Below are 57,319 nucleotides of genomic sequence, written 5' to 3'. Positions count from 1 at the left end.
CCTGCAAGTCTTAAGAAGGACGACAAGGCGACTGCCTGATCGTCGTAATCACCGAACGTTGTGTTTGGTAAGGAATGAACCATGCGTCATCGTAAAAGTGGTCGTCACCTGAGCCGCACCAGCTCGCACCGCAAGGCCATGTTCCAAAACATGGCGGTGTCGCTGTTCGAGCACGAGCTGATCAAAACTACACTGCCAAAAGCCAAAGAACTGCGCCGCGTTGCCGAGCCGCTGATCACCTTGGCCAAGATTGACAGCGTTGCTAACCGCCGTCTGGCTTTCGACCGTACTCGTTCGAAAGCTATCGTTGGTAAGCTCTTCAACGACCTGGGCAAGCGTTACGCTACCCGTGAGGGTGGCTACCTGCGCATCCTCAAGTGCGGTTTCCGCGCTGGCGACAACGCGCCTATGGCGTACGTCGAGTTGGTTGATCGTGCTGTCGGCGGTGAAGCTGTATCCGCTGAGTAAGACGTCAGTCTGAAACAAGGAACCGGGCCTCGTGCCCGGTTTTTTGTGGGCGATCGAAAAGTTGGCCATCTCGTACAGTTAGTTATTTTCTATCGACTCGCATGGCGTAATGAATTTGTAGGTGTAACATTTCTGATCAATACTCCTTCTCAGCCGATTAGCCGGCAGTTCAAGACTGAAGAGGAAGAGATCGCATGAGCCAAAATAAGATACTCACTACCGCCAGTGGCGCTCCTGTCGCTGACAACCAGAATTCCCGCTCCGCCGGCCCTCGCGGTCCACTGCTCCTCGATGACTTCCACTTGCTGGAGAAGCTCGCCCATTTCAACCGGGAAAACATTCCGGAGCGCCGGGTTCACGCCAAAGGTTCGGGTGCCTACGGTACGTTTACCGTGACACGCGACATCACCCAGTACACCAGCGCCAAATTGTTCGAATCAGTCGGCAAGCAAACCCCGACATTCCTGCGTTTTTCCACGGTAGGCGGTGAGCGTGGCTCGGCCGACACCGAGCGCGATCCACGTGGTTTCGCCCTGAAGTTCTACACCGAAGAAGGCAACTGGGACATCGTCGGCAACAACACGCCGGTGTTCTTCATCCGTGATCCGCTCAAGTTCCCGGACTTTATCCACACCCAGAAGCGTCTGCCCCAAAGCAATCTGAAAAGCGCTCAAGCGATGTGGGATTTCTGGTCGCACTCGCCCGAGGCGTTGCACCAGGTCACCATTCTGTTTTCGGACCGTGGCATCCCTGATGGCTACCGTCATATGCACGGCTTCGGCAGCCACACCTACAGCTTGATCAGCGCCAGCGGTGAGCGTCATTGGGTGAAGTGGCACTACAAGACCAAGCAGGGCATCAAGAACCTGGCACCGGCAGAAGCTGCGCGCTTGGCGGGTACCGATCCGGACTACGCCCAGCGTGACCTGTTCGAGGCCATCGAGCGCGGCGATTTCCCGAAATGGAGTGTCTGCATCCAGCTCATGACCGAGGCCCAGGCTGAGGCGCACTATGAAAACCCGTTCGATGTGACCAAGACCTGGTCGCAGAAAGAGTTCCCGCTGATCGAAGTGGGCGAACTCGAGCTCAACCGTAATCCGCTGAACTACTTCGCTGAAGTGGAGCAGGCCGCCTTCGGCCCGAGCAATATGGTACCGGGTGTCGGCCTGTCACCGGATCGCATGCTGCAGGGGCGCGTGTTCGCTTACGCCGATGCGCATCGCTACCGTGTGGGCACCAACCACCAGCAACTGCCGGTGAATGCGCCTCGCAGTCCGGTCAACAGCTATCAGCGCGACGGCTCCATGGCGTTTGGCAGCAATGGCGGCGCTGCACCGAACTACGAGCCAAACAGCTATGTGGAGTCGCCTAAGCAAGCGCCTCGCTACGCAGAGCCAGCGCTCAAGCTGAGCGGCGTGGCCGATCGTTACGATCATCGTGAGGACACCGACTACTACAGTCATGCCGGGGCGTTGTTCCGTCTGATGAGCGATGAGCAGAAATCCCTGCTGGTGAGCAACATCGCCGGTGCGATGGCCGGGGTTTCCGGTGATGTAGTCGATCGCCAGCTGCAACATTTCTTCAGGGCTGATCCAGCGTACGGAGAAGCAATCGCAAAGGCGTTGGGCGTACAGCTTAACTAAGTCTAAACGAGAAGCAGAACCGCCCTCATTTGGGCGGTTTTTGCGTTATTTAAGCTGCTTTTCTCAGAATATCTTCGCTTTTATTGCGTCTGGTGAGTGACCTCGCGGTCATGTTGGTTCAAACTACAGACTTTCAAGCAGGGAGATGTAGGGCGATGCAAGGCCACCCAGACGTAATCGATTACCTCAACACGTTGCTGACCGGCGAACTGGCCGCGCGTGACCAATATTTCGTTCACTCGCGGATGTATGAGGACTGGGGATTCACCAAGCTCTACGAACGAATCAACCACGAGATGGAAGAGGAAGCCGGCCACGCCGATGCGCTGATGCGCCGGATTTTGATGCTGGAAGGTACGCCGCGCATGCGTCCCGATGACGTCGATGTCGGCACTTCGGTTCCTGACATGCTCGCGTCCGACCTGCGCCTGGAGTACAAGGTCCGCGCCGCACTCTGCAAGGGCATCGAGCTCTGCGAGTTGCACAAGGATTACGTCAGTCGCGAGATCCTGCGTGTTCAGTTGAATGACACCGAGGAAGACCACACCTACTGGCTCGAGAAGCAGTTGGGTCTGATCAAGTTGATCGGCATCGAGAACTACCTGCAATCCCACGCCTGATAGCAGCGGTTATAAAAAAGCCCCTGTCACCGATAACGTGACAGGGGCTTTTTCATGGGCCGGATTCAGGCCCTGTCGCGCTCGAGCAAAGGCTTGAGATAGAAGCCGGTATGAGACTGCTTCATCTCGGCGACCTCTTCCGGTGTACCCACGGCAATGATCTGGCCGCCCTTGGAGCCGCCTTCCGGCCCCAGGTCCACCAGCCAGTCGGCGGTCTTGATCACGTCCAGGTTGTGCTCGATCACCACGACAGTGTTGCCGTGGTCACGCAAGCGGTGCAACACGTCGAGCAGTTGCTGGATGTCCGCGAAGTGCAGGCCGGTGGTCGGCTCGTCGAGGATGTACAGGGTCTTGCCGGTGTCGCGCTTGGACAACTCGCGGGACAGTTTCACACGCTGTGCTTCACCCCCCGAGAGTGTGGTCGCCGATTGCCCCAGCTTGATGTACGACAGGCCGACGTCCATCAACGTCTGCAGCTTGCGCGCCAGCGCCGGAACCGCATCGAAGAACTCCCGCGCTTCCTCGATGGTCATTTCGAGGGTTTCGTGGATGCTCTTGCCCTTGTACTTGATCTCCAGGGTTTCGCGGTTGTAGCGCTTGCTCTTGCAGACATCGCATGGAACGTAGATGTCCGGCAGGAAATGCATTTCGACCTTGATCAGGCCGTCACCCTGGCAAGCCTCGCAGCGTCCGCCCTTCACGTTGAAGGAGAAACGCCCCGGGCCGTAACCGCGCGAACGGGATTCCGGCACACCGGCGAACAGCTCGCGAATCGGCGTGAACAAACCGGTATAGGTCGCCGGGTTGGAGCGCGGGGTACGGCCGATGGGGCTCTGGTCGATGTCGACGACCTTGTCCAGGTGCTCGAGGCCCTTGATGCTGTCGTGCGCGGCTGCTTCAAGCGTCGTGGCCCCGTTGAGGGCGGTGGCGCTCAGCGGAAACAGCGTGTTGTTGATCAGCGTCGACTTGCCGGACCCGGAGACCCCGGTCACACAGGTCAGCAGTCCAATCGGGATATCCAGATCGACGTTGCGCAGGTTGTTGCCACGTGCTCCCTTCAGGGACAGCGACAGCTTCTTGTTGCGCGGCGTGCGTTTGGCCGGCACTTCGATTTTCACCCGGCCGGACAGGTACTTGCCGGTCAAAGAATCGGGGTGAGCCATGACCTCGGCCGGTGTGCCTTCGGCGACGATGCTGCCGCCGTGTACGCCAGCGCCCGGACCGATATCCACCACATAGTCCGCCAGGCGGATCGCGTCTTCATCGTGCTCGACCACGATCACCGTGTTGCCGATGTCGCGCAGGTGTTTAAGCGTGCCCAGCAGCCGATCGTTGTCGCGCTGGTGCAGGCCGATGGACGGTTCATCGAGGATGTACAACACCCCGACCAGACCGGCACCGATCTGACTGGCCAGGCGGATTCGCTGCGCTTCACCACCTGACAGGGTGTCGGCACTGCGGTCCAGGGACAGGTAGTCGAGGCCGACGTTGACCAGGAACTGCAGGCGTTCACGGATTTCCTTGAGGATCTTGTCGGCGATTTCGCCACGACGACCGGTCAGCTTCAATACGCCGAAGTAGTCACAGGCATCGCCAATCGGCAGGTTGGTCACTGCCGGCAGGTTCTTCTCACCCACCCAGACATGCCGCGCCTCGCGCCGCAGACGGGTGCCACGGCAATCCGGGCAGGGCTGGGTGCTGAGGAACTTGGCCAGTTCTTCACGTACGGAAGCCGATTCGGTTTCGCGATAGCGCCGTTCCAGGTTGGGCACGATGCCTTCGAACGGGTGCGAGCGCTTGACGATGTCGCCGCGATCGTTCAGGTACTTGAAGTCGACGTTGTGCGAGCCACTGCCATGCAGGATGACTTTCTGCTGTTCGGCCGGCAGTTCGTTGAACGGCACTTCCAGGCTGAACTTGTAGTGCGACGCCAGCGAGCCGAGCATCTGGAAATAGTAGACGTTGCGCCGGTCCCAGCCGCGAATCGCGCCTTCGGCCAGGGTCAGTTCGCCATTGACCAGTCGCTTGATGTCGAAGAACTGCTTCACCCCCAGGCCGTCACAGGTCGGACAGGCACCGGCGGGGTTGTTGAAGGAGAACAGCTTGGGTTCCAGCTCGCTGATGGCGTGGCCACAGATCGGGCAGGCGAAGCGGGCGGAGAAGATCATCTCTTCGCCCGGCTCGTCGTCCATCGGCGCAACCAGCGCGATACCGTCCGCCAGTTTCAGCGCGGTTTCGAAAGACTCGGCCAGGCGCTGCTGCAGATCGGCGCGGACCTTGAAACGGTCGACCACGACATCGATCGTGTGTTTTTTCTGCTTGTCGAGCTTGGGCGCTTCGTCCAGCTCATGCAGCTTGCCGTTGATCCGTGCACGCACGAAGCCCTGGGCGCGCAGCTCTTCGAAGACCGACAGGTGTTCGCCTTTACGCTCGCGGATCACCGGGGCCAGCAGCATCAGCTTGCTGCCTTCGGGTTGGGCGAGGACCAGGTCGACCATCTGGCTGACGGTTTGCGCTTCCAGTGGAATATCGTGGTCCGGGCAGCGCGGAATACCGACGCGAGCGTAAAGCAGGCGCAGGTAGTCGTAGATCTCGGTGATGGTGCCGACCGTCGAGCGCGGGTTGTGCGAGGTGGACTTCTGTTCGATGGAAATGGCGGGCGACAGGCCTTCGATGGTGTCGACGTCGGGTTTTTCCATCATCGACAGAAACTGCCGGGCATAGGCCGACAGCGACTCGACGTAACGGCGCTGACCTTCGGCATACAGCGTGTCAAACGCCAGTGACGATTTGCCGGACCCGGACAGGCCGGTGATGACGATCAGTTTGTCCCGTGGCAGGGTCAGGTCGATGTTCTTCAGGTTGTGGGTTCGGGCCCCACGAATCAGGATCTTGTCCAAAGTGGCCTCGCTTGGCGGGCGTCGAAAACGTAGGAGTATACGGCCAAATACTGGATGGATGCACACTATCAAACGAGTGGATTACGCTCTTACATGAAGAGTCTGTCAGCGGGACGCGGCAAAGCGTCGCGAGATACCCCGTCAATCGATGGGACTGGTAGAATCGCGGCCGGTTCACATGAGGTTTTTCCATGCACGATCCCCATAGCGAACGCATGAGTGGTAGCGAGACCCGCGCAGCAAGCGGTCTGGCCCTCGTGTTCGCCTTCCGTATGCTTGGCATGTTCATGGTGTTGCCGGTGCTGGCGACCTATGGGATGGACCTGGCGGGAGCGACCCCGGCCCTTATCGGGCTGGCGATTGGCGCTTACGGCCTGACCCAGGCGATTTTTCAGATTCCTTTTGGCGTCATTTCCGACCGTATCGGCCGCCGCCCGGTGATTTACCTGGGGCTGGTGGTCTTTGCCCTGGGCAGCGTGCTGGCCGCCAGTGCCGACTCGATCTGGGGGGTTATCGCCGGACGCATCCTGCAAGGTGCGGGTGCGATTTCCGCCGCAGTGATGGCGTTGTTGTCAGACCTGACCCGCGAGCAGCATCGAACCAAGGCCATGGCCATGATCGGCATGACCATCGGCCTGTCGTTCGCGGTCGCCATGGTGGTGGGGCCGTTGTTGACCCGTGCCTTCGGTCTGTCGGGGCTGTTCCTCGCCACGGGTGGCATGGCCCTGGTAGGCATCCTGATCGTCGCTTTCATGGTGCCGCGTGCCGCCGGGCCGTTGCAGCACCGTGAGTCCGGCGTCGCGCGGCAGGCATTGCTGCCGACGCTCAAGCACCCGGATTTGCTGCGCCTGGACCTGGGCATTTTTGTGTTGCACGCGATGTTGATGTCGAGCTTCGTTGCATTGCCGCTGGCCCTGGTCGAAAAAGCCGGGTTGCCCAAAGAGCAGCACTGGTGGGTCTACCTGACCGCGCTGCTGATTTCCTTCTTCGCCATGATCCCGTTCATCATCTACGGCGAGAAGAAACGCAAAATGAAACGAGTTTTATTGGGCGCGGTGCTGACGCTGATGCTCACTGAGCTATTCTTCTGGCAGTTCGGCGATAGCCTGCGGGCTCTGGTGATCGGAACGGTGGTGTTCTTCACCGCATTCAACTTGCTGGAAGCTTCGTTGCCATCGCTGATCAGCAAGGTTTCACCGGCGGGCGGCAAGGGTACGGCGATGGGGGTCTATTCCACCAGCCAGTTCCTCGGATCGGCACTGGGCGGGATACTCGGCGGCTGGATGTTCCAGCACGGCGGCCTGTCGGTTGTGTTCCTTGGATGCGCCGGTCTGGCTGCCCTCTGGCTGGCCTTTGCTGTTACCATGCGCGAACCTCCCTACGTGACGAGCCTGCGCTTGCCGTTGTCGCCCGAGGCGATCCGCGAAGCGGGTCTGGTCGAGCGCCTTTTGGCCGTGGTAGGGGTAACAGATGCAGTGATCGTTGCCGATGAAGCGGCGATTTACATCAAATTGGACACCGAACTATTGGATCGCACCACCCTCGAGCGTCTGGTGAACAACCCGGCCGCGACAGCGTGCGAAGCCTAGGAGAACGTTATGGCCCGTGGGGTTAACAAAGTCATATTGGTCGGCACTTGCGGCCAGGATCCCGAAGTTCGCTACCTGCCTAACGGTAACGCCGTGACCAACCTGAGTCTGGCGACCAGCGAACAATGGACCGACAAGCAAACTGGTCAGAAAGTCGAAAAAACCGAATGGCACCGTGTGTCGATGTTCGGCAAGGTGGCGGAAATCGCCGGTGAATACCTGCGTAAAGGTTCGCAGGTCTATATCGAAGGCAAACTGCAGACCCGCGAGTGGGAAAAAGACGGTATCAAACGTTACACCACCGAAATCGTGGTCGACATGCAAGGCACCATGCAACTGCTGGGCGGCCGTCCACAACAGGGCGACCAACAGGGCGGTGGCAACAACTACCAGCAATCCGCGCCACGCCAGCAGGCACCGCGTCCGCAGCAGTCGGCACCGCAACAGTCGCGCCCGGCGCCTCAGCAGGCCGCTCCACAGCCAGCTCCGGATTTCGACAGCTTCGATGACGATATTCCGTTCTGATCGACCGTTACACTTGATCTGAACCCAAAGGCCCGGCGCTGACAGCGTCGGGCCTTTTTTGTGGGCGTCAGCGGGGTAGCGGGTGCCGGTGCAACCTCAATGGCTGGCCGCGAGAAACTCGTCGGTAGACACCACGGTGGCATAGGCGAAGCCCAGCGCCGCCATGAACGCGGCATGGACGTGTGCAGCCGGGACGGTGAGGCCGTTGAACTCCAGGTCGCGTGAGGCACAGGCGTCGTGGATCACGGTGACGCTGTAGCCAAGGTCATTGGCGGCCCGGGTGATGCCATCGATGCACATGTGGCTCATGCTGCCGACCACCACCAGTTCCTTGATACCTTGCTCGTCGAGGATCGACTTCAGCTCGGTTTCGCGGAACGAGTTGACGAAGTGCTTGAGCACGACCGGCTCTTCGGCACGGTTGAGCACCTTGGGATGCAGCTTCGCGCCTTCCGAGCCGGGGGTGAAGAACGGCGCGTCGTGGGAGGTGAATTCGTGGCGGATGTGCACCACGTTATCGCCGGCCGCACGAAAGGCTTCGATCAGGCGGGCGGCTTTGTCTGCCGCGGCGTCGGCACCGACCAGCGGCCACTTGCCTTGTGGGAAGTAGTCGTTTTGGATATCAACTACGATGAGTGCTTGCTTGGCCATGACGGTTTCCTTGTTGTGCTGATTGGGTGTGCAATGAAGTATCGGGGCTGGCCGGGTCTGCGAGGATTGGCCGCACCGACAATAGAGAGGGGAAAACTGACAATGGACGCACAAAGGCCGATCGCCGAGCTGGGCGTACTGATCTACCCTGGCGCGCAGATGGCGGCGGTGCACGGCTTGACGGATCTGTTCGGTGTAGCCAACCGGATTGCCGCCGACCATCAGGCGCAGGCGTTGCCGTTGCTGCGGGTCAGCCATTGGCAGGTGGAGGAGGCCGGGGTGCCCGCACGGGTCTACGACAGTTCTCCGGCGGCGGACGAAGGCTTGGTGGCGCTGCTGATTCCGCCGTCGATTGGCGGTTTTTCCGAAGGCCAGGCGCCACCGGAGCTGCTGCGCTGGATTCGTCAGCAACACGCTCAGGGGGCGACCGTCGGCGGTGTCTGCGTGGGTTCGATTCTTTTGGCCGAAAGCGGCTTGCTCGACGGGCGCAGCGCCACCACTCACTGGACCTCGGCCAAGGCTTTCGCCGAGCGTTATCCAGCGGTCAGGCTCAAGGCCGATACGCCGATTGTCGACGATGGCGACCTGATCACCACGGCCGGGCTGATGGCGTGGTCCGAATTGGGCCTGCGCCTGGTCGACCGCCTGCTGGGGCCGAGCATTGCCACCGGCACCGCGCGGTTCCTGGTGGTGGAACACAGCGACAGCGCCAGCGAGTGTGGCAGCAACTTCGCGCCGATCCTCAGCCACGGCGACGCCTCGATTCTCAGGGTGCAGCATTGGCTGCAAAGCACCGGGGCCACCGATGTCTCGCTGCCGGCGATGGCCGAACGGGCAGGGTTGGAGGAGCGAACCTTCCTGCGCCGGTTTCGCGCAGCCACCGGGCTGAAACCCACCGAGTACTGCCAGCATCTGCGGGTCGGCAAGGCTCGGGAGATGCTGGAGTTCACCAACGGCACCATCGACCACATCGCCTGGACCGTGGGGTATCAAGACCCGAGCGCCTTTCGCGCGACGTTCAGGAAAATCACCGGGCTGGCGCCGAGTGATTACCGTTCGAGGTTTGGGGTGACGCCCACTGCGGCGCCTCGATAGTTGCATCGAGACATGCCCCCTTTCGCGAGCAGGCTCGCTACCACCGGGGAACCTTGAGTTTCAATCGTGCAAAATGCAAGGAATGAACGAGGTGTCGTGCAGAATAAAACGGGCGCGACGCCAGGCGATTACCGCAACGGCCTGATTTGCAGCGTGTTTCCCGGCCCCGGCGCTTGGCCTGATCTCTGCAACCCTCCATTGACATTCATCCAGTGCCGATTGAAGGGGGATGCATGACCCCAACGAACCGCAAGAAACTGGTGGTCGCCCATTCGGTGCGGCCTGATGCTGCGCAGCATGAAGTCGAGACCAATCGCGCGCTCGCCCGATGGCTGGCGCAGATCCTGGGCTTCAAGTATGGCGGCAGCTATGACCCCGACCGCCACCAGGGGCGCGATCTGTACCTGTTGCCGACGCAGACCCTGGTCGGTGCCGCTGCCGCCCGGCAACTGGGTGTCAAAGGGCCGGAGGATCTGTGGGGCGGTTATGTCGAGCATGATTTCATTTGCACCAAGGCCATCAGTCACGGCCTGCGCGACAAAAATGCATTCGCCCCGCTCGGTTGGTCATCGTTGTTTTCCGAGCGGGTGCGTGGCGTGGTGCTGGACGGCCTGAGCGTGTTTTCCTTCGATGATGCACGGTCTGCGGCAGAGCACTTGCTCTACACCGGCCCGATTCGCCTCAAGCCGATTCATGCCTGTGCCGGACGCGGTCAGGAAGTGATCAAGAGCCTGGATCAGTTCGACGCCGTGCTCGCCAGGCCCGAAGCCCGGACGTTGTTTACCGAGGGCGTGGTGCTCGAGCAGGACCTGAGCGAGGTGGTCACTCACAGCGTCGGCCAGAGCTTCATCGGCGACATGGTGCTGAGTTACTGCGGTGATCAATACCTGACCCGCGATGCCCACGATGAGGAAGTCTACGGCGGTTCGAACCTGGTTGTGGTGCGAGGGCATTACGACAATTTGCTCGAGTTGGAGTGGCCCGACGATGTGCGCCTGGCGATCCATCAAGCGCAGGTGTTCGACCGGGCGGCGGATGAGGCCTACCCTGGTTTCTACGCCTCGCGGCGCAACTACGACATCGCCCAGGGTCTGGACGCCAACGGCAAGCGCCGCAGCGGTGTGCTGGAGCAATCCTGGCGAATGGGCGGTGCCAGCAGCGCGGAAGTGGCGGCGTTGCAGAGTTTCATCAACGACCCGCAAATGCGCGCGATCCGCGTTTCTTCGGTGGAAACCTATATCGATCAGGCGCTGCCGGCGGATGCCATCGAGGTGTATCGCGGGCCGGCGCACAACAGCGACTTCCTCCTCAAGTATGTAACGGTCCAATCCTATGACGGCTAGAAGCGAAAGCATTCAAATCGACATCGACGATGAACAGATGAGCGGGACCTTTCTCAGTCCCAAATCCAAAGTGCCCGGTGTGCTTTTCGTGCACGGCTGGGGTGGCAGTCAGGAGCGTGACCTCGAGCGGGCCAAAGGCATCGCCGGCCTGGGCTGCGTGTGCCTGACCTTCGATCTGCGCGGGCACACCGGCGGTACCGGCATTCCGCTGACGCGGGTCACTCGCGAAGATAACCTGCGCGACCTGCTGGCGGCGTACGACCGGTTGCTGGCGCATCCGGCGCTCGATACCTCGGCGATTGCCGTGGTCGGCACCAGCTACGGCGGTTACCTGGCGTCGATCCTGACGTCCCTGCGCCCGGTCCGTTGGCTGGCGCTGCGGGTGCCGGCGCTGTATCGCGATGAACAATGGCACACCCCCAAGCGTGAGCTGGACAAGCTGGACCTGCGCGATTACCGCAGCACGCTGGTGCGCGCCGACAGCAACCGTGCGCTGCATGCCTGTGCGCAATTCACCGGGGATGTGCTGCTGGTGGAATCCGAGACCGACGACTACGTGCCCCACGCGACGATCATGAGTTACCGTGCCGCGTGCCAGCAGACGCATTCGCTGACCCACCGGATCATCGACGGCGCCGACCACGCGTTGAGCGAGCCGGTTTCGCAGCAGGCGTATACCTCGATCCTGGTGGACTGGATTACCGAGATGGTGGTGGGGGAGCGGTTGAGCATCATTCAGTCGAAATGAGGTTGGCCTGCCTGGCGCCTTGCGGGCAGGCGCGCTCCCACAGGTCAACCGGCGATGGCCTCGCCATCACATCACTCGGGCTTTTTGGCAATTCGCAGCGACTTGGCCTTTGCTTCGACCACCAGGTACATCACCAGTGTGATCAGCAACGGCAGAATGAAGTAGATCGCCCGATACGCCAGCAACCCCGCCACCAGGCTGCCCCGCGATGCTTCGTGCTGCAGCAACGCGACAAACACCGCTTCCAGCACGCCGAGCCCCGCCGGAATGTGCGTGATGACCCCGGCGATGGCGCTGATCAGCAACACCCCGAGTACCAGCGGGTAATCCAGTTTGCTCGGCAGCAGGGTGAAGATCACCGCCGCCATCAGCGACCAGTTCAGCGCGCCGAGAAGCAATTGCAGGATCGCCATGCGCAGCGACGGCAGGTTGATTTCCACCCCGCGAATCGACCACTCCCGGCGTCTGGAGAACCGACAGGCCGCCAGATAGCCCGCACTCGCCAGCAACAGCAACACGCCTACGCCTTGCAGCGCGTCGCTGCTGAGTTTCCAGCCGGGAGGCATGCGCACCAGGCCGCTGCTGAACACCACGCCGGCAATCAGCATGTAGCCGAACCAGTTCGTCGTCAGGCTCAGCCCGAGGATTTTCGCGATGTTGCTCTTGCTTACGCCCAGCCGTGAATAAAGGCGAAACCGCATAGCGATGCCGCCGACCCAGGCACTGAGGTTGAGGTTGAAGGCGTAGCTGATGATGCCCACCGGCAGGATCTGTTTCCAGGTCAGGTCCTGGCGGATGTAGGTGCGGCCGATCAGGTCGTAGCAGGCGTACACCAGAAAGCTCACCAGCGTCAGCCCGGCGGCAATGATCAGCGTGCGCACCTTGAAGTCGGCCAGGGTGGCGAACACTTCGTTCCACTCGATGCGCTGGGCCAGCAGGGTGAACAGCACGATCAGCGCCAGGAAAAACAGCATCGTCAGTGGCTTCTTCCAGCGCGTCCAGCGTGACGGCGATGCGCTGGGGGCGTGAGCAGGCGAGTGAGTGTCAGCGCGGTCCATGGTTGTCACTCCCGCTGAGATGGGTGAAAGGCTTCAACCGTGGCTTGTGAGCCGGCAGCCAACCGGCCCAGGCCGGAAAATGCCGCAGGAAGTGAAACACCAGGAAGCCCACCGTCATGTGCCAGATCCGCCCGCGCGGAGCCTTGTCCGGGGACATTGCCTTGCAGTGGTGTTCGCTGAGGATTTCCAGGCGCTCGAACAAATCCTGATTGAAGAGGCGGTCGCGGATCAGCACATTGGCTTCCAGGTTCATCGACAGGCTCAGCGGGTCGAGATTGCTCGACCCGACGGTGCTCCAGTCCTCGTCCACCAGCGCCACCTTGCCGTGCAGCGGTCGTTCGCAATATTCGTGGATGCGCACACCGGACTTGAGCAGGTAGTCATAGGTCATGCGCGCCGCCAGTTTGGCCACCAGCATGTCCGGCTGACCCTGAAGGATCAGTCGTACATCGACACCTCGGCGCGCGGCATTGCGGATCTCGCGCAGCAGCCGATAGCCGGGAAAGAAATAGGCGTTGGCGATCACCACCCGCCGTTGCGCCGTGCGTAGGACTTGCCGATAAACCTCCTCGATGTCGGTGCGGTGGTCGCCGTTGTCACGGTAGACCAGGCGCACCTGGCCATCGTGATCGTTGAACGCCAGTTCCGAACGTCGCTGCCGGCGCCGCTGCCACCAATACTTGGCCCGGGCCGGACGACCGCTTTGCAGCAGCGCGAAATGATGAATGTCGGCCACCGCCGGGCCTTGCACTTCCACCGAATAATCCTGCTTGGCCTCGGGGCCGAAGTCGCCCAGGTGATCGGCGGAGAAGTTGATCCCGCCGATGAACGCAATGGTGCCGTCGACCACCACTATCTTGCGATGCAGGCGACGGAACCAGTTGGTGCGAAAGCCCAGGTGCTTGGGGGCCGGATCGAACATCTGGATGCGCACGCCGGCCTCGCTCAGCGCCGCGAGATAACCGGTGGTCAATTCGCCACAGCCAAAACCGTCGAGGCTTGCGGTGACCCGGACGCCGCGCTGTGCGGCCTCGATCAACACCTGCTGCAACTCGTTGCCGACCTTGTCCTCGAACACGATGAAGGTTTCCAGGAGGATTTCCGTCCTGGCCTGGCGCATGGCTTCGAACACCCGTGGAAAGTAGGCTTCGCCGTTTTCCAGCAGTTTCACCCGGTTATTGCCCTGCCAGCCGTATTCGACATCGACCACCCCGGGTTCCCGGACCGGCTGGGCCGTGGACAGGTGTTCCACGGGTGTTTCTTCCAACGGTGCGCTGCTCATAGTTCGATCTCCACCGATAGCGGTGCGTGGTCGGAAAGGTGTGACCAGGGACGTGAGGCCAACACTTGCGGGCGGCAGGCCTTGAGGTTGCGTATGTAGATGCGGTCCAGGCGCAGGGCCGGCAGGCGCGCCGGGAAACTGCGCGCCGGTTTGCCGTGGTGCTCGGCGAACACTTCGCGCAGGCCGCAGGGTTTGAGCAGCGCGTCGGCGCGCTGGCGCCAGTCGTTGAAATCGCCCGCGACGATCACCGGCGCATCGCCCGGCAGTTCGTCGAGACGTTGGGCCAGCAGTTTGAGCTGCGCATTGCGATGGGTTTCGCGCAGCCCCAGGTGAACGCAGATCGCATGCACCTGGGGGCCTTCGCCCGGCAGTCGCAGCACACAGTGCAGGAGCCCGCGGTTCTCGTGACCGCTGATGGACACGTCGAGGTTGTCGTGCTGGATGATCTGGAATTTCGACAGCAGCGCATTGCCGTGATCACCGGCCGGGTAAACCGCGTTGCGCCCATAGGCGAACTGCGGCCACAGGGTGTCGGCGAGGAATTCGTATTGCGGCATTTCCGGCCAGTTGCTGTACCGCCGGGGGTGATGTTCGTGTGCGCCGTGGACTTCCTGCAAAAACACCACGTCAGCCGATACGCTACGGACGGCTTCACGCAGTTCGGGCAGGATGAAACGCCGATTCAGCGCGGTGAATCCCTTGTGCGTGTTGACGGTCAACACCGTGAAGCGACGCACGGCGGCCAGGGTTTGCATCGAGTTGTCGGGGGCGGCGAGCGGCACGGACTCATTCATGACAGCACCCCTTGCGCGGCCGGTTCGCCGGGTGCCGTGGCGAGGTCCTTGTCGAGATCAAAGTGCTTGAGCAGGCGGCGAGCGTCATAGGGGGCCCGGACTTTGATGTCGTTGTCGAAATAGCAGAACACTTCGCGGGATTTGCGCGCCCGGGGCTTGAGCCGCGGTGCGATCAACTGCGGGTCCGGCGGTTGCCCGCCGTGGTGCCAGGCATCGATCCGCGCGCCCCAGTGCTTCAGCGCCTGCGGGGTGTAACCGCTGGCGTAGAGCTCTTCGGCGCCGTGCAGGCGCAGGTACACGAAATCACTGGTGAGGTCTTCGCGATAGGGCCACTTGCCGGCCGTATCGGCGATCACCAGCGCGACGTTGTAGCGCTTGAGCAAACGGACGAATGCCGGATCGATGAAGCTGTCATTGCGGATCTCCACCGCGTGGCGCAATGGCCGCTTCCTGTACGCCCGGGTGCTGGCCTGGCCGTGCAGGTGCGCGTCGTGCTGGCGGGCGAGGGCGGCGGCCTGTGCGGTGTCGTGGGGCAGTTGTTCGAGGAAGTGCTCGAACAGCTCGGCGTCGAATTTGAAGTTGGGCGGAAACTGCCAGAGGATCGGGCCGAGTTTTTCCTTGAGTTCCAGCACCCCGGAGGCGAAGAAGTTGGCCAGGGGAATATGGATGTCGCGCAGGCGCCGGATATGAGTGATGAAGCGCGGGGCCTTGACGCTGAAGACGAAGTTCGCCGGGGTTTCGGCGTACCACTGGGCGTAACGTTCAGGCCGTTGCAGGGCGTAAAACGATCCATTGATTTCAATACTGTTGACGGCCCGGGAAGCGAACTGCAATTCGCGTTTCTGGGTCAGCCCCTTCGGGTAGAAGTCCCCGCGCCAGGGCATATAGCGCCAACCTGAAATGCCAATGTGAATCGCCGCCATGTCGCCTCCCGTGTGATGGTCCTCGGTTGCCCCTGTCTTTTGATGACTGTGGGGCAATCGAGAAAGTTTCCACCGGGCTACGGACGGTCCATCCTTCACACCGCCTCTGCAGGAGCGAACAAGCTCGCTCCTGCAAAGGATCAATGGCCGGTGACGATGTGGGTCGAGCCCGGGGCATGCACCGGGCCGAGGCGATCGAGGCGACCGCTCCACAGGGTCAGCGCCAACGCCACCAACACCACCAGGCCACCGATCCATGCCGTGTGAATCAGCCCCATGTGGGCGACGATCAAGCCACCGCCCCACGCGCCACCGGCAATGCCGAGGTTGAAGGCGGCGATGTTCAAGCCGGAGGCGACATCCACGGCGTGGGGGGTATGGTGTTCGGCCTGGCGCACCACATACACCTGCAAACCCGGCACGTTGCCGAATGCGACTGCGCCCCAGACCAGTACGGTGGCCAGCGCCAGCCATGGATTGTTGGCGGTGAAGGTCAGCATGAACAACACGGCGGCGAGCAGGGCGAAGACGATTTTCAGCGCGCTGATCGGGCCGCGCTTGTCGGCCAGCTTGCCGCCCCAGATATTGCCGACGGCCACCGAGAGGCCGTACACCAGCAACACCAGGCTGACAGTGCTGGCGCTGAAACCGGACAGGTCCTGAAGAATCGGCGCCAGGAAGGTGAAGGCGATGAACGATCCGCCGTATCCGATCGCCGTCATCGCATAGACCAGCAACAAGCGCGGTTGCTTGAGCACCTGCAATTGCTGCAACAGGGACGCCGGCTTGTTGTGAGCGATATCGTTCGGCACGTAGAGCAGGCTGCCGATGAACGCCACCACACCCAGTGTCGAAACGGCGAGGAAGGTTTCGCGCCAGCCGAAATGCTGGCCGATGAAGGTCCCCAGCGGCACGCCGGTGACCAGTGCCACGGTCAGGCCGGTGAACATGATGGCAATCGCGCTGGCGGCTTTCTCCTTCGGCACCAGGCTGGTGGCGATGGTCGAACCAATCGAGAAAAACACCCCGTGGGCCAGGCCGGTGACAATCCGCGCGATGATCAGCGAGTCATAGCTCGGCGCTTTCCAGGCTAGCAGGTTGCCGAGGGTGAACAGCACCATCAACGACAACAGCAGCCGCTTGCGCGGAACCTTGCCGGTCAGGGCCGTCAGTACGGGCGCGCCAACGGCAACGCCCAGGGCGTAGAGGCTGACCAGCAGGCCGGCGGACGGCAGGCTGACGCCGAGGTCGGCGCCGATGGTGGGTAACAGGCCAACGATGACGAACTCGGTCGTCCCGATGGCGAAAGCGCTGAGCGTCAGCGCGAGCAAGGCAATGGGCATGGCTGCCACTCCAGTGGTTGATTGATGGAGCGCAGTCTCGGGGTTTGGCTCATGCGGAAAAATACAGAAATAAGCATTTGATATTTGCGTGCTGATCAAATATCGACTGGTCAATAGGGTGCCCTGGGGAACGGTTGGTGATGCAACGCCATTTGGGAGACCTCATCGTTCTCGAGCCTGATGGGTGAACTTGCCGGCCAAATGCCAATCAGTTCCTTACAGACCCTTTTCGAGGAGCTCCCCCGTTTTGTTCAAGTTCAAGACCGCGATGTTACTGGGGGCGTTGCTGATTTTTGCCAGCAACGTACTGCAAGCCGAACCGCTGCCGGGTGTTCCGGCTACCGCCGAGGAGTCGGCGAAACCCGAGCCCCTGGTTCAGGGCGGGTTGTTGGGGGCGATCAGTTCGAGCATCGATGATGTCCAGGACAAACTCGACCTCAACGAAAATCTGGTCGATGCCTGGCGTCTGCGGGCGGATCGGGCGGCGGATGAAGTCGGCAAGCTGGTGAACCAGCCGTCGTCGCGATCGCCCATGAGCGTGGTAGGCGATTTCCTGCTGCTCTCCGGTGTGTGGCTCGGCGTCTTCGCCTTGCTGACCGTGCTGGGTGGGTTGCTGGCCCGGCGCCTGAGTCAGGGCCGCTGGCTGCGCCAGCGTCATCGGGGGCAGGACCTGCTCGGTTATGTGTTGCCCTACACCTTGCCTGCCGTGATCTGCCTGCCGTTGACCCTGTATGTCAGCCATTTCCTGCCTGCCTCGGTGGGCCGGGCGCTGGCGCTGTGCTTTGCCTACGCCACCAGTAGCGGCATTTTCTCCACGTCGATGTTCCTGTGCGTGGTGGTCTTGTTCAAGACCGGCCACAAGCGCCCGGCCGTGCAGATCATCCGTGACTACTGCCCTCGGCCGCTGTTCCTGATCGGCTTTCTCGCGGCGCTCAGCGATGCCCTGACCAGCCCGCAGATCGCCCGGCAACTGGGGGGCAACATCACCAGCAGCATCGCGGTGTTCACCGGCCTGTTTGCCTCGATCATCTTCGGCCTGCTGGTGATTCGCCTGCGTCGCCCGGTGGCGCACCTGATCCGTAACCGTTCGCTGGCGCAGCGCCTGAAACAGCCTTCGTTGCAGGAGTCCCTGCGGATTTTTTCCGGGTTGTGGTACTGGCCGATCCTGTTGATGGTACTGGTCTCGGTGATCAACCTGATCGGTGTGGGCGAAGACAATCAAAAGGCCCTGCGCTGCGCGTTGTTCACCACTGTGCTGCTGATCGCCACGGTGTTCCTCAGCACGATTTTCCAGCACCTGTTCAAATCCCGCAAAGCCGAGGCGATCCAGCGCAGCAGTGCCTACAAGGAGCGTTTCCTCAGCTTGCTGCATGCGCTGTTGCGGATTGTCATGGCCGTGGCGTTCATTGAAATCCTCGGGCGGATCTGGGGGGTGTCGCTGTTCGAATTCGCCGAGCGCAATTCCGTGGGACGGGCGATCAGCGATTCGCTGAGCAGCATCGGCCTGATCCTGCTGGTGACGTGGTTGTTGTGGGTGGTGCTCGACACGGCGATCCAGGAGGCGTTGAAGCCACCGGTCAACAAGCGCTCGGCGCGCCAGCCGAGTACGCGGGTCAAGACCATCCTGCCGCTGCTGCGCAACGCGATCAAAATCATCCTGGTGGTGATCTGCGCGATCACCACCATGGCCAACCTGGGGATCAACGTTGCGCCACTCCTGGCGGGTGCCGGGGTGGTCGGCCTGGCCATCGGTTTTGGTTCGCAGCAACTGGTGCAGGATGTGATCACCGGCCTGTTCATCATCATCGAAGACACGTTGTCGGTCGGTGACTGGGTGGTGCTCGACTCCGGGCATGCCGGCACGGTCGAAGGCCTGACCATCCGCACCTTGCGCCTGCGCGACGGCAAGGGTTTTGTCCATTCGGTGCCATTCGGCCAGATCAAGGCCGTTACCAACCAGTCGCGGCAGTTCGCCTTTGCGTTTTTCTCCGTGCAGTTCACCTACGACACCGATGTCGACCAGGCCATCGCCTTGATCCGCGAGGCCGGGGATTCGATTCGCGAGGATGCGTTTCTCAAGTACAACCTGCAAGGGCCGCTGGACGTGTTCGGCGTCGACAGGATGGACCTTAACGGCGTGGTCCTGACGGCGCAGTTCCGAACCGTGTCAGGTGGCCAATATGCAGTCAGTCGGGCGTTCAACCAGCGTTTGAAAAAGCTTGTGGATAACAGCCCGTGGGTGCATTTCGCGCAGACTTATCCACAGCAGGTGCTGATGCCCAAGCGGCAGGTGGAGCAGGTTGAACAAGAGGGTGGGCCGCAGGAGCATGCGGGGGTGGTGTTGCCGGATCAGTCGCGAACCTAGTGCTTGGAGGCAGGCCTTATCGCGAGCAGGGAGACATCTTGCCTTGTGGGAGAGAGCCTGCTCGCGATGGGGTCAATGCCGGACCAGTTTGCTGTTCAGCTCGGCAATCCACGGTTGATCCGGTTCGACCCAGAACACTGGCTTGCCGGCAATCACCGCCGCCACCGGCAAACCATCGCGGTACACCAGCCGGTTGCTCGCCAGCGCCGGTACTTTTGCTCCTGGCAGCAGGGTGCCGGCCAGGTTCAACGGGTCAACCCCGCACACCGCGATCAAACTCCCGTCATGCGCCCGCCGCCGAACTTCGCGCAGCAAAGGGATGGCCTCAGGCAACGCGAACTGCTCGCCGGCCAGGCCACTGACAAAACGCCCACCGCGAATCTCGCCGCGAGCCTCCAGGCGATGGAAGGTGCGCAACAGTTCGCGCCAGCTCGGCAACCACTCCGCTTCGCGTTCCAGCAGCCGCCAGAACACCACGCCGTAGCGCCGCAGCAAGGTCATGGCGATATGTTCAAGGGTCTCGCTCGCCACCGGCGCTTTCCTGTCCGCCAGCGGTGCCGGCGGCCCGCGTCGCAGCAGCGCCCAGCGCCCGGCATCGTCCATGCCACCGATGAATGCCCCACGCCCGCGTCGACTGCTGCGGGCCTGGCGCTTGCTGGCGGGGGTGATCAGCGCGCGCAATCCGGCAAAGCTGTCGGCATTCACCCAGCCGGCACCGACCAGCTCCTGCAAGGCAATCTCCAGTTCCGTGCGCAGCAGATGGGCTTCATGAACCAGCTCATCGAAAAACAGCGCGCCGTGCTGGCTGAGGGCGTCGTAGACCTTTTGCGCTTTTGGCGACAGTTCGCTGACCGGTGTCTGTTCAGTCAGGCCGCTCCACAAGCCGACCTGACTGCGCGGCAGCAACACTATCGGCGTGCTGCGCAATGCGCTGCTGGCGCTTTTGTTGTGGCCGGTCAGGCGAGTCCACACCAGTTTGCCGCTGCGGCACAGATCGTCCAGCCAGCTCGCCGAATAATCCTTGATGCGCGCCGGCAACAGGTCGGTGTCCCAGGCCGACGCGGCGGCGGGGTAGCCTTCGAACTGGCCGACAATCGCCGGCAATACCGCGCTGCCCTTGCCCTGGCTCATGGCCGACAGGTGCTGCCAGTCGAACAGGAAACGCATGAAGTCCTGCAACGACACCGGTTCGATTTCCCGGCGCAGACGCTTGACCGTGTAGCGGTGGATCCGCGCGAGCAGATGCCGTTCGCACCATTGCTCCTGGTCTGCATCGGGGGTGAATCGTCCTCGCAGCACGTGGCCTTCGCGTTCCAGTTGTGCCAGCGCCTGGATGACCCGTGCCGGTGGTAATTGCAGGGGATCGGCAATCGCTGTCAGCGATAACGGCCCAAAGGCGCCGAGCCGTGCGCGCAGGACTTCCACCAAGGCTTCATCGGCTTGCCAGGCCTCATCGAATCCCGGCAACGCCTGCAGCGAGGGCAGCAGCTCGGCCTGTGGATAAATCGCCTGCAGACAGGTCAGCCGTTCCAGTGGCAACCATAACGCCTGGCCGTCAGCCATCTGCAGACGGCTGGCGCGTCCCTGCCCGGCAAGGCTGTCCAGCCAGGTCGTCCAGGGTGAGTGGGCCTGTGCCTCGGCCTCGGTGAGACAGGCCAGGGTCATCAGCGTTTCCTGCATTTCGTCGATGCTGCTCGGTGCTGGCCAGGCTTCGTCGCGCACCGCCTGAATCGCCTCGGCATCCAGCGCGCCGAGGTCGTCGGTGGATTGCGCATCAGCCCAGCGTCGGTTGAGAACCGCTTGCGTGCGCCGTTCTTCCAGCGGCGCATCGTCGAGAAAGGTGTAGGGCCGGGCACTGAGGATTTCTGCCGCCAGCGGCGAGGGGGCCGGCAGGTCGCGGCTGATCAGGCGAACTTCGCCGCACTCCATGCGCCGCAACAAGGTGAGCCAGCCTTCGCAGTCCATGGCGTCGTGCAGGCAATCGTCGAGGGTCTGCTCCACCAGCGGATGCTCGGGAATCTCGCGCTCGCCCGCCAGGTTTTCCACGCAGGCGATCTGGTCGGGAAACACGCTGGCGATCAGGTCTTCGCTTTTCATCCGTTGAATCTGCGGCGCGACTTTGCGACCGCCGGTAAAGCGCGGCAGTGCCAGCGCGACCCCGGCGTTCCAGCGCCAGCGCACACCGAACAGCGGCGCTTCGAGCACCGCCTGGATCAGCAGGTGCTCGGCGCTGTTGCTGTGCAGGTAGCGCCAGACCTCGTCCAGCTCGAAGCTGTGGCTGGTGGACAGCGACAGGACTATCGCGTCTTCGCTGGCGGCGGCCTGCAATTCGAAGTTGAAGGTGCGGCAGAACCGCTTGCGCAGGGCCAGGCCCCAGGCGCGGTTGATGCGGCTGCCGAACGGCGTGTGGATGATCAACTGGGTGCCGCCGGATTCGTCGAAAAAGCGCTCCATCACCAGCGTGTCCTGCGAGGGCAGGGCGCCCAATGCCAGGCGCGCGCGGGCGAGGTAGTCCAGCAGTTGTTCGGCGCTGGCGAGTTCCAGGCCGAGGGTGTCGGTCAGCCAGTCGAGGGCCGGTTGCAGGTTGCCCGGCGTGGCACCCAACAGCTGATCGAGTTGCCCTTGCAGGCGCGCCACGGCAAACGACAGTTCGGCGCTGCGCCCGGGTGCTTCACCCAGCCAGAACGGAATGGTCGGCGGTTGCCCGTGCGCATCCTCGACCCGGACCTTGCCGGTTTCGACCCGCAAAATGCGGTATGAGGTGTTGCCAAGCTGAAAGATATCGCCAGCGATGCTTTCCACGGCGAAGTCTTCGTTGACGCTGCCAATGTTCAGGCCCTGGGGCTCCAGCAGCACGCTGTAGTCGGCGTTGTCCGGGATGGTGCCACCGCTGGTCACAGCGGTCAGCCGACTGCCCCGGCGTGCACGCAAGGTTCGGGTCAACGCGTCGCGGTGCAGGAACGCGCTGCGAATGCCCTGGCGACCGTTGTAGCCTTCGGCGAGCATCTGCAGTAATGCCTGAAAATGGTGTTCGTCGAGCCCGGCGTAGGGCGAGGCCTTGCGGAACATCTCCAGCAAGGCCTGCTCCTGCCATTCCTGGCAGCTGACCTCGGCGATGATCTGTTGGGCCAGCACGTCCAGTGGTGCCCGTGGAATCTGCAGGGTGTCGAGTTCTCCCCGGCGCACGCAGTCGAGCAGGGCGGCGCACTCGATCAGGTCATCGCGGGTGGTGGCGAACAGACGGCCCTTGGGTGTACCGCCGACCTGGTGGCCGGAGCGACCGACCCTTTGCAGAAACCCGGCAATCGAGCGTGGCGAGGCGATCTGGCAAACCAGGTCCACATCGCCGATGTCGATCCCCAGTTCCAGCGAGGCCGTGGCGATCAGCACCTGCAGGTCGCCGCGCTTGAGCCGCTGTTCGGCGTCCAGGCGAAATTCTTTGGCCAGGCTGCCATGGTGGGCGGCGACCGCTTGCTTGCCCAGGCGCTCGCTCAAATGCCGGCTCAGGCGCTCGGCCAGGCGCCGGGTGTTGACGAAAATCAGCGTGGTGCGGTGTTCGCGGGCCAGGACAGCGAGACGGTCGTAGACCAATTCCCACACATCATTGGCCATCACCGCCGACAGTGGCACGGGCGGCACTTCAATGCCCAGGTCCCGTGGGCGGGCGTGGCCGATGTCGATGATTTCACAGGGGCGATCGCGCCCGACCAGAAAGCGTGACACCGCCTCGATGGGCTTTTGCGTGGCGGACAGGCCGATGCGCATCAGCGGCGTCGAGCACAACGCCTGCAAGCGCTCCAGGCTCAGGGCCAGGTGGCTGCCGCGTTTGCTGGCGGCGATCGCATGGATTTCGTCGACGATGACCGTGCGCGTGGATTTGAGCAGGTGCCGGCCGGAATCGGAGCCCAGCAGCACGTAGAGGGATTCCGGCGTGGTTACCAGGATGTGCGGCGCGGTCCTGCGCATCGCCGAGCGCTCTTTCTGCGGCGTGTCGCCGGTGCGCACGGCGGTGCTGATCCGCAGCTCGGGCAAGCCCATGGCGCGTAACTGCGCGGTGATGCCGGCAAGCGGGGCCTGCAGGTTGATCTGGATATCGTTGGACAGGGCCTTGAGCGGCGAGACGTAGACCACCAGCGTTTCGTCGGGTAGGCCGGCGGCGGTTTCCAGGCCACGGTGGACCAGATCGTCGAGGACGGCGAGGAAGGCGGTGAGGGTCTTGCCGGACCCGGTGGGCGCGGCGATCAGTGTCGAGCGGTGCTGGCGGATCAACGGCCACGCCCGGGCCTGGGCGGCGGTGACCGTCGGGAAAGTGCTGCTGAACCAGGCGCTGACGGCGGGGTGGAAGCCGCTCAGCGCACTGTCTGCGGGGATGGGCAGGTTCATGCGTGAATTTATGCGGGCGGGGGCAGGAAGATGCAAGTGCCACTCGTGATTTGCAGTGACCTTGATGACCCTTTCGCGAGCAGGCTCGTTGCCACAGAGGATCGCGCCACCCGGTGGGAGCGAGTCTGCTCGCGAAGAAGCCAGTTGCCACACCACCCAACCCGGACATCTACACTTTACGGATGACGGTTGCGCACTAAACCCGCAAAATGCAACGATTCCGACAATTATCGACGGCATCGCCGACCTGCGATGTCGATACAGCCATTGTTCCAATAAGACTGGGCCTGCTGACTCTATGCGAATGCGCCTTATGTTACTGGGCGGCGGAAATGCCCTTGGGCAGGCGCTGATTCGCCTCGGTGCGGAGGAAGACATCGGCTTCCTCGCCCCCCGCCCACCGCAGGACGGCTGGGACGCCGCGAGCCTGACGCAACTGCTCGACGACACCCGCCCGGACGCGTTGATCAACCTCGCCTACTACTTCGACTGGTTTCAGGCGGAGACGGTCAGCGAGTCGCGTCTGGCCGGGCAGGAGCGGGCGATCGAGCGTCTGGCCGAATTGTGCCAGCATCACAACATCGTCCTGCTGCAACCGTCGAGCTATCGCGTGTTCGACGGTTCCCGGGCGACCGCCTACAGCGAAAAAGACGAACCGGTACCGCTGGGCCTGCGTGGCCAGGCCTTGTGGCGAATCGAGCAGAGCGTGCGCGCCACCTGTCCGCAGCACGTGTTGCTGCGTTTCGGCTGGCTGCTCGATGACAGCCCCGATGGGACCCTCGGGCGATTCCTGGCCCGTGCCGAACACCCCGAGGAACTGTTGATGGCCGATGACCGCCGGGGTAATCCGACACCGGTGGACGATGCGGCCCGGGTGATCATCTCGGTGCTCAAGCAACTCGATTGTGCGGCGCCGCTGTGGGGCACCTACCACTACGCCGGGCACGAAGCGACCACGCCGCTGGCCTTGGGGCAGGCGATTCTGAGCGAAGCCCGCGCGCTGCATCCGCTGGCCATCGAGGAGCCCACCGCCCAGGCCCACGCCGCGCGCCCGGACGCCGCCGAAGAGCCGCAACACGCAGTGCTGGCCTGCAAGAAAATCCTTCATACCTTCGGGATCAAGCCCCGCGCCTGGCGTGCGGCCCTCCCGGGCCTACTGGACAGGTTTTATCGCCATGGCTGACGGCCCCGTTCTGATCACCGGTGGTGCCGGTTTCATCGGCTCGCACCTGACCGATGCCTTGCTTGCCAAGGGTTATTCGGTACGAATCCTCGATGACCTGTCCACCGGCAAGCGCAGCAACCTGCCGCTGGACAATCCGGCGATGGAACTGGTCGTCGGTGACGTCGCCGATGCGGCCCTGGTCGCGCAGGCCATGCGCGGTTGCAGTGCGGTCGCGCACCTGGCGGCAGTGGCGTCGGTGCAGGCCTCGGTGGACGATCCGGTGAAGACCCACCAGAGCAATTTCATCGGCTCGCTGAATGTCTGCGAGGCGATGCGCCAGGCCGGCGTCAAGCGCGTGCTGTTCGCCTCCAGCGCGGCGGTCTATGGCAACAATGGCGAAGGCGAGTCGATTGATGAAGACACGCCCAAGGCACCCTTGACGCCGTACGCTTCGGACAAATTGGCCAGCGAACATTACTTCGACTTCTACCGTCGCGAGCACGGACTGGAGCCGGTGATTTTCCGCTTCTTCAACATCTTTGGTCCGCGACAGGATCCGTCCTCGCCGTATTCCGGGGTGATCAGCATTTTCAGCGAGCGCGCACAGAAGGGCCTGCCGATCAGCGTGTTCGGCGACGGCGAACAGACGCGGGATTTCGTCTACGTCGCCGACCTGGTCGAGCTGTTGGTGCAGGCGATCGAGCAACCGCAGGTGGACGTCGGTGCCGTCAACGTCGGCTGGAACCAGGCCACCAGTCTCAAGCACATGCTCGATGCATTGAAGCAAGTGGTGGGCGAACTCCCCCCCGTGAGCTATGGCCCGGCGCGATCCGGTGATATCCGTCATTCGCGGGCCAACAACCAGCGCTTGCGCGAGCGTTTCGTCCTGCCGGCACAGACGTCGATGAGTGTCGGCCTGGCACGATTGCTGGGGCGCTGATCGTCACTGCACGGGAATGAAAAAAGGCGCCTTCGCAGGCGCCTTTTTTTTGCAGCTCGTTCCCACCACGTGAACGATCTTCAGAACTTGTAGCCCAGGCCCACCATGTAGATGAACGGGTCGACATCCACGTTGACCTTGGCCCGTGTGCCCGGTGCGACCGCGTTGTTTTCCACGGTCGCCTGGGTGTCGATGTCGATGTAGCGCACCTGGGCGTTGAGCAGGATGTTGTCGGTGATCATGTAGTCGGCGCCGACCTGGAAGGCCATGCCCCAGGAGTTTTTCGCCTTGAAGTTGCTGAAGCCGTTGGCCTTGGCATCGCTGCTGAGGTCTTCGTCGAAGATCCAGGTGTAGTTGATGCCGGCGCCGACATATGGCTGGAACGCGGACTTGGCGTCCAGCGGGTAGTACACGACGCTCAAGGTAGGCGGCAGGTGTTTCAGGCTGCCGAGTTTGCCGTTGGCGGCAGGCAGCGCGGTGTTCTTGATCTTCACGTCATGCTGGAACGGCGTGGCCGCCAACAGCTCGATACCCCAGTGGCTGTCGAGCATGTAAGCGAAGTTCAGACCCAGCTGGGTGTCGCTGTCCATGGTCGCCTTGCCGCCCAGGTCGGCACCTTTGAGCGGGCCTTGGTCGACCTTGACGCTGGAGCTGTCGGCTTTCGGGTTGACGGTGATTGCACCGGCACGGATGAGGATGTCGCCGGCTTCGTGCGCATGGGCAATGGGGGCGGCAAGCGCGAGGGCGAACAACGATGCGCTGAGCAAAGACTTTTGCATGGGGGCTCCAGAAGGACGTTGAAATGTTTGATGTCCCAATGGTACGGAGCCGTCTGATACGGTCTTTTGATTCAGCTCAATGAAACAGTGATAGCCCGGTTTTTTGCGGAACCATCGCAAACAGGCTCGCTCTCACAGGGTTGAAGTTGTCCTCTTTGGGAGCGAGCCCGCTCGCGACGGCTATCGATCATGCGAGGTCAAACCCGCAGATTCACTCCGGCAATTCATACATGTAGATCTTGTCCGCTTCCATCTGATACCCGGCATCCGCCAGCTCGCTGGTCGACGCTTTCACCTGCAGCGCCCCTTCGATCCAGTACGGCTGATACAGCTCATCGAGCTTCACGCCGACTTCGCTTTTCACATGCACGATCTGGTTCGATGGCGGTGGCGGCACGTGGATGCAGGCGCCGAAGTACGGCACCAGCAGAAACTCCGTGGTACGGCCTTCTTCACTGACTTCCAGTGGCACGATGTAGCCCGGCAAGCGAATGTTCTGTCCATCGAGGCTCTTGACCACCGGCGCATTGGGCATGTCCTGTTTCGCGGCGGGCGCCGACTCGGCGGAGAGTGCGTTGCCGATCTGCGACAGGTCGTGCAGGGGTGTCATGTTCGGCACTTCCGGCATCGCATCGGGCGGGATCATTTCCGACCAGGTCAACTCTTTCGGTTCGGCCGCCCACAACGGCAGGGCGACCAGCATCAACAGCGCAAGCACGGCGCGGGGCATCATTAACGTCCTCATAGTCGGATCGACAGGCCATCGGCCAGGGATTGGCGATAGGCACGCCAGGCCGGTACGCTGCCCATCAGCAGCGCGGCGGCCAGGATGCCACCGAGCAGCGTCCATTCATATTCGCTGGGCCAGGCCAGTGGCAAATACAAACCATAATTGGCCTGCACGTAGCCCTGCGCGGAGGCGATGCCCAGGTAAAGCAGAGCCACGCCGGCGATCACGCCCGACAGTGCCAGGGCGAACGCTTCCAGCACCAGCAACGTCGCGATGTGCCAGGGGCGGGCGCCGACCGAACGCAGGATTGCCATCTCGCGCCGGCGTTCGTTGAGGCTGGTGAGAATCGCCGTGAGCATGCCGATCAAACCGGTGAGCACCACGAACAGCGAGACCACGAACAAGGCTTTTTCCGCGGTGCTCATCAAGCTCCACAGTTCCTGTAGTGCCACGCCCGGCAGGATCGCCAGCATCGGTTCACCGCGGAATTCGTTGATCTCGCGCTGCAGCGCGAAGGTCGAAATCTTGCTGTTGAGGCCCAGCATGAATGCAGTGATCGCCTGGGGCGTCAGGTCCATGTTGCGCGCCTGATCGGCGCTGATCCGGCCGTTGCCACGGGCCGGCACACCGTTGTGCCAATCGACGTGAATCGCTTCCATGCCACCCAGGCTGATGTGCAGCGTGCGATCCACCGGGGTGCCGGTGCGCTTGAGAATGCCAACCACGGTGAACGGTTTGTCGTCGTGCTTGACCAGGCTGATCGCCGCCACGCCGTGGGCCAGCACCAGTTTATCGCCGAGCTTGTAATGCAGCGCGTCGGCCACTTCGGCACCGAGCACCACTTCAAAGGGATCACTGGCGAAGGCCCGACCGTCGGCCAGTTCCAGGTGTTGCTGGCGACCGTATTGATAGTGCTCGAAGTACGCCTCGGTGGTGCCCATCACGCGATAGCCACGGTGGGAATCGCCGAGGGACATCGGGATCGCCCATTTCACTTTCGGGTTGCTGGCGAAGTGTTCGAAGCTGTCCCAACGGATGTTGTTGGTGGCGTTGCCGATGCGGAACACCGAGTACAACAGCAGGTTCACCGAACCCGAGCGCGCACCGACGATCAGGTCGGTGCCGCTGATGGTGCTGGCGAAACTGGCCTTGGCTTCGGTGCGCACGCGTTCCACGGCCAACAGCAGGCAGACCGACAGGGCGATGGCGAACGCAGTGAGGATCGCGGTGAACCGGCGATTAGCCAGGCTGGCCATGGCTAGACGAAACAGATACATCTCAGACCTCCGCGGGCGTGGCGGCGCGATTGAGTTCGGCCAGCGACAGGTTGCGATCGAACAGCGGTGCGAGGCTCTGGTCATGGCTGACGAACAACAGGCTCGATCCCGCTTCACGGCATTCGGCGAACAGCAGGCGAATGAAGTTTTCGCGCGCGTCGTAGTCCAGGGCGGACGTCGGCTCGTCGGCGATCACCAGTTCCGGTTGACCGATCAACGCCCGCGCGGCCGCGACCCGCTGTTGCTGGCCGATGGACAATGAGTCGGCACGGCGACCGAGCAGGCTGCCATCCTTCAGGCCCAGGTGCGCGAGGAGGGTGGCGGCGGCCTGGTCGACACTGCCGTGGCGCTGGATCGCACGTTCCGCGCGCAGCCTGGAAAAGTGGCAGGGCAACTCGACGTTCTCGCGCACCGAGAGAAATGGCAGCAGGTTGAACTGCTGGAAGATGTAGCCGGTGTGATCGACCCGGAAGCGATCACGCGCACCGGCGCCGAGTTCGGTCAGCTCCTGGCCGAGCAGGCGAATGCTGCCGCGATCCGGTTTCTGCACGCCGCCCAGCAGGCCGAGCAGGGTGGTCTTGCCGCTGCCGCTCGGGCCCTTGAGGAACAGGGTTTCACCCGGCTCCAGGCGAAACGCCGGGATGTCCAGCAGTGGCGGGTGACCGGGCCAGCTGAAGCCCAGGTCGGACAATTCGATGAGTGCTTGAGTCATGTGAAACCGGTTGAATGAGTGGGTAACCCTGTGGGAGCGAGACTGCTCGCGGTGTTCATGCGTGCATCGCGAGCAGGCTCGCTCTCACAGGTCATCAGTATTTCAGCGTGGCCGCCTTCGCCGTCACTTCAACGCCTTGCTGGCCGCTCGGGCTGATCAGTTGTACCTGAATTTTCTGGGTGGCCGGGAAGGTGTTGAACACATTCGCCAGGTCCAGGGTTTTCAATGCGCCCGGTGTGGAACAGGTGAACTGGTAGTGCGCATGGATTTCGCTGTGGTCGTGAGGGTGTTCGCCCTTGGCCTCGTCATCATGATCGTGATCATCGTCAGCCTCGGGTTTGTCGCCGAACAACGGGCTTTCCAGTGCCTGACTCGCCACCACGCAACCGGCGGCTTTTGGCAGGTTGAACAGTGCCAGCGGTTTCTCCAGTTGCGCACGGACTGCGGCGACTTTGGCCTTGTCGGCGTCCGTGGTGGCGGCGTGTTCGAAACCCACCAGGTTCATCGCCGGGCTTTCCAGCTCCAGCTCCAGGGTCTGGCCATCCAGTGCGGCATTCAGGCGACCGACACCATGTTCGTGGGCGCCGAGGCTGCCGTGCTCATGGTCATGGTCGTGATCATGTTCCTGCGCTGCATGAGCGACAGCCAGTGGTAACAAGGCAAACGGCAGAGCGAGCAGCAGACGACGCATGATGAATCTCCGGAACTCAGGATGAATAAATTGTTATGTAATCTTATAACGTGAGTGCGGAGAGTTTGACCGTCTGCTTGGCGTTGCACAAGTCCCATGGGAGCATGTGGGTCAGAAATAGATGGGAGCAGGCTTATGTTGCGGATACGCGGAACCATCGGCGACTGGCCGGTGGATTTGACCCTGGAGATGGACGACGCCGACTGGGCGCGCCTCGGTGCGCAGGTGCAGGTGGTCAAGTCCGAAGCCAGCGAGGCGCCGGTCAAAGCGCTGAATCAGGACGACACGCAATGGCAGGTCGCGAAAGACCTGTTGCGCAACGCCGGGCAATTGAGCGGGCCGGACCTGCTCGATCAACTGGAAGGGCTGACCGGCAGCGCGGCAGCGGGCAAACGCCTGCTGGTGCGGTTGCGCCATTGTTCGCAGGTCAAGGTGACGAGCGGCGGGGATACGCCCCTGTACAGCTGGCTGTAGGCGCGAGCCTGCTCGCGAAAAGCGTCGGGGCACCGGCGTCTACAGGTAGTCCCGATCGTGGACGCCCATCGCGAGCAAGGGGGCGGTCAGTACAGCGCGGCAAACAACTTGCGGCGGTAGGTGGTCACCAGCGGGTGGTCATTGCCCAGCAGTTCGAACACTTGCAGCAAGGTCTTGTGCGGCAAGCCTTCGCTGTAGCTGCGGTTGCGGATGAACAGCTTGAGCAGCGCATCCAGCGCCGCATCGTACTGCTGACGGGCCAGTTGCTGGATCGCCAGTTGATACACCCCTTCATCGTCCTGCGGGTTCTTCGCCAGGCGTGCCTTCAGGTCGGCGGCATCCGGCAGGTCCTTGGCCTGGCCAAGAAACTGAATCTGCGCTTTCGCACCCGCCAGGGCCGCTTTGTGTTCATCGCTTTTCACCGCATCGAGAACGGTCTGCGCTTCACCCAGTTCGCCGCGCTCGGTCAGGCAGCGGGCATAGAGAATCAGCGCCCCGGCGTTGCTGTTGTCTTCACCCAGCAGCACGGTGAGCACGGCTTCGGCGTCGGCGAAACGGCTCTCGTCGAACAACGCCTGCGCCTGTTCCAGCGGATCGGCCGCAGCCGGTGGCGGCATTTGCACGTGCGGCTCGAGCAGCGCCCGTACGGCCGACTCCGGTTGCGCGCCGGCAAAGCCGTCGACGGGCTGACCATCCTTGAACAGCACCACGGTTGGCAGGCTGCGAATGCCGAAACGGGCGACGATGTCCTGCTCGACATCGCAGTTGACCTTGGCCAGCAGCAACTCGCCCTGATAGCTCTCGGCGATGGTCTGCAGCATGGGCATCAGCACTTTGCAGGGCGCACACCATTCGGCCCAGAAATCCACCAGTACCGGTTTGTGGAAGGAGTTCTCGATCACCGACTGCTCGAAGTCGGCGGTCGTGGCGTCGAAGATGTAGGGCGTTTCCTGACTCATGGGGGATCTCTTGGAAGCGTGAATAGGGGCACTATACGACCTGGCGGGGTGTGCCTGAAAGCAGAGCGCGGTTGAGAGCTGTGTTGCCTGTCAGGAAGTCTTCAACTGACGCCGGGCGTGATACAGGCTCACATGCCGGAACTCTTCCGGCTCCGCCAGATCCGGCAAGGTCATGGCTTCGAGCGTCTCGATGCGCCGATACATCGGGTGACGAAAATCCCTGACCCGCGAATCGGCCACCAGCGCTTCCTGGCCGCGACTCAAAAATTCATCGAGCAGTGGCAGGTTCGCCCGGTCGTACAACACGTCGGCCACCAGGATCAGGTCGAAACGATCAGCCTCGGCAAAAAAGTCCGCCGAGTAGTCCAGGTGCACGTCGTTGAGTGCTGCGTTCGCCCGACACGCGGCCAGCGCCAGCGGGTCCAGGTCGCAGGCCACCACCTGCAGCGCACCGGCCTTCGCCGCAGCAATCGCCGCGACCCCGGAGCCTGCGCCGAAATCCAGTACGCGCTTGCCCTCGACCCACTGCGGGAACTCGGCGAGATAGCGGGCAACCGCCAGGCCGCTGGCCCAGCAGAAACTCCAGTACGGCGGCTCGTGCAGAATCCGCCGGGTTTCTTCCGGGCTGAACGCGCGGTCCATGCGTTCACCGTCGATCAGCCAGAGCTTGAGTTCGGTGCCCGGCAACTCGCACACCACCAGCCGGGCATCGCCCAACAGCTCACTCAATGGCTGTTGCAGGTCGAGCGGTGCAATCATGGTGCTTTGACAAATTGCAGCTGACCAAGGGCCTGGGTCGTCGGTTGGGTGATGAGCTGCGAAGGCAGGTGCAGGATCAGTTGGCCGGACTGGCTGGCGCGACCGCGCAATTCGACCCGGGCCCCGGCGGGGAAGGACTCGGGGTTGAAACGCAGGTGAAACGGCAACAATTGATTGGTGCCGATCAGGCTGGAACTGGCGAGCAATTGCTGCGGACGGTCCTTTTCGTCGATCACCAGCAGCGCCAGTTCGACTTCGGCGCCCTGGGGCACGCCTTGCAGGGTGCCGCTCAATTCCCGCTGGTAAACGGGCAGCGGGCCCAGCTCGGTCGACTGCCGGGCTTTCTTCTGCGCCGTCTCCGGGGCGGGCCCGGGCGTGGGGGGCTGGGGCTTGGGGGCGTCGCTGCCGCAGGCCACCAGCAAGCTGAAAACACTGAGCAGTACGAGCGGTTTTAGGGACATTTGCGGCTCCAGCAAGGTGAAATCCATGAATAGACACGATTGTCAGTCTGTATACCGCAAACCCTATGGCTTGTCTTGCCACCGGGATGCGCTACCATGGCCCTCCCTTTTTTTGTTGCCTGCCACCATGCACTGTCCCTTCTGCGGTGCCAACGACACCAAGGTCATCGACTCGCGTCTGGTCGCCGAGGGCGAACAGGTGCGCCGCCGGCGCGAATGCCTGGCCTGCGGTGAGCGTTTCACGACGTTCGAAACCGCTGAACTGGTGTTGCCGCGCCTGATCAAAACCGACGGCAGTCGCCAGCCGTTCGACGAAGAAAAACTCCGCGCCGGCATGCAGCGGGCGCTGGAGAAGCGCCCGGTGAGTGTCGAGCGCCTCGAATCGTCGCTGGTGCACATCAAACACAAACTGCGCGCCACCGGCGAGCGCGAGGTCAAATCCCTCGTGGTCGGTGAGCTGGTGATGGCCGAGCTGAAAAAACTCGACGAAGTCGCCTACATCCGTTTCGCCTCGGTGTATCGCCGCTTCCAGGACCTCAACGAGTTCCGCGAAGAGATCGATCGCCTGGCCCGTGAGCCGGAGAAAGAATGAGCGCACCCGCCGAGCAGGCCATCCTCGACGCCCATTACATGGCCCGTGCCCTGGAACTGGCGCGCAAGGGCCATTACACCACCCACCCCAACCCGCGGGTCGGCTGCGTGATCGTGCGTGACGGGCAGATCGTCGGCGAAGGCTGGCATGAGCGCGCCGGCGAACCCCACGCCGAAGTCCACGCGCTGCGTGCTGCCGGCGACCTGGCCCGGGGCGCCACCGCTTACGTGACCCTCGAGCCCTGCAGTCACCACGGCCGCACACCGCCCTGCGCCGACGCGCTGGTCAATGCCGGGGTCGCCCGCGTGGTCGCGGCGATGCAGGACCCCAACCCGTCGGTCGGCGGGCGCGGCCTGCAACGTCTGGCCGAGGCCGGTATCGCGGTTCAAAGCGGGGTGCTGGAGGGCGAGGCGCGTCTGCTCAATCAGGGTTTCCTGAAGCGCATGGAGCACGGTCTGCCGTTCGTGCGGGTCAAGTTGGCCATGAGCCTCGACGGCCGCACGGCGATGGAAAACGGTGAGAGCCAATGGATCACCGGCCCGGCGGCGCGTTCGGCGGTCCAACGCCTGCGGGCCCAGGCCAGCGTGGTGCTGACCGGTGCCGACACGGTGCTCGCCGATGGCGCCCGTTTGACCGTCCGCCCCGACGAATTGGGCCTGGATGCCGGGCAAACCGCGCTGGCCATGAGCCGTCCACCGTTGCGCGTGCTGATCGATGGCCGCCTGCGCGTGCCGCTCGATGCTCCGTTCTTCAGGGCAGGCCCGGCGCTGGTCGCCACTTGCATGGCCGTCGAGGAACAATACGCCAACGGTCCGGAGTGCCTGATCGTGGCGGGCGGCGATGGCCAGGTCGACTTGCGTGAGTTGCTGGTGGAACTGGCCCATCGCGGGGTCAACGAGGTGCTGGTCGAGGCCGGCCCGCGCCTGGCGGGTGCCTTTGCGCAGCAGGGGTTGGTGGACGAATTCCAGATATTCATTGCCGGCAAGTTTCTCGGTTCTTCGGCCAGGCCGTTGCTGGACTGGCCGCTGGAGCACCTGAAGGATGCGCCCGAGCTCAAAATCACTGACATTCGCGCGGTTGGCGATGACTGGCGAGTCACTGCCATTCCTGCACCGAAGGCGAGCGTATAATCCCGGGCTGCGCCACACGACGGCCCTGTTCTCGAGGAGGACTCCATGTTTACCGGCATCATCGAATCCATCGGCAGTATTCGTGCATTGACCCCAAAAGGCGGAGATGTGCGGGTACACGTAGAAACCGGCAAGCTCGACCTGAGCGACGTCAAGCTGGGTGACAGCATCGCGGTCAACGGCGTGTGCCTGACCGCCGTCGAATTGCCTGGCAATGGCTTTGCGGCGGACGTCAGTCGCGAAACCCTCGACTGCACCGCCATGAACGACCTGAAAAGCGGCAGCCCGGTCAACCTGGAAAAAGCCCTGACCCCGACCACTCGCCTTGGCGGGCATCTGGTCAGCGGTCACGTCGATGGCGTGGGCGAAGTGGTTGCCCGTACCGAGAACGCGCGTGCCGTGGAGTTCCGCATCCGCGCCCCGAAAGAACTGGCCAGATACATCGCCCACAAAGGCTCGATCACCGTCGACGGCACCAGCCTGACGGTGAACGCGGTCGATGGCGCCGAGTTCCTGCTGACCATCATTCCGCACACCCTCAGCGAAACCATCATGGCGTCGTACCAGCCAGGTCGCCGGGTGAACCTGGAAGTCGACCTGTTGGCCCGTTACCTGGAGCGTCTGCTGCTGGGCGACAAGGCGGCCGAGTCTGGCTCCTCACAAAAGCCTGGCAGCACCATTACCGAAAGCTTTCTGGCCCAAAACGGCTACCTCAAATCCTGACCCAAGGGGGTGCCTTGTGGCGCTCAATAGCATCGAAGAACTGGTTGAAGACATCCGCCAAGGCAAGATGGTCATCCTCATGGATGACGAAGACCGCGAGAACGAAGGCGACCTGATCATGGCCGCCGAGTGCTGCCAGGCCGAACACATCAACTTCATGGCCAAGCACGCCCGCGGCCTGATCTGCATGCCGATGAGCCGCGAGCGCTGCGAGCTGCTCAAGTTGCCGCTGATGGCGCCACGCAACGGTTCCGGTTTCGGCACCAAGTTCACCGTGTCGATCGAAGCGGCCACCGGCGTGACCACCGGCATCTCCGCCGCCGACCGGGCGCGCACCGTGCAGGCCGCCGCCGCGAAAGATGCCAAGGCTGAAGACATCGTCAGCCCGGGCCACATTTTCCCGCTGATGGCCCAGGCCGGCGGCACCCTGGCCCGTGCCGGCCACACCGAAGCTGCCTGCGACCTGGCGCGCATGGCCGGTTTCGAGCCGAGCGGGGTGATCTGCGAAGTGATGAACGACGACGGCACCATGTCCCGTCGCGCCGAACTGGAAGCTTTCGCTGCCGAGCACAACATCAAGATCGGCACCATCGCCGACCTGATTCACTACCGGATGATCCACGAACGTACCGTTCAGCGGATTGCCGAGCAGCCGCTGGACAGCGAACTGGGCCAATTCAACCTGGTGACCTATCGTGATTCCGTGGAAGGCGACGTGCACATGGCCCTGACCCTGGGCACGGTCTGCGCCGAAGAGCCGACCCTGGTGCGGGTGCACAACATGGACCCGCTGCGGGACCTGTTGATGGTCAAGCAGCCCGGTCGCTGGAGCCTGCGCGCCGCCATGTCCGCAGTGGCCGAGGCCGGCAGCGGCGTGGTGCTGTTGCTCGGTCACCCGCTCGATGGCGACGTGTTGCTGGCGCATATCCGTGAAACCGGCGATCACGTGGCGGTGAAAAAGCCGACCACCTACAGCACGGTCGGTGCCGGTTCGCAGATCCTTCGGGACCTGGGCGTGCGCAAAATGCGCCTGATGAGCGCACCGATGAAATTCAATGCGATATCCGGTTTCGATCTGGAAGTTGTAGAATACGTGCCCTCCGAATAATGACCGGTTGTTCCCGGCCCTGAATTCGCGGCAAATAAATCACTGAGGGACGCGTAGCAGACGCGTCCCGGCTCTTTAAGAGAACTGACGAATGACCCTGAAGACCATCGAAGGTACCTTCATCGCCCCTAAAGGCCGCTACGCTCTGGTAGTGGGCCGTTTCAACAGCTTCGTCGTTGAAAGCCTGGTCAGCGGTGCCGTTGATGCCCTGGTTCGCCATGGCGTGAGCGAAAGCGACATCACCATCATCCGCGCACCGGGCGCCTTCGAAATCCCGCTGGTTGCGCAGAAAGTCGCTCAGAAAGGCGAGTTCGCGGCAATCATCGCCCTGGGCGCAGTCATTCGTGGCGGTACTCCGCACTTCGAATACGTGGCGGGTGAATGCACCAAGGGCCTGGCCCAGGTGTCCATGGAGTTTGGCGTACCGGTCGCTTTCGGCGTCCTGACCGTCGATTCCATCGAGCAGGCCATCGAACGTTCCGGCACCAAGGCCGGCAACAAAGGTGCTGAAGCTGCCCTGTCCGCTCTGGAAATGGTCAGCCTGCTGGCGCAGTTGGAGGCCAAGTGATTAGCGACGATAGCGATCGTTTCAACCCGCGCGATCCAAAGCCTGCGGATGCCGGCAAGCCATCGAAAAGCGTCAAGCGTCGCGAAGCCCGTCAGCTCGCGACGCAGGCGCTGTATCAATGGCACATGGCCAAGCAGTCGCTGAACGAGATCGAAGCGCAGTTCCGGGTCGATAACGATTTCACCGATGTCGATGGCGCTTACTTCCGGGAAATCCTCCACGGGGTGCCGGCGCAGAAGGACAAGATCGACACGGCCCTCAAGCCTTGCCTGGATCTGGCCATCGAAGAGCTGGACCCGGTGGAACTGGCGGTGTTGCGCCTGTCCACCTGGGAACTGCTGGAGCGTGTCGACGTGCCGTACCGCGTTGTGATCAACGAAGGGATCGAGCTGGCGAAAGTCTTCGGTTCCACCGACGGCCACAAATTCGTCAATGGTGTGCTCGACAAGCTGGCCCCGCGTCTGCGTGAAGCCGAAGTGAAGGCGTTCAAGCGCTGATTGGCGCTTGAGTCTGCGATGGGCGAGTTTGAGCTGATCCGCCACTTCTTCGCCGCCGCGCCTTGCGCGCAGGGCGGCGAAGGCGTTGCGCTGGGGATCGGCGATGACTGCGCCTTGCTCGCTGTTCCCGTGGGGGAGCAGTTGGCGGTTTCCACCGACACCCTGGTGGCCGGTGTGCATTTCTCCGACCCCTGCGAGCCGTTTCTGCTCGGCCAGCGCTCGCTGGCCGTGGCCGTCAGTGATCTGGCGGCCATGGGCGCCACGCCCGTTGCCTTTACCCTTGCCCTGACCTTGCCGACGGTGACTGCCGATTGGCTGCAAGCCTATGCCCGTGGTTTGAACCTGATGGCCCAGCAGTGCGGCGTGGCCTTGGTGGGTGGCGACACCACTCGCGGGCCGTTGAGCCTGACCGTGACCGTATTCGGTCGCGTGCCGGCCGGCAGTGCGCTGACCCGCAGCGGCGCGCGGGTGGGCGATCTGTTGTGCGTCGGCGGCGAGTTGGGCAATGCCGCAGGCGCCTTGCCGCTGGTGCTGGGGAAGCGTACGGCGCCCGCCGCAATCGCCGACCCGCTGCTGGCGCATTACTGGTCGCCACAACCTCAACTCGCGCTGGGCCAGGCGCTGCGCGGCAGGGCCACTGCGGCGCTGGACATCTCCGATGGCCTGCTTGCCGATTGCGGGCATATCGCGCTGGCGTCGAAGGTCGGTATCGAGGTCGAACGGCACCGGTTGCCGCTGTCGGACGCTCTGGTGGCCCTGCTCGGCCAATCCGGCGCCGAAGAAGCCGCCCTGAGCGGCGGCGATGATTACGTGCTGGCCTTCACCCTGCCATCCGTCGAGTGGCCTCGTCTGCTGGCAGAAGGTTGGCCCGTTCATGTGATCGGGCAAGTGGTCCCGGGGCAGGGCGTGGTGTTGCGCGACACCGACGGGCAGGACATCACCCCGCCAACGCGGGGCTATCAACATTTTCGGGAGACACCGTGACAGATCATCCCAAGCAGGTTCCGGCGGAATTCGTGCCGCCATCGGTCTGGCGCAATCCCTGGCATTTCCTGGCATTCGGCTTCGGTTCGGGCACCTTGCCTAAGGCGCCTGGCACCTGGGGTTCGTTAGTTGCGCTACCCTTCATTCCGTTGTGGCAGATGTTGCCCGACTGGGGGTACTGGTTGATGCTGGGCGTCACCATGCTGTTCGGCTTCTGGCTATGCGGCAAGGTGGCCGACGATCTGCGGGTACACGACCACGAAGGGATCGTCTGGGACGAAATGGTCGGCATGTGGATCACCCTGTGGCTGGTGCCGGAAGGCTGGTACTGGTTGCTCGCGGGTTTTGTCGTGTTCCGTTTCTTCGACATTCTCAAGCCCTGGCCGATCCGCTGGATCGACCGGCATGTGCACGGGGGCGTCGGGATCATGCTCGACGATGTACTGGCCGGGGTGTTTGCGTGGCTGGCGATGCAAGGATTGGTATGGATTTTCGCCTGAGTGGCGAAGCAGGGGACTGGGATGGTTCGACGCTGGTTGGCGGTGACGGTTTTGGCAATGTTTGGCGCGCTTGCCCAGGCGGGGGAGGCCGAGCCTGCCCCCTCGGTTATCCACCTGGCCAGTGAAGACTGGGAAGATTACACCGCCGCGGACGGTCACGGCCTGGGATGGGATGTGCTGCGGGAAGTCTTCGAGCCGGTCGGCGTCAAGCTGGACATCCGCACCGAGCCGTATACCCGCTCCATCGGGCTGGCGCAACGCGGCGAAGTGGATGCCTGTGTCGGCGCCTATCGCGATGAAACCAGCGATCTGCTGTACCCGCACTGGAATTTCGACACCGACCACATCTATGCCCTGGGCCTGGCCAGCAGTCCGGTGCCGACGGCGCAGACGCTGGGCAATTATCGGCTGGCCTGGGTGCGTGGCTACGACTACCAGGATTACCTGCCCAACATTACCCGCTATAACGAAGTTGTGCGGCGCACCGGCATCCTGTCGATGCTGCTGCACGACCGCGCCGACTATTACATCGATGCGCTGACCGAGGTGGACTACGTGATTCGCCGGGCCAGGGACCCTGCCCAGTTCCGCCGCACGCACATCGCCGAACTGCCGCTGTACCTGTGCTTTGCCGACAACCCCAAGGCGCGCAAATTGATGGCGCTGTTCGACCAGCGTATGGAACTGTTGGTCAAAAGCGGCCAGTTGAGACCGATCTTCGAACGCTGGAAACAGCCTTATCCGTTTGATTCGAATTGACTGCGCTCAGTGGGGTAGCCTGCTCGCGATGTGAGGTGTTTCAGCGACAGGCAGGTTGAATGAAGCACCGCAATCGCGAGCAGGTTCGCTCCCACAGGGGCTGTCATCCAACTTTTAGATCGTTATGTCCCACAATTCAGCCTGAGCGTCTCCCGGAACGTGCTGTTACAATGCCGCGTCTGCGAAACTCCAGTACCCCTAGATCAGGAGCACCCCGGTGTCCGTCGTTTTTGTCGCCGCTTGCAAGCTGCCCATGCCTTTTGCGCAATTCACCATGCACGGTTTTCTCGATGAAGAGAGCGGGCGCGAGCATGTCGTACTGAGTCTGGGTGAGTTCGACGACGGCGCCCCGGTGCTTGGCCGATTGCACTCCGAGTGCCTGACCGGCGATGCCCTGTTCAGCCAGCGTTGCGACTGCGGTTCGCAACTCGAAGCCGCCCTGCGGGCCATCGCCCGTGAAGGCCGTGGCGTGTTGCTGTACTTGCGCCAGGAAGGCCGTGGCATTGGTCTGCTGAACAAGATCCGCGCCTACGAATTGCAGGATGGCGGCGCGGACACCGTTGAAGCCAACGAGCGCCTGGGTTTTGCTGCCGATCAGCGTGACTACGCCATGTGCCTGCCGATGCTGCAACACATGGGGGTCAAATCCCTGCGCCTGATGACCAACAACCCACGCAAGGTCAAAGCCTTGACCGACATGGGCATCGTGGTTTCCGAGCGCGTGCCGTTGCACACCGGGCACAACCCACACAACAAGCTCTACCTGGCGACCAAGGCCAGAAAGCTCGACCACATGATGGGTAACGAGCACCAGGGCGAGGTCGATCCGGCGTGACCCGAGGTCAAGTGCGGCGTCGACTCTCCGTCAGCTGGTGGCAATACCTGGCGCTGGCCTTGTTGCCGTTGTTCGTGATCAACGGCGTGTTCGGCACCAGCGAGCCGATTCTGCCGGTGCTGGCGATGCCGATGTTCATTGCCGGCGTGGCCTCCATGTTTGTCAGCCTGAAGTTTTTCCATCGCTACAAGCATGCGCTGATCGCCACCGGCAAAGCCCTCGATACGCCTGAAGAACCTGCCGCCTGGATTACCCTGGCGGCCCGTCGTCGTGCGGCGTTCCTCGCTGCCGGGTTACCCGCCTGGATCGGTGCACTGGCGGTGTTCGTGGGGCTTGAAGCGGTGCCGTTGGTGCTGTTGGCGATATCGACCGCCGTGCTGTTCTACCTCTACCGTATCCCGCGTCAACTCAGCTGATGTCGCGTGTCTGGCTGGCGATCCTGCTGCTGGCCGTCGGCGGGGTGGCCGGTGCGGCCGGGCGTGTGGTCAGTCTCGCGCCATCGCTGTCCGAAATCGTGGTCGAACTGGGTTCGGCCGACCTGCTCGTGGGGGTGCTGGACGCCGGCGAGCGCCCGGACGAACTCAAGAACCTGCCGTCCGTTGGTCGCTACGGCCAGTTGGACATCGAGCGCCTGCTGAGCCTGCAACCCGATTTGCTGTTGCTCTGGCCCGGCAGCGTCAGCCCGGCCCAGCGCGACCAACTGCAGCGCCTGGGCATTCCCACCTATGTCGCCGAACCGCACAGCCTTGAACAACTCACCGCGCAAATCGAAGCCATCGCCGCGCAACTTGGTCGGCCCGAGCGCGGCATTGCATGGGCCAGCGATCTACGCGAGCGCCTGGCGGCCCTGCGCCAGCGTTACCGTCGCGATGAGCCGTTGCGGGTCTTCTATCAGGTCTGGGATCGACCGCTCTACACCGTGGGCGGCGGACAAATCATCAGCGACGCGTTAGCAGTGTGCGGGGCGCGCAACGTGTTCGCCGACCTGACACTGCCAGCGCCGCAGGTCAGTCTCGAAGCCGTGTTGCAGCGTAATCCCGAGGTGATCGTCGCCAGTGAGCGGGCGCAGCTCGACGCGTGGAAGGCGTGGCCGAACGTGGCGGCGGTGGCGCAGGGGCAATTGCGCTGGGTGACGGACAAGGGGCTGGAGCGGCCGAGCGGGCAGATGGTGGAGGCGGTGGCCAGGTTGTGTGAGGTGATAGCGCCGGACCGTTGAGACCGCGGCGGGCCTATCGCGAGCAGGCTCGCTCCCACAGGATTTATGCATGACCTGTGGGAGCGAGCCTGCTCGCGATAGGGTCAGTTCAAACGCCGCTGATTCGACACTAGAGCTCCGGGCTCCAGGTCACCCCGAACATCCACGCCCGGCCCTCTTCGCGATACCCGTACTGATTGCCGTCATGGCTGTACAGCGCCCGGCTGTAACCCTTGTCCAACAGGTTGTCCACCTTCAGCTCCAGCGACACTTCGGGATTCAACGCCCAGCGGCTGCGCAAACCCAGCAGCGCATAGCCACCCAGCGGCTGGCGATTGTTCTCATCGTCATAGCTGCTGCTCACCGCCTGCCAGCTGGCGCCGAGGCCCAGACGATCGAACTGCCGGTCCAGGTCCAGGCTCAGGGTACGTCGCGCACGGCGGGCCAGGGTGTGGCCGCTGTCGCGGTCGCGCGGGTCGATGATCGCCACCCCGAGGGTGCTCTGCCAGCCGAACAGTTCCTGCTTCAATGCCGCTTCAACGCCGTTGATCCGCGCCGAGGCGACGTTCTGCGGGCGGTCGTTGCTGCCGAAGATGATCGCGTCCTTGAGGTCGGTGCGGTACAGCGAGGCTTCGAGGCGGCTGGTGTCGGTCAGTTGACTGCGCCATTGCAGCTCGTAGCTTTTCGACGTTTCCGGTTTCAGGTCCGGGTTGCTGAAATCCGGGTAGTACAGGTCGTTGAAGGTCGGGGCGCGAAAGCCCTCGCTGTAGGTCAGCAGCAAATCATTGTCCGGATTCAACGGCAGGGTGAAGGTGCCGCTCCAACTGTTCTGGCTGCCGAACTGCTGGTTCTGGTCGCGGCGCAGGCCCAGCTCCGTGGAGAAACGGTCGGCCTCGAAGCGATGTTGCACGAACGCCGCACGGTTCCAGCGGCTGTCTTCATCGAAGGCGGTGCTGCTGTTGACCCGGTCTTCGTACCAGTCGCCACCCAGGATCAGGCTGTTGCGCGCGTCGAGGGTCAGGTCGTTCTGCCAGTTCAGCGAGTCGCGGTAGGTGTTGAAAACACTGCGCTCGTCGCTGAGCGTGTCGAGGGTCTTCTCGCGGTTTTCGCTGTGACCGATCTCGAGGCGGGTTTTCCAGCGCGGGTTGACTCGCGCGTCGAGGTAACTGCTGAGGCCGCTGACAGTGAAGCGGTTGTAGGGCCGCTGCTGGACCGATTCGAAGGTGGTCGGGTCAAAGCGGCCAAACGGGTTGTCGAACGCGCTCTTGCCACGGTTATCCAGCAGGTTGGCGCCGACCTCCAGGTCGTCGTCGAAGGCGTGGCTCAGGCTCAGGCTGAGGGATTGATTGCGGTACTCGTCATGATCGCCGTCGCTCGGATACGACTCGTGGGTGCGGTCGATACCCGCCGTTTCATCGTGGCTCGCACCGAGGTTGAAGCGGGTTTGCTCGTCGCCACCGGACACGCCGAGGCTGCGCTCCCACGTCTGGTTGCTGCCAAGGCCGATGTGCAGGCGGGGTTGCAAGCCTTGTTCGGCACCGCGTCGGGTGAAGATCTGGATCACCCCGCCAATCGCATCGCTGCCATAAATCACCGAGCGGGAACCGCGCAGCACTTCCACGCGCTCGACCTGTTCGATGTTGATGTGTTGCAGGTTGCTGTCGCCGGAGGTCGAGTTGCCGATGCGCTGACCGTCCACCAGCACCAGGCTCTGCGCCGACTTGGTGCCGCGAGTATAGATCCCGGGCAGGCTGCCGCGCCCACCGGTTTGCCCGACCTGCACGCCCGGCACACGGCGCAGCAGGTCGGTGACACTGCCCGGTTGCAGGCGGTCGATGTCTTCGCGGGTGAACACGGTATTGGCGGCACTGCTGTCGTTGCGCGCTTCGACCTGGCGGTTGGCACTGATCAGCACATCGGGGAGCTTGAGCGCCTGGTCACGTTCGAAAGTGTCGGCCAGGAGTGGGGTGGACGGCAGGAGGGCCAGCGTCAGGGCCAGGCGGGAGAGGTTCATTGGCGGTCCATTGGAGCTTGGATGTCCACACAGCGAATGTGGGAGCGAGCCTGTTCGCGATGAAGGAGAGCCAGTCAAATCACTCCTGGCTGACACACCCTCATCGCGAGCAGGCTCGCTCCCACACTGTCAGTCGTTCAGCCGTTGCAGGCGCTCGCGCACCGACGCTTCGATCCCGGCTTCATCCAGGCCACACTCGGCCAGCATCTGCGCTGGCTTGGCGTGCTCGACATAGCTGTCGGGCAAGCCCAGGTGCAGGATCGACTTGAGGATGTTCTCCCGGGCGAGGAATTCGCTGACCGCGCCCCCTGCGCCGCCCATGATGGCGTTTTCTTCGATGGTCACCAGCAACTCATGGTTGCCGGCAACGTCGCGAACCAGCGCTTCATCGAGCGGCTTGACGAAGCGCATGTCGACCACGGTCGCGTCCAGCGTTTCGGCGACCTTCAAGGCTTCGGCCAGTTGCACGCCGAACACCAGCAGGGCGACCTTGCTGCCCTGGCGACGAACCACGCCCTTGCCGATCTCGATCGGTTGCAGGTCTTTCGAGAGGGGCGCGTTCGGGCCGTTGCCACGCGGGTAGCGTACGGCCGCCGGGCCGTTGTACAGGTGGCCGGTGGTGAGCATCTTGCGCAGTTCGTTTTCGTCGCTCGGGGTCATCACCAGCATGCCGGGGATGCAACGCAGGAACGACAGGTCGAAGCTGCCGGCGTGTGTCGGGCCGTCTTCGCCCACCAGGCCGGCGCGGTCGATGGCGAACAGCACGTCCAGGTTCTGCACGGCGACGTCATGCACCAGTTGGTCGTAACCGCGTTGCAGGAACGTCGAATAGATGGCCACCACCGGTTTCGCGCCTTCGCAGGCCATGCCGGCGGCGAGGGTCACGGCGTGTTGCTCGGCAATGGCCACGTCGAAATAGCGCAGCGGGAAACGTTCGCTGAACGCCACCAGGTCGGAGCCTTCCTTCATCGCCGGGGTAATGCCCACCAGGCGCGGGTCGGCCGCGGCCATGTCGCACAGCCATTCGCCGAACACGCCGGAGTACTTCGGCCCGCTGGCCTTTTTCGGCGCTGCGGCCGGGGCGTCGACGGGCTCGAGCTTGGTGATCGCGTGGTAACCGATCGGATCGACTTCCGCCGGAGCGAAGCCTTTGCCCTTCTTGGTGACGACGTGGAGGAATTGCGGGCCCTTGAGGTCGCGCATGTTGCGCAGGGTGGCAATCAGTGTCGGCAGGTCGTGGCCATCGATCGGACCGATGTAGTTCCAGCCCAGCTCTTCGAACAGCGTGCCGGGGACCAGCATGCCCTTGGCGTATTCTTCGGTGCGCCGGGCGATTTCCCAGGCGCCGGGCAGGCGCGACAGGACCTTCTTGCTGCCCTCGCGCATGCTGGCGTAGGTGCGGCTGGAAAGGATCTTCGCCAGGTAGTTCGACAGCCCGCCGACATTGCGCGAGATCGACATGTCGTTGTCGTTGAGGATCACCAGCATGTTGGCGTTCACTTCCGGCGCGTGGTTCAGCGCCTCGAAGGCCATGCCGGCGGTCAACGCGCCATCGCCGATCACCGCAATCGCCTTGCGATCGCTGTTCTGCAGGCGGGCGGCAATGGCCATGCCCAGTGCAGCGCTGATCGACGTGCTGGAGTGGCCGACGCCGAAGGTGTCGTACTCGCTTTCGGAGCGACGCGGGAAGGCGGCGATACCGTCCTTCTGGCGCAGGGTGCCCATGCGCTCACGACGGCCGGTGAGGATCTTGTGCGGATAGGCCTGATGACCGACGTCCCACACCAACCGGTCGTCCGGGGTGTCGAAGACGTAATGCAGCGCGATGGTCAGCTCGATGACGCCCAGGCCGGCACCGAAATGCCCACCGGTCTGGCCGACCGTGTAGAGCAATTCCAGGCGCAACTCATCGGCCAGGGTTTCCAGCTCGGCTTCACCTAGCCGGCGCAGGCCGTCCGGCGTGTTGGCGCGGTCGAGCAGGGGCGTGGTCGGGCGCTTGCGGGGAATCTCATGAAACGTCGTGGGCATCAGGCGAATCGTTATAGGTATAAAAGATGCGGCAGTTTACCTGATGCATCGCCCCCTGCCCACGCGTTGGTCTTTTTTGGCCGATACGCCGTCAGCTGCGGCGACCGACGATATACCGGGCCAGGTCGCGCAACGGCTCTGCGGCCGCGTCAAACGGTCGCAGCGCGTGCAGGGCCTGATCGCGCAGTTCCAGGGCGTAGGCCTTGGCTGCGTCCAGGCCGAGCAGGGCCGGGTAGGTCGGCTTGTCGCGGGCGATATCGGCACCCTGGCGTTTACCGAGGGTTTCGGTATCGCTTTCGACGTCGAGGATGTCGTCCTGCACCTGGAACGCCAGGCCGATGGCCTGTGCATAGGCCTTCAGGGATTTGAGTTCGTCCTTCTCGGCACGGCCGCTGGCCAGTGCGCCGAGCTTGACGCTGACTTCGATCAGCGCACCGGTCTTGTGCCGGTGCATGTATTCGAGGGCTTTCTGGTCGAGTTTGAGGCCCACCGAACCGAGGTCGATGGCCTGGCCGCCGACCATGCCCGCCGGGCCGGCCGCCAGTGCCAGCGCACTGACCATTTGCAGGCGGATATCCGCATCCGCCGAACTCAGGCGCGGATCGAGCAGGGCGCTGAAGGCCAGGCTCTGCAAGCCGTCACCGGCGAGTATCGCGCAGGCTTCATCGAATTTCTTGTGGGTGGTGGGTTGGCCGCGACGCAGGTCGTCGTCGTCCATTGCCGGCAAATCGTCGTGCACCAGGGAGTAGGCGTGGATCAACTCCACCGCGCAGGCCGCGCCGTTGGCTTGCTCGGCTTCGCCGCCCAGCGCTTCGCAGGCGGCATAGGCCAGCAGCGGTCGCACCCGCTTGCCGCCATTCATCACGCTGTAGCGCATGGCTTCGTAAAGCCGTGCGAGCTCGGGGCTCGGCGCGTTGAACAGGGTTTCCAGTGCCGCGTTGACACGGGCCTGGCTGGTCGCGGAATACGCTGCAATCATTCTGGCTGATCCGCGTCGAAAGGTTCCTCGGCCAACTCGCCATCACGTTCGAGCAACACTTGAACCTTCTGCTCGGCCTGGGCCAGCGCTGCCTGGCAATCGCGGGTCAGACCGATGCCTTGCTCGAAAGCCGTCAGCGAGTCCTCCAGCGACAATTCGCCGTTCTCCAGTCGCTCCACCAGCGTTTGCAGGTCAGCGAGGGATTGTTCGAAATCCAGTGCAGCTTTTTTGCGGGCCATGGCGGCTATTTCCGGTTGACGTTAAACCGGCGCGACACTAGCAGATAGGGGGGTTATGGGCAAATTGGCGGGGGCGACAGTGCCCCTGTGGGAGTCTGCTCGCGATGGGAGAGTGTCAGGCCACCTGAGATCACCTGACAGTCCGCCATCGCGAGCAGGCTCGCTCCCACAAGGGCCGATAATCCCGTCGGCTAACCCGGGTGGTTGATCTGATACCGCGTGCTTCGACCGCCCCCCGGCAGGCGTGTGAGATAGCCTTTTTCCAGGAGCTCGGCCAGGTGCCGGGTTGCCGTGGCCTTGGAGACTTTCGCCACAGCCTGGTATTGAGCCGCGCTGATCCCGTCTTCAAAGCCACGTACGCCGCCATCGAGCAGGCGATTCAGCACTTTGGTCTGCTCCTCTGACAGGCTGTGCTGCGGGTGGGCCTGCCAGAAGCGCGCCTTGCCCAGCACCGACTCGATGCGCGCCATGGCCTGTTGCAAGCTGCGCAGCAAGGTTTGTAAAAACCATTCGAGCCAACGGGTGATGTCCATGGTCGCCTTCTGACTGGCTTCCAGTACCCGATAATAGCCGGAGCGATCGTCCAGGATGCTCGCGGACATGGCGTAGAAACGAATCGCTTGGGCTTCGCCCTGCGCCAGTGCCAGGTCGGTGATAGTGCGCGTCAGGCGGCCATTGCCGTCGTCGAAAGGGTGCAGTGTCACGAACCAGAAATGGGCGATACCTGCCCTGAGCAACGGGTCGAGCCCCACCTCGTTGCGGCTGGTTTCGAACCATTCCAGAAAAACGTCCAGTTGCCGCTCCAGCCCCTGGCGGGGTGGCGCTTCGAAGTGGACCGTCGGACGGTCCAGGCGTCCGGATACAACCTGCATCGGGGCCTCGCCGCGCAAGGCGCCGATGCGAATCGGTCGTGCGCCGAGCGCGTGGTCCTGCTCAGGAAACAGCCATTCATGCCAGTCCAACAGACGCTCAAGGGTGAGTGGTTGGGCGTAATGTTGAGTGGCGTCGAGCAGCAACTGCGCCAGACCTTCGCTGCGTTGACTCACTTTATCGCCATCAACCTGCTGCAACCCCAGGCGCCGAGCGAGCGATGAGCGTACCGACCCGACATTCAGTTGCTCGCCCTCGATAGCTGAGGACGTGACGATATTCTGCAGCAAGGCATCCAGTTCGCTTTGCGCGCTCAGTGAGCCGCCCACCGAGCCGGCCATGCCCATCAGCCGGCCCTGAGCCTGCACGCACTCGCGCAGCACGGGCGCCAAGTCCTCGGGTTGCCAATGGAAGGTTGGCCAATCGGGCTGTTGCCAGATCCAGTCGGATGCCATCACGGAGGTTTCTCGCTCGGTGAGCCGAATAGCGAATCTATTCGGCTCATATGGTGAGCCGAATATGCAGGTTATTCGGCTCACCGTCTACCGACGCCGTGAACACCCCCGCAAATTCCTCGACCTTCGATTGTCAAAAAACCAACCAATGGCTAACCTTCGCGCCTCTTACGACCCGACAGTCACGGGTTTTCTGACGAAACGCAGTTTTTGCCTCTGTAACGCGCCGAGGATCGGGCGCAAGGTTTCGTCATGCATGGCAGGAGGCGTTACATGCGTTCATTTCTACGGGTGCTGATGGGGTGGGCCTTTGCGGCGGCCGCCTGGGCCGGGCCGACGGCTGAGCTGTCGGAGCCGGTGGGCGGCTGGCGGTACAACGGCTTGCTCGATCGCAGCGAAAACCCGCGAGTGGCTTATCCCACGCCACCCATCGACCGGGGCGTGCAACGCAATCGCACGATGATCGAGGGCCAGCTCAAGGCAATCGGTCCCCGGCGCGGGCCGCACACGCTGGCGGTCAATGGCAATCCCCTGAACCTGTACACCGACGACCAGGGGCGATTCGCCCGGCCGTACGCCTTTGGCGCGGGCTCCAACAGCGTCGAAGTGCGCAGCGCCGAAGGTCAGTCGCTCAAGCGGGTGCAATTCTATGAAGCCAACCACCTGCGCACGCCCGCGCGGATTCGTGTGGTGCTGGGGTGGGACGACCCGAAGGCCGAGCTCGACCTGCACATCATTACCCCCGACGGCCAGCACGCGTTCTGGGCCCGCCCGGCGATGAACAACGGCGGGGGCCTGGACCCGGACGGCGTCGATGGTCCCGGTCCGGAAATGTTCACCATGACCGCGCCGCTGCACGGCACCTATCTGGTCTACGTCAACTATTGGGGCAACTTCGGCAACGGCGGCTATAACTTCGATGAGGCCAGCAACCAGAACGAGGTGATCACCTCGCAGATCAACCTGGTGCTCAACGAAAACACCGTCGATGAAAAGCGCGAGACCTTCATCGTCCCCTTGCGCGCCATCGGTGACCTGCTGCTGGTCAAGACTTTCAACTATTAAGCATCCCGCACCACGGATGAATTGGGCCTTTTCAACATGAGCGATAACACCGTTACCCCAGCCGCCGACGCACCTGCCGGCAAGACTCCCCGCCGCTGGCCGGCATTGCTGGTCGGCCTGTGCCTGGTGGCCGGCGTGGCGGGCGGGTTGGGCTGGTTCATGCACAAGCCCAAGGCGCCAGCGGCGCAACTGGCCAGCGACAAGCTGGGCATGAGCCGCCCCGACGGTTTGCTCGAAACCCGTTCCCTGAGCCAGTTGCCCAGGGATCTGCTGGCGGTGCCGTTCCTCAAGGAGACCCTCACCGAGGATTTTGTCTTCTATTACGAGACCCATGCCGATCGACTCGGGCTGATCGGCAGCCTGCGGCGGATCATTTACGAGCATGACCTGAAGTGGCAGGACAACCTGATCGAGCAACTCTTCGATCAGCCGGCGGACGTGGCGCTGTGGCGCGGGGCGGATGGCCGCCTGAAGGACTTTTTGCTGGTGATGGATCGCGGTGGCCTGGCCAGGCTGCTGGAGCCATTGGCGAAAGTGGCCCTGGACGATACGCAGCTGAGCACAGTCGGCGAGGTGAAGGTGGGCACCGAGGCCGTGGCGCTCTATCAACTGACCTACGGCGCCAGCAAGGCGCTGCTGTTCGCCTCCCATGGCGACAAACTGGTGGTGCTGTCCAACCCGGGCAAGCTCTATGACCCGCAGAGCGGTGCCTCGCTGGAGCCGGGCAGTGTGTCGACCGAGGCCATGGGGGCCTTGCTCAACGGCGACAAACTGTTCCCCGAAGCCTTCGGCCTGCCGCCTCGCGCGCCGGAAGTGAAACAACGCCTGTCGGTCAATGCCAGCGTCCTGGCCATGGGTTACCAGCGCTTCATCCCGAACTTCGCCGGGCTGCGCTTCGACATGGACGACAAGGGCTGGCACAGCTTCCTCGCCATGGACGAGCTGGAGAACCAGCCGGATTTCGACTTCAAGCCGATCTGGCAAGCCATGCCGATGGGCGCCAGCGCCTGCGTGGCCCTGCCACTGGCGGCCGAACAACAGCAACCGCTGCTGGTGAAACTCGGAGCCGAGACAAGCGTGGCCCAGGCGTTGACGGAACGCATGGCTGGCGCCGCCGGGCTGTGCTGGTATGCCGATTCGCGGCTGTACACGCCGCTGCTGGTGGCCAGCCTGAACGACAAGGACAGCGCCCGGCTCGACGGTGATCTGGGCACGCTGTTCGGCTCGATGGTCGGTGCCTACGAAGGCAATGTCGAGGAGCAGGCCTTCCCGGTGGTCGAGAAGCAGGCGACTGATCGTCATCAGTGGCAGCGTCAGGTCAGCTCCAATTTCGGTCCCTACAAGGCCAAGGAAGCCGAGAACCCGGACGCGATCACCGGCAAGGCATTCATGAGGGTCAGCCTCGCGCGCCACGGTTCGACGCTGCTGTTTTCCCTCGACGACAAGCTGGTGGACAAAGCCCTCGGCACCCTCGACAAACGCTTTCCGCCGATGGCCGACGTGGTGCCCAGGGACCAGCTGATGCCGGTCTATTTCGGCCCGGATTCGATGGCGCAGCTGATGCAGCGTGAAACCCTCGACAGCCTGCCGCAGGACATGGAGCCGGTGTTCTACAACGCCGCGCAAACCTACCTGATCCCCAAACTGCGCAAGCTTGGCGGTTACGGCAAGTACGCGCTGACCCTGCCTGAGGGCAGCGAGCCGGACGGCCACTGGCAATGGCTGCCACTGGAGTGGAAAGCACTGTGACCCTGCTTATCCGCAGCCTCGGCCTGTTGGCGCTGGTGCTCGGCGGCCACGCCTTCGCCAGTGACGCCGCCGCGCTCGATCCGCAGCAATCCCAGGTGTTCCGTGCCTGGTTCGTGCGCATCGCCCAGGAACAGCTGAGCAAGGGGCCGAGCCCGCGCTGGTACCAGCAGGATTGCGCCGGACTGGTCCGTTTCGCTGCCAATGAAGCCCTCAAGGTGCACGACGACAAATGGTTGCGCAGCAATGGCCTGTCCAATCGCTACCTGCCGCCGGAGCTGTCCTTGAGCGACGCCCAGCGCGGCCTCGCCCAGCAATGGCAGCAGGGCGGTGGCAAGGTCGGGCCTTACGTCAACGCGATCAAGCTGATCCAGTTCAACAGCCATCTGGTCGGCCGCGACGTGACGCAGGCGCGCCCCGGCGACCTGATGTTTTTCGATCAGGGCGACGATCAGCACCTGATGATCTGGATGGGCCGCTACATCGCCTATCACACCGGCACGACCACCCCCACTGACAACGGCATGCGCTCCGCGAGCCTGCAGCAACTCATGACATGGAAGGACACCCGATGGATACCCGACGCAGCCAACCCCAACTTCATCGGCGTCTATCGACTGAATTTTCTCTCCCAATGACCGGTGCCCGCATGTTGCGTTTTCTGTCTCTGCTGTTGGTGTTCGTGATGCCTTTCTCGGCGGTGAATGCCGAAGACACCGTCGAGCCGAGCGGCTACACGCCGGTGGCCGGCGAAAGTTTCTTCCTGCTGGCCGACAGCAGTTTCGCCAGTGACGAGCAGGCGATGGTGCGGCTCGAGGCGCCGGGCCGCGACTATCGCCGGTTCCGCATGGAGCCCTACGGCGGCGCGGACATTCGGGTGTACCGCATCGACAAACCGCTGGATTTCCTCAAGCGCCAGAAGAACCTGCACCGGGTGGTCAGTGACGGTCAGTTCAAGGGCGAAGGCCTGTCCAATACCCTCGCGTACCTGTGGGACAACTGGTACCGCAAATCCCGTCGGGTGATGCAGCGCGCTTTTTCCTACGAATCCCGCAAACAGGTCACCGAGGACGTGCCGGAACTGAAGATGGGGGCTGCGATTGCCGCGCCAACGCCTTACGACGCCCAGCCGCAATTCGCCCTGATCCCGGGCCTCCCGGTGGTCAGCCAGTTCCGTTACCCGCTGTGGCAGGCCAAGCCGATCCAGCCGCCGGCCGGCGTCAACCTGGCCGGCTCTTCCAGTGAGTTCGTCAGCGTGGCGCCGGGCAACGTGTACATCCCGTTGGGCAACCTCAAGCCCGGCCTGTACCTGGTGGAAGCGTTGATCGGCAAATACCGCGCGACCACCATGGTGTTCGTCTCCAACACCGTGGCCGTGAGCAAGATTGCCGGCGATGAACTGCTGGTGTGGGCCGCGCGCAAACACGAAGGCAGTTCGGTGCCGAAGGTCAATGTGCTGTGGACCGATGGCCTGGGCGTGATGAGCAGCGGGGCGACCGACGCCGATGGCTTGCTGCGGTTGAAACACGTGAGCCCCGAGCGTTCGTTCGTGATCGGCGAGGACGAAGAGGGCGGGGTGTTCGTCTCCGAGAACTTCTACTACGACAGCGAAATCTACGACACCAAACTCTATGCCTTCACCGACCGCCCGCTGTACCGGCCGGGGGATTGGGTGTCGCTGAAGATCGTCGGTCGCGAGTTCAAAAATGCGCGCGATTCGGTCTTGCCGACCGCGGCCGATGTGAATGTCACGGTGCTCGATGCCACCGGCACCGCGCTGCAATCCCTGGCGCTCAAACTCGATTCGAAATCCGGCACCCAGGGGCGTTTCCAGTTGCCGGAAAACGCCGTGGCCGGCGGTTATGAGCTGCGTTTCAGCTACAAGGACCAGGCCTACAGCAGCGCCTTTCGCGTCGCGGAATACATCAAGCCGCACTTCGAAATCGCGCTGAACCTGGCCAAGCAGGATTACCGCACCGGCGAGCCGGTGAAAGGCAGCCTGGTGCTGCTCTATCCGGACGGCAAGCCGGTGGCGAACGCCCGGCTGAGCCTGAGCCTGCGTGCGCAACAACTGTCGATGGTCGATAACGAGCTGCAATACCTGGGGCAATTCCCGGTGGAGCTGACCAGCACCGAACTGACCACCGACGCCAAGGGCAGTGCCACCCTCGACCTGCCGGCCACCGACAAGCCGAGCCGCTACATGCTCACCGTGTTCGCCAGCGATGGCGCGGCGTATCGGGTCAAGGTCACCCGGGAAATCCTCATCGACCGTGGCGCCGCGAATTTTCGCCTGAGCGCACCGCAGCGCTTCAGTGCGGTGGGCGACGCGGTGCAGTTCAGCTATTTCAATGAGAGTGGCAGCGAGCAGGGCAAGGCCCTCACGCCGAGCAGCTACAGCTGGGTGCGCCTGGAGGACCAGAGCAGCGGCGAAGGCAAGCTCGCGGCCGGCGACAAAAGCTTTTCCCTGGCCTTCGAGCGGCCCGGGACTTACAACCTGACGCTGAAGGATGACCACGGCCGTGCGGTCGGCGCCACCGGTCACTCGGTCACGGGGGAGGGTGTCAAGGCGGTGCCCGGCACCGTGGAAATCGTCCTCGACAAACCCGAGTACAAGGCCGGCGACGAAGCCCTGGCGCTGATCACCTTCCCGGAGCCGGTCAGCGATGCGCTGCTCTCGCTGGAGCGCGACAAGGTCGAGGCCACGGCGCTGATGTCCAGGGGCGGCGACTGGCTGAAGCTGGAAAAACTCAGCGACACCCAATACCGCGCGCGCATCCCGGTGAAGGACAGTTTTGCGCCGAACCTGACCTTCTCCGTGCTGTACACCAAGGGTGGCCAGTACAGCTTCCAGAATGCCGGCATCAAGGTGATTGCGCCGCAAATCGAAGTGGCCATCGCCACCGACAAAGAGGCTTATCAGCCCGGTGACACGGTGTCGGTGGACCTCACCACCGCGTTCGCCGGCAAGCCGATCGCCGCTCACCTGACGGTCAGCGTGGTCGATGAAATGGTCTACGCGCTGCAACCGGAGGTGGCGCCGAGCATCGACCAGTTTTTCTACCATCCACGGCGCAACAACGTGCGCACCAGCGCCAGTCTGTCGTTCATCAGCTACGACGTCGCCTTGCCCGGCAGCCCGGGCGCACCGGGTAAAGCCAACCGCAGCGAGCGTGGCGTGAAGGTGCTCGAGCGACCGCGTCGCGAAGACGTCGACACCGCCGCCTGGCAGCCGGAGTTGGTCACCGATGCCAACGGCAAGACCCGTTTCACCTTCACCATGCCGGACTCGCTGACCCGCTGGCGCATCACCGCCCGGGCCATCGCCGATGACGGTCAGGTCGGCCAGAAGAAGCAGTTCGTGCGCTCGGAAAAACCGCTGTACCTGAAGTGGAGCGGGCCGACGCGATTCCGCAGTGGCGACAAACCGGATCTCGGTGTGTTCGCGTTCAATCAGACGGAAAAACCGCTGAAGGCCGAACTGCTGATTCATTACGCCGGTACTGAGCAACGGGTGCCGGTGACATTGAACGCCGGCATCAACTACATCGCGTTGCCAGCCTTTGCGCTGGCCAGTGGCGAGTGGCGTGCGGAGCTGGTGCAGGACGGCAAGACCGCCGATGCCCTGGCCGTGCGCCTGACCGCGACCGGTGAAGGCTGGCAGGTCACCCAGACGCAAAGCCTCGACGTGGCCAGCGGCGACACCCCGCTGAGCCTGCCGGCCGACGCGACCGATATTCGCCTGCGCCTGGACGACAGTCCGCAGGCGCTGTTCCGTACGGCACTCGACGATTTGCTCGCTTATCCGTACGGCGGCGTCGAGCAGACCGCCAGCCGCCTGCTGCCGTTGAGCATCGCTTATCCGTCGCTGGCGTCGAACCCGCAGATTCGTGATCGCCTGCGCCTGATCATGCAGAACAGCCGCTTGCGCCTGGTGCAAATGGCCGGGCCGTCGGCGAGTTTCACCTGGTGGGGCTTCGACGGCGAACCGGATGCGTTCCTCACCGCTTATGCGTACTACGCCGACTGGAACGCCAGCCAGGTACTGCAGCTGACCCTGCCCCCGGAGCACTGGCAGCGGGTGCTGGAGGTGTACGCCAGGCAGGCGCCGAACACACCGTTGCTGCAACGGGCGTTGATCCTGTCGTTTGCCAGGCAGATGCAGTTGCCGGTCAACACGCTGCTCAGCGGTTTGATCGAAGATCTGGCGAAGGCCGGCGAAGGCCAGGTCGACACCCTGATGGACGATGGCACGGACAGCCTGGTCATGGGCGATCCGGATTCGGCACTCGGCCTGGCGGCGGCGCGGGTCCTGAGCGCATCGCTGGCCACTCAGTCGAAAGTCGCGTTGCCGGAGGCATTCAATCGTCAGGTCGGCGCAGCGCAACAGCGGCTGGCGGTCAGTTCCCAGCCGTTCGCCGAAGCGCTGAGCCTGTCGCTGCAACCGTTCGATCAGGTTCGTGCACAGGCGCTGCTGCAACGCCTGCTGCCGCAGCAATCGACACTGGAGCGCGCTCTGGCGCTGACCTGGTTGCAACGCAGCATCGCACAGGCTTCGCCGACCATCGCCCTGACGCCCGGTGAGGGCTGGAAGAAAAAGTACGGTGCGAGTGGTGAGATGTATTGGACGTGGCAGGGCGCTACGGCGGTGCCGGGTGTGCTCACGGTGTCCGGCACCCAGGAGCGCCCGCTGCGTGCGGCGCTGAGCTTCCAGACTGGGCAACCGCCCGTCGAATCGATGCCGGTCACCGTCACCCGACGCCTGTCGCGTCTGGTGCCGGGCGACGAAGCGTTCACGTTCACGCTGGAACCGGTCGGCAACAAACCGTTGTCCAGCGACAGCCTGTATCTGGACGAGGTGATCCTCACCGGCAAATCCGCGAAACCGTTGCGTTACGGCATGCTCGAAGTCCCGTTGCCACCCGGCGCGGATGTCGAGCGCACGACGTGGGGCATCAAGTTGCAGGGCAAGGCGGGCACCGAGCCGGCCGCCCTGGAAAAGGCGCGCTTCGAGCCGGGGCAACTGGCCTACGCGGTGCCGGTGGATGCGCTGAGCGGCGAATTGCGTCTGCGCCATCTGGTGCGTTTCTCGCAAAAAGGCCAGTTCAACTTGCCGCCAGTGCGCTTCACCCAGGTCTACGCGCCACAGCATCAGGCCCAGGAAGCGAAAGCCGCCCTCGGCCAGATCACGGTCAACTGACGTGAGGCGGCCGCTGGTCTGGCTGCTGCTGTGTCTGATACCTGCGCTGGCGACGGCGCAGGACGAGCCGTTGCGGCTTGCGTACAAAGGCCAGTTGCTCGCGTTGACCCCCACCCAACTGATCGCCCGCGAACCGTTGCCGCAGAGTCTGCAAACGCCGTTGGGCAGCCTGTGGAAGTTGTTTGTCTACGCGTGGCTGGTGGATACCGGTGCCCGGGAACCGGCTTATGAATGCCGTGGGCAGTCGAAGGACGAGGTCTATTGTTGCACCGCCGGTGGCAGGATCGAGCGCGATCAGGCGTTGGTGAAGTCGTGCGGGCTGTACTTCGAGCCCACGCGGCTGGGCATTGTGGCGTCGGATTGGCGCACGTACTGGCAGGCGCGGCAGGCGCCCTCGTGGTTGCTGGAGTTGCCGTCGATACAACCGGCGACCCGTGTATCGGTGGCCGAGTTGCTGGGTGTTTTAACGTGGCTGCCTGCCCGGGAACAGATGCGCCGGGTGTTGCTCGATGTGGTACTGGGCGCGGCGGATGGCAATGTCGTCGGCGAACTGGGCGGGCGCCTGCGGGTGAAAACCTGGAGCTGGCTGGGTGAACAGGGCCCGACTTCGCGTCAGGGCGGATTCGCCGGATGGACCGTCGATGGCACTCCGGTCTGGGCCGGTGGTCGCGGGACCAGCCAGAGGGTCTTGCGTCACTACGCGGTTGCGCTGGCTTCCGTGTTGCCCGATGACTGGCCCGCGGACGCCGGGCGCTGCGTCGAGGTCGGGTTGTTTTCCCGCTATCCGATCAAGCGCGTGCTGGCGGCGGATCGAGTGGTCGCTTCCGGTCCGATCAAGGGCGATTACCGGGTCGAGTTCAGCAACGGCAACCAGCTCGATATCCACAGCGATGGCGAGCTGTTTCTGCTCGATGGCAAACTCGTCGCCCGCCTGGATCGCGAGGAGTACGTCGCCCGGGTTCTCGAACGCGAAGCCAAACCGGAACCGGCCGAAGCGGCGAAAGCGCTGGCCGTGGCGATCCGCACCTACCTGCTGCAAAACGCCACGCGCCACGGCGACTGCCTGAGTATCGACGACAGCAGCAGTCGTCAACGCGTCGCGCCGCGTCCGGCTTCCGCCGAGTCGCGCCACATCGCGGCGTGGACCGCCGACCT

51 protein-coding genes (2 of these 51 only partly in view) are annotated in these 57,319 nt (G+C 63.1%); 30 read left to right on the top strand and 21 right to left on the bottom strand.

Going from position 1 to position 57,319, the window contains the following annotated elements:
* The 4 genes from IB249_RS27905 to bfr form a co-directional block, all read left to right on the top strand.
* Positions 1-39, top strand: partial view of a DNA-directed RNA polymerase subunit alpha gene (locus tag IB249_RS27905; protein ID WP_003186012.1) — the 3' end only. The gene continues 963 nt to the left of window position 1, outside the view; 39 of the gene's 1,002 nt are visible here — the last part of the coding sequence; the start codon falls outside the window, past its left edge; the stop codon is at positions 37-39.
* A gap of 42 nt (positions 40-81) precedes the next feature.
* Positions 82-468 carry a 50S ribosomal protein L17 gene (gene rplQ / locus IB249_RS27900; RefSeq protein WP_192309350.1) on the top strand — a complete coding sequence of 129 codons (387 nt, stop codon included), beginning with the start codon at positions 82-84 and terminating at the stop codon, positions 466-468.
* Between the two features lie 194 nt (positions 469-662).
* The gene (locus IB249_RS27895) at positions 663-2,111 is read left to right on the top strand and encodes a catalase (protein WP_192309348.1); all 1,449 of its coding nucleotides are present in this window, start codon (positions 663-665) and stop codon (positions 2,109-2,111) included.
* Between the two features lie 155 nt (positions 2,112-2,266).
* Entirely contained in the window at positions 2,267-2,731 is a 465-nt protein-coding gene (gene bfr / locus IB249_RS27890; protein WP_192309346.1) for a bacterioferritin, read from the top strand.
* A 65-nt stretch (positions 2,732-2,796) separates the two neighbouring features.
* Here bfr and uvrA read toward each other — a convergent pair whose 3' ends face one another.
* A complete protein-coding gene (uvrA, locus tag IB249_RS27885; protein ID WP_192309344.1) occupies positions 2,797-5,631 on the bottom strand; it encodes an excinuclease ABC subunit UvrA in 2,835 nt (944 codons plus the stop codon).
* Positions 5,632-5,822: 191 nt separating this feature from the next.
* Here uvrA and IB249_RS27880 point away from each other — a divergent pair, with 191 nt between their 5' ends.
* Together IB249_RS27880 and IB249_RS27875 are read left to right on the top strand one after the other, a co-directional pair.
* Positions 5,823-7,220, top strand: a complete 1,398-nt coding sequence (locus IB249_RS27880; protein ID WP_192309342.1) for an MFS transporter — start codon at positions 5,823-5,825, stop codon at positions 7,218-7,220.
* 9 nt (positions 7,221-7,229) lie between these two features.
* Positions 7,230-7,745 carry a single-stranded DNA-binding protein gene (locus IB249_RS27875; RefSeq protein WP_095197174.1) on the top strand — a complete coding sequence of 172 codons (516 nt, stop codon included), beginning with the start codon at positions 7,230-7,232 and terminating at the stop codon, positions 7,743-7,745.
* A 96-nt stretch (positions 7,746-7,841) separates the two neighbouring features.
* Here the strand turns inward: IB249_RS27875 and IB249_RS27870 are convergent, their stop codons facing one another.
* Positions 7,842-8,396, bottom strand: coding sequence for a cysteine hydrolase family protein (locus IB249_RS27870; RefSeq protein WP_192309339.1), 555 nt, complete (start codon positions 8,394-8,396; stop codon positions 7,842-7,844).
* 102 nt (positions 8,397-8,498) lie between these two features.
* Here IB249_RS27870 and IB249_RS27865 point away from each other — a divergent pair, with 102 nt between their 5' ends.
* The 3 genes from IB249_RS27865 (at position 8,499) to IB249_RS27855 (ending at position 11,582) form a co-directional block, all read left to right on the top strand.
* Complete coding sequence (locus tag IB249_RS27865; protein ID WP_192309337.1) at positions 8,499-9,491, top strand: GlxA family transcriptional regulator; 993 nt, start codon at positions 8,499-8,501, stop codon at positions 9,489-9,491.
* Positions 9,492-9,724: 233 nt separating this feature from the next.
* Positions 9,725-10,834 carry a DUF3182 family protein gene (locus IB249_RS27860; protein WP_192309335.1) on the top strand — a complete coding sequence of 370 codons (1,110 nt, stop codon included), beginning with the start codon at positions 9,725-9,727 and terminating at the stop codon, positions 10,832-10,834.
* Positions 10,824-11,582 (top strand): alpha/beta hydrolase family protein, encoded by a 759-nt coding sequence (locus IB249_RS27855; RefSeq protein WP_192309333.1) that lies wholly within the window; start codon positions 10,824-10,826, stop codon positions 11,580-11,582. The genes IB249_RS27860 and IB249_RS27855 overlap by 11 nt, the downstream gene beginning before the upstream one ends.
* Positions 11,583-11,653: 71 nt before the next feature.
* Here IB249_RS27855 and IB249_RS27850 read toward each other — a convergent pair whose 3' ends face one another.
* The 5 genes from IB249_RS27850 to IB249_RS27830 form a co-directional block, all read right to left on the bottom strand.
* The gene (locus tag IB249_RS27850) at positions 11,654-12,640 is read right to left on the bottom strand and encodes a lysylphosphatidylglycerol synthase domain-containing protein (protein ID WP_192309331.1); all 987 of its coding nucleotides are present in this window, start codon (positions 12,638-12,640) and stop codon (positions 11,654-11,656) included.
* On the bottom strand, positions 12,627-13,922 hold the full coding sequence (clsB, locus tag IB249_RS27845; RefSeq protein WP_192309329.1) for a cardiolipin synthase ClsB: 1,296 nt from the start codon (positions 13,920-13,922) through the stop codon (positions 12,627-12,629). The genes IB249_RS27850 and clsB overlap by 14 nt, the downstream gene beginning before the upstream one ends.
* Positions 13,919-14,677 carry an endonuclease/exonuclease/phosphatase family protein gene (locus tag IB249_RS27840; protein WP_225607229.1) on the bottom strand — a complete coding sequence of 253 codons (759 nt, stop codon included), beginning with the start codon at positions 14,675-14,677 and terminating at the stop codon, positions 13,919-13,921. Before IB249_RS27840 ends, clsB begins: the two co-directional genes overlap by 4 nt.
* A gap of 35 nt (positions 14,678-14,712) precedes the next feature.
* Positions 14,713-15,639: a DUF72 domain-containing protein gene (locus IB249_RS27835; RefSeq protein ID WP_192309324.1), complete on the bottom strand. Its 927-nt coding sequence runs from the start codon at positions 15,637-15,639 to the stop codon at positions 14,713-14,715.
* Between the two features lie 140 nt (positions 15,640-15,779).
* Positions 15,780-16,982, bottom strand: a complete 1,203-nt coding sequence (locus tag IB249_RS27830) for an MFS transporter (RefSeq protein WP_192309322.1) — start codon at positions 16,980-16,982, stop codon at positions 15,780-15,782.
* Positions 16,983-17,229: 247 nt separating this feature from the next.
* Here IB249_RS27830 and IB249_RS27825 point away from each other — a divergent pair, with 247 nt between their 5' ends.
* A complete protein-coding gene (locus tag IB249_RS27825; protein ID WP_192309320.1) occupies positions 17,230-19,347 on the top strand; it encodes a mechanosensitive ion channel family protein in 2,118 nt (705 codons plus the stop codon).
* 72 nt (positions 19,348-19,419) lie between these two features.
* On the opposite strand, the gene IB249_RS27820 is transcribed toward IB249_RS27825, so the two are convergent.
* On the bottom strand, positions 19,420-23,730 hold the full coding sequence (locus IB249_RS27820; protein WP_192309318.1) for a DEAD/DEAH box helicase: 4,311 nt from the start codon (positions 23,728-23,730) through the stop codon (positions 19,420-19,422).
* 298 nt (positions 23,731-24,028) lie between these two features.
* Here IB249_RS27820 and IB249_RS27815 point away from each other — a divergent pair, with 298 nt between their 5' ends.
* Complete coding sequence (locus IB249_RS27815; RefSeq protein WP_192309316.1) at positions 24,029-24,913, top strand: sugar nucleotide-binding protein; 885 nt, start codon at positions 24,029-24,031, stop codon at positions 24,911-24,913.
* Positions 24,906-25,835 (top strand): NAD-dependent epimerase/dehydratase family protein, encoded by a 930-nt coding sequence (locus IB249_RS27810; protein ID WP_192309313.1) that lies wholly within the window; start codon positions 24,906-24,908, stop codon positions 25,833-25,835. Before IB249_RS27815 ends, IB249_RS27810 begins: the two co-directional genes overlap by 8 nt.
* Positions 25,836-25,915: 80 nt before the next feature.
* Here IB249_RS27810 and IB249_RS27805 read toward each other — a convergent pair whose 3' ends face one another.
* The 5 genes from IB249_RS27805 to IB249_RS27785 all read right to left on the bottom strand — a co-directional run bounded on the left by IB249_RS27805 (position 25,916) and on the right by IB249_RS27785 (position 30,024).
* Positions 25,916-26,614: an OmpW/AlkL family protein gene (locus IB249_RS27805; protein WP_192309311.1), complete on the bottom strand. Its 699-nt coding sequence runs from the start codon at positions 26,612-26,614 to the stop codon at positions 25,916-25,918.
* Positions 26,615-26,825: 211 nt separating this feature from the next.
* Positions 26,826-27,344 (bottom strand): DUF3299 domain-containing protein, encoded by a 519-nt coding sequence (locus IB249_RS27800; RefSeq protein WP_192309309.1) that lies wholly within the window; start codon positions 27,342-27,344, stop codon positions 26,826-26,828.
* 11 nt (positions 27,345-27,355) lie between these two features.
* Entirely contained in the window at positions 27,356-28,621 is a 1,266-nt protein-coding gene (locus IB249_RS27795; RefSeq protein WP_192309307.1) for an ABC transporter permease, read from the bottom strand.
* Between the two features lies 1 nt (position 28,622).
* Positions 28,623-29,333, bottom strand: a complete 711-nt coding sequence (locus tag IB249_RS27790) for an ABC transporter ATP-binding protein (protein WP_192309305.1) — start codon at positions 29,331-29,333, stop codon at positions 28,623-28,625.
* Positions 29,334-29,427: 94 nt separating this feature from the next.
* Positions 29,428-30,024 (bottom strand): DUF2796 domain-containing protein, encoded by a 597-nt coding sequence (locus IB249_RS27785; RefSeq protein WP_192309303.1) that lies wholly within the window; start codon positions 30,022-30,024, stop codon positions 29,428-29,430.
* Positions 30,025-30,159: 135 nt separating this feature from the next.
* Between IB249_RS27785 and IB249_RS27780 the strand changes: the two genes are divergently transcribed.
* Entirely contained in the window at positions 30,160-30,498 is a 339-nt protein-coding gene (locus tag IB249_RS27780) for a hypothetical protein (RefSeq protein ID WP_192309301.1), read from the top strand.
* Between the two features lie 86 nt (positions 30,499-30,584).
* Here the strand turns inward: IB249_RS27780 and trxA are convergent, their stop codons facing one another.
* The 3 genes from trxA to IB249_RS27765 all read right to left on the bottom strand — a co-directional run bounded on the left by trxA (position 30,585) and on the right by IB249_RS27765 (position 32,677).
* Positions 30,585-31,457, bottom strand: a complete 873-nt coding sequence (gene trxA, locus IB249_RS27775) for a thioredoxin (RefSeq protein ID WP_192309299.1) — start codon at positions 31,455-31,457, stop codon at positions 30,585-30,587.
* Between the two features lie 90 nt (positions 31,458-31,547).
* The gene (locus tag IB249_RS27770) at positions 31,548-32,216 is read right to left on the bottom strand and encodes a class I SAM-dependent methyltransferase (RefSeq protein WP_192309297.1); all 669 of its coding nucleotides are present in this window, start codon (positions 32,214-32,216) and stop codon (positions 31,548-31,550) included.
* Entirely contained in the window at positions 32,213-32,677 is a 465-nt protein-coding gene (locus tag IB249_RS27765) for a YbaY family lipoprotein (protein ID WP_192309295.1), read from the bottom strand. The genes IB249_RS27770 and IB249_RS27765 overlap by 4 nt, the downstream gene beginning before the upstream one ends.
* Positions 32,678-32,804: 127 nt before the next feature.
* On the opposite strand from IB249_RS27765, the gene nrdR reads away from it, so the two are divergent.
* From nrdR to IB249_RS27705, 12 genes are all read left to right on the top strand, one after another.
* Positions 32,805-33,269, top strand: coding sequence for a transcriptional regulator NrdR (gene nrdR / locus IB249_RS27760; RefSeq protein WP_192309293.1), 465 nt, complete (start codon positions 32,805-32,807; stop codon positions 33,267-33,269).
* Complete coding sequence (ribD, locus tag IB249_RS27755; RefSeq protein WP_192309291.1) at positions 33,266-34,399, top strand: bifunctional diaminohydroxyphosphoribosylaminopyrimidine deaminase/5-amino-6-(5-phosphoribosylamino)uracil reductase RibD; 1,134 nt, start codon at positions 33,266-33,268, stop codon at positions 34,397-34,399. Before nrdR ends, ribD begins: the two co-directional genes overlap by 4 nt.
* 45 nt (positions 34,400-34,444) lie before the next feature.
* The gene (locus IB249_RS27750; protein WP_192309289.1) at positions 34,445-35,122 is read left to right on the top strand and encodes a riboflavin synthase; all 678 of its coding nucleotides are present in this window, start codon (positions 34,445-34,447) and stop codon (positions 35,120-35,122) included.
* A 16-nt stretch (positions 35,123-35,138) separates the two neighbouring features.
* Positions 35,139-36,230 (top strand): bifunctional 3,4-dihydroxy-2-butanone-4-phosphate synthase/GTP cyclohydrolase II, encoded by a 1,092-nt coding sequence (ribBA, locus tag IB249_RS27745; RefSeq protein WP_192309287.1) that lies wholly within the window; start codon positions 35,139-35,141, stop codon positions 36,228-36,230.
* A gap of 91 nt (positions 36,231-36,321) precedes the next feature.
* Positions 36,322-36,798 carry a 6,7-dimethyl-8-ribityllumazine synthase gene (ribE, locus tag IB249_RS27740; RefSeq protein WP_003228649.1) on the top strand — a complete coding sequence of 159 codons (477 nt, stop codon included), beginning with the start codon at positions 36,322-36,324 and terminating at the stop codon, positions 36,796-36,798.
* Positions 36,795-37,295: a transcription antitermination factor NusB gene (gene nusB / locus IB249_RS27735; protein WP_192309285.1), complete on the top strand. Its 501-nt coding sequence runs from the start codon at positions 36,795-36,797 to the stop codon at positions 37,293-37,295. Before ribE ends, nusB begins: the two co-directional genes overlap by 4 nt.
* 18 nt (positions 37,296-37,313) lie before the next feature.
* Positions 37,314-38,279 carry a thiamine-phosphate kinase gene (gene thiL, locus IB249_RS27730; RefSeq protein ID WP_192309283.1) on the top strand — a complete coding sequence of 322 codons (966 nt, stop codon included), beginning with the start codon at positions 37,314-37,316 and terminating at the stop codon, positions 38,277-38,279.
* Positions 38,276-38,779, top strand: coding sequence for a phosphatidylglycerophosphatase A (locus IB249_RS27725; protein ID WP_192309281.1), 504 nt, complete (start codon positions 38,276-38,278; stop codon positions 38,777-38,779). Before thiL ends, IB249_RS27725 begins: the two co-directional genes overlap by 4 nt.
* Positions 38,780-38,800: 21 nt before the next feature.
* A complete protein-coding gene (locus IB249_RS27720) occupies positions 38,801-39,538 on the top strand; it encodes a substrate-binding periplasmic protein (RefSeq protein WP_192309279.1) in 738 nt (245 codons plus the stop codon).
* Between the two features lie 217 nt (positions 39,539-39,755).
* On the top strand, positions 39,756-40,373 hold the full coding sequence (ribA, locus tag IB249_RS27715; protein WP_192309277.1) for a GTP cyclohydrolase II: 618 nt from the start codon (positions 39,756-39,758) through the stop codon (positions 40,371-40,373).
* The gene (locus IB249_RS27710; protein ID WP_192309275.1) at positions 40,370-40,789 is read left to right on the top strand and encodes an MFS transporter; all 420 of its coding nucleotides are present in this window, start codon (positions 40,370-40,372) and stop codon (positions 40,787-40,789) included. The genes ribA and IB249_RS27710 overlap by 4 nt, the downstream gene beginning before the upstream one ends.
* A complete protein-coding gene (locus IB249_RS27705) occupies positions 40,789-41,589 on the top strand; it encodes a cobalamin-binding protein (protein WP_192309273.1) in 801 nt (266 codons plus the stop codon). Before IB249_RS27710 ends, IB249_RS27705 begins: the two co-directional genes overlap by 1 nt.
* Before the next feature lie 109 nt (positions 41,590-41,698).
* Here IB249_RS27705 and IB249_RS27700 read toward each other — a convergent pair whose 3' ends face one another.
* The 5 genes from IB249_RS27700 to IB249_RS27680 form a co-directional block, all read right to left on the bottom strand.
* Entirely contained in the window at positions 41,699-43,582 is a 1,884-nt protein-coding gene (locus IB249_RS27700; RefSeq protein ID WP_192309271.1) for a TonB-dependent receptor domain-containing protein, read from the bottom strand.
* A 129-nt stretch (positions 43,583-43,711) separates the two neighbouring features.
* Positions 43,712-45,610 carry a 1-deoxy-D-xylulose-5-phosphate synthase gene (gene dxs, locus IB249_RS27695; RefSeq protein WP_192309269.1) on the bottom strand — a complete coding sequence of 633 codons (1,899 nt, stop codon included), beginning with the start codon at positions 45,608-45,610 and terminating at the stop codon, positions 43,712-43,714.
* 91 nt (positions 45,611-45,701) lie between these two features.
* Positions 45,702-46,589 (bottom strand): polyprenyl synthetase family protein, encoded by an 888-nt coding sequence (locus tag IB249_RS27690; RefSeq protein ID WP_192309267.1) that lies wholly within the window; start codon positions 46,587-46,589, stop codon positions 45,702-45,704.
* Positions 46,586-46,828: an exodeoxyribonuclease VII small subunit gene (locus IB249_RS27685; protein ID WP_007894317.1), complete on the bottom strand. Its 243-nt coding sequence runs from the start codon at positions 46,826-46,828 to the stop codon at positions 46,586-46,588. The genes IB249_RS27690 and IB249_RS27685 overlap by 4 nt, the downstream gene beginning before the upstream one ends.
* A gap of 191 nt (positions 46,829-47,019) precedes the next feature.
* Positions 47,020-48,153 (bottom strand): Fic family protein, encoded by a 1,134-nt coding sequence (locus IB249_RS27680; protein WP_192309385.1) that lies wholly within the window; start codon positions 48,151-48,153, stop codon positions 47,020-47,022.
* Between the two features lie 273 nt (positions 48,154-48,426).
* Between IB249_RS27680 and IB249_RS27675 the strand changes: the two genes are divergently transcribed.
* The 5 genes in view from IB249_RS27675 to IB249_RS27655 are tightly spaced (at most 36 nt apart) and all read left to right on the top strand, a layout consistent with a single transcriptional unit that may run on beyond the window.
* Positions 48,427-49,218, top strand: a complete 792-nt coding sequence (locus tag IB249_RS27675) for a YfaP family protein (protein ID WP_192309265.1) — start codon at positions 48,427-48,429, stop codon at positions 49,216-49,218.
* 36 nt (positions 49,219-49,254) lie between these two features.
* Positions 49,255-50,967: a DUF2138 domain-containing protein gene (locus IB249_RS27670; protein WP_192309263.1), complete on the top strand. Its 1,713-nt coding sequence runs from the start codon at positions 49,255-49,257 to the stop codon at positions 50,965-50,967.
* On the top strand, positions 50,964-51,602 hold the full coding sequence (locus tag IB249_RS27665) for a DUF1175 domain-containing protein (RefSeq protein ID WP_192309261.1): 639 nt from the start codon (positions 50,964-50,966) through the stop codon (positions 51,600-51,602). Before IB249_RS27670 ends, IB249_RS27665 begins: the two co-directional genes overlap by 4 nt.
* Positions 51,599-56,164, top strand: a complete 4,566-nt coding sequence (locus IB249_RS27660; protein ID WP_192309259.1) for an alpha-2-macroglobulin family protein — start codon at positions 51,599-51,601, stop codon at positions 56,162-56,164. The genes IB249_RS27665 and IB249_RS27660 overlap by 4 nt, the downstream gene beginning before the upstream one ends.
* Before the next feature lies 1 nt (position 56,165).
* Positions 56,166-57,319, top strand: the 5' portion of a protein-coding gene (locus IB249_RS27655) for a DUF2300 domain-containing protein (RefSeq protein ID WP_192309256.1). Its footprint extends 466 nt past the window's final position; 1,154 of the gene's 1,620 nt are visible here — the first part of the coding sequence; its start codon is at positions 56,166-56,168; the stop codon falls past the right edge of the window.

The organism is Pseudomonas sp. PDM04, assembly GCF_014851765.1.
Lineage (GTDB): Bacteria > Pseudomonadota > Gammaproteobacteria > Pseudomonadales > Pseudomonadaceae > Aquipseudomonas.
The sequence above is the reverse complement of the archived record's forward strand: the minus strand, read 5'-3'. Positions and strand labels throughout refer to the sequence as shown.

Coding starts and splice junctions, on each gene's coding strand:
- IB249_RS27790 (WP_192309305.1), bottom strand. CDS start 29,333: ATGACTCAAGCACTCATCGAATTGTCCGACCTGGGCTTCAGCTGGCCC.
- IB249_RS27875 (WP_095197174.1), top strand. CDS start 7,230: ATGGCCCGTGGGGTTAACAAAGTCATATTGGTCGGCACTTGCGGCCAG.
- IB249_RS27860 (WP_192309335.1), top strand. CDS start 9,725: ATGACCCCAACGAACCGCAAGAAACTGGTGGTCGCCCATTCGGTGCGG.
- bfr (WP_192309346.1), top strand. CDS start 2,267: ATGCAAGGCCACCCAGACGTAATCGATTACCTCAACACGTTGCTGACC.
- IB249_RS27675 (WP_192309265.1), top strand. CDS start 48,427: ATGCGTTCATTTCTACGGGTGCTGATGGGGTGGGCCTTTGCGGCGGCC.
- IB249_RS27750 (WP_192309289.1), top strand. CDS start 34,445: ATGTTTACCGGCATCATCGAATCCATCGGCAGTATTCGTGCATTGACC.
- IB249_RS27690 (WP_192309267.1), bottom strand. CDS start 46,589: ATGATTGCAGCGTATTCCGCGACCAGCCAGGCCCGTGTCAACGCGGCA.
- IB249_RS27765 (WP_192309295.1), bottom strand. CDS start 32,677: ATGTCCCTAAAACCGCTCGTACTGCTCAGTGTTTTCAGCTTGCTGGTG.
- IB249_RS27815 (WP_192309316.1), top strand. CDS start 24,029: ATGCGAATGCGCCTTATGTTACTGGGCGGCGGAAATGCCCTTGGGCAG.
- IB249_RS27685 (WP_007894317.1), bottom strand. CDS start 46,828: ATGGCCCGCAAAAAAGCTGCACTGGATTTCGAACAATCCCTCGCTGAC.
- IB249_RS27865 (WP_192309337.1), top strand. CDS start 8,499: ATGGACGCACAAAGGCCGATCGCCGAGCTGGGCGTACTGATCTACCCT.
- IB249_RS27705 (WP_192309273.1), top strand. CDS start 40,789: ATGTCGCGTGTCTGGCTGGCGATCCTGCTGCTGGCCGTCGGCGGGGTG.
- IB249_RS27820 (WP_192309318.1), bottom strand. CDS start 23,730: ATGAACCTGCCCATCCCCGCAGACAGTGCGCTGAGCGGCTTCCACCCC.
- clsB (WP_192309329.1), bottom strand. CDS start 13,922: ATGAGCAGCGCACCGTTGGAAGAAACACCCGTGGAACACCTGTCCACG.
- IB249_RS27795 (WP_192309307.1), bottom strand. CDS start 28,621: ATGTATCTGTTTCGTCTAGCCATGGCCAGCCTGGCTAATCGCCGGTTC.
- IB249_RS27660 (WP_192309259.1), top strand. CDS start 51,599: ATGACCGGTGCCCGCATGTTGCGTTTTCTGTCTCTGCTGTTGGTGTTC.
- IB249_RS27805 (WP_192309311.1), bottom strand. CDS start 26,614: ATGCAAAAGTCTTTGCTCAGCGCATCGTTGTTCGCCCTCGCGCTTGCC.
- nrdR (WP_192309293.1), top strand. CDS start 32,805: ATGCACTGTCCCTTCTGCGGTGCCAACGACACCAAGGTCATCGACTCG.
- dxs (WP_192309269.1), bottom strand. CDS start 45,610: ATGCCCACGACGTTTCATGAGATTCCCCGCAAGCGCCCGACCACGCCC.
- trxA (WP_192309299.1), bottom strand. CDS start 31,457: ATGAGTCAGGAAACGCCCTACATCTTCGACGCCACGACCGCCGACTTC.
- IB249_RS27895 (WP_192309348.1), top strand. CDS start 663: ATGAGCCAAAATAAGATACTCACTACCGCCAGTGGCGCTCCTGTCGCT.
- IB249_RS27670 (WP_192309263.1), top strand. CDS start 49,255: ATGAGCGATAACACCGTTACCCCAGCCGCCGACGCACCTGCCGGCAAG.
- IB249_RS27830 (WP_192309322.1), bottom strand. CDS start 16,982: ATGCCCATTGCCTTGCTCGCGCTGACGCTCAGCGCTTTCGCCATCGGG.
- rplQ (WP_192309350.1), top strand. CDS start 82: ATGCGTCATCGTAAAAGTGGTCGTCACCTGAGCCGCACCAGCTCGCAC.
- IB249_RS27785 (WP_192309303.1), bottom strand. CDS start 30,024: ATGCGTCGTCTGCTGCTCGCTCTGCCGTTTGCCTTGTTACCACTGGCT.
- IB249_RS27855 (WP_192309333.1), top strand. CDS start 10,824: ATGACGGCTAGAAGCGAAAGCATTCAAATCGACATCGACGATGAACAG.
- IB249_RS27810 (WP_192309313.1), top strand. CDS start 24,906: ATGGCTGACGGCCCCGTTCTGATCACCGGTGGTGCCGGTTTCATCGGC.
- IB249_RS27850 (WP_192309331.1), bottom strand. CDS start 12,640: ATGGACCGCGCTGACACTCACTCGCCTGCTCACGCCCCCAGCGCATCG.
- IB249_RS27720 (WP_192309279.1), top strand. CDS start 38,801: ATGGTTCGACGCTGGTTGGCGGTGACGGTTTTGGCAATGTTTGGCGCG.
- IB249_RS27835 (WP_192309324.1), bottom strand. CDS start 15,639: ATGGCGGCGATTCACATTGGCATTTCAGGTTGGCGCTATATGCCCTGG.
- IB249_RS27780 (WP_192309301.1), top strand. CDS start 30,160: ATGTTGCGGATACGCGGAACCATCGGCGACTGGCCGGTGGATTTGACC.
- IB249_RS27770 (WP_192309297.1), bottom strand. CDS start 32,216: ATGATTGCACCGCTCGACCTGCAACAGCCATTGAGTGAGCTGTTGGGC.
- IB249_RS27840 (WP_225607229.1), bottom strand. CDS start 14,677: ATGCAAACCCTGGCCGCCGTGCGTCGCTTCACGGTGTTGACCGTCAAC.
- IB249_RS27700 (WP_192309271.1), bottom strand. CDS start 43,582: ATGAACCTCTCCCGCCTGGCCCTGACGCTGGCCCTCCTGCCGTCCACC.
- ribD (WP_192309291.1), top strand. CDS start 33,266: ATGAGCGCACCCGCCGAGCAGGCCATCCTCGACGCCCATTACATGGCC.
- IB249_RS27880 (WP_192309342.1), top strand. CDS start 5,823: ATGCACGATCCCCATAGCGAACGCATGAGTGGTAGCGAGACCCGCGCA.
- IB249_RS27800 (WP_192309309.1), bottom strand. CDS start 27,344: ATGCCCCGCGCCGTGCTTGCGCTGTTGATGCTGGTCGCCCTGCCGTTG.
- thiL (WP_192309283.1), top strand. CDS start 37,314: ATGGGCGAGTTTGAGCTGATCCGCCACTTCTTCGCCGCCGCGCCTTGC.
- IB249_RS27870 (WP_192309339.1), bottom strand. CDS start 8,396: ATGGCCAAGCAAGCACTCATCGTAGTTGATATCCAAAACGACTACTTC.
- ribE (WP_003228649.1), top strand. CDS start 36,322: ATGACCCTGAAGACCATCGAAGGTACCTTCATCGCCCCTAAAGGCCGC.
- IB249_RS27680 (WP_192309385.1), bottom strand. CDS start 48,153: ATGGCATCCGACTGGATCTGGCAACAGCCCGATTGGCCAACCTTCCAT.